The sequence below is a fragment of the Aeromonas sp. R9-2 genome (assembly GCF_040908025.1).
GTDB classification, from domain to species: domain Bacteria; phylum Pseudomonadota; class Gammaproteobacteria; order Enterobacterales; family Aeromonadaceae; genus Aeromonas; species Aeromonas veronii.
Genome location: NZ_JBFOCX010000002.1, coordinates 56,357 through 113,787 on the forward strand (window position 1 = coordinate 56,357; position 57,431 = coordinate 113,787).

General features: G+C 60.6%; 47 protein-coding genes and 3 tRNA genes (2 of these 50 running past the window's edge). 30 read left to right on the forward strand and 20 right to left on the reverse strand.

Features of this window, described 5'->3' with window-relative positions; translation table 11 throughout:
• From hdfR to AB5Y71_RS00505, 3 genes are all read left to right on the forward strand, one after another.
• Nucleotides 1-789, forward strand: the 3' portion of a protein-coding gene (gene hdfR, locus AB5Y71_RS00495) for an HTH-type transcriptional regulator HdfR (RefSeq protein ID WP_267528388.1). The gene continues 84 nt to the left of window position 1, outside the view; the window shows 789 of its 873 coding nt (coding positions 85-873); the start codon falls outside the window, past its left edge; it ends in the stop codon at nt 787-789.
• 175 nt (nt 790-964) lie between these two features.
• Nucleotides 965-1,906: a hypothetical protein gene (locus AB5Y71_RS00500; RefSeq protein WP_368170732.1), complete on the forward strand. Its 942-nt coding sequence runs from the start codon at nt 965-967 to the stop codon at nt 1,904-1,906.
• Between the two features lie 146 nt (nt 1,907-2,052).
• Nucleotides 2,053-3,243 (forward strand): amino acid aminotransferase, encoded by a 1,191-nt coding sequence (locus tag AB5Y71_RS00505; RefSeq protein ID WP_263085996.1) that lies wholly within the window; start codon nt 2,053-2,055, stop codon nt 3,241-3,243.
• Nucleotides 3,244-3,333: 90 nt separating this feature from the next.
• Here AB5Y71_RS00505 and AB5Y71_RS00510 read toward each other — a convergent pair whose 3' ends face one another.
• Both AB5Y71_RS00510 and AB5Y71_RS00515 read right to left on the reverse strand, forming a co-directional pair.
• The gene (locus AB5Y71_RS00510; RefSeq protein ID WP_368170767.1) at nt 3,334-3,837 is read right to left on the reverse strand and encodes a DUF2062 domain-containing protein; all 504 of its coding nucleotides are present in this window, start codon (nt 3,835-3,837) and stop codon (nt 3,334-3,336) included.
• Entirely contained in the window at nt 3,831-4,349 is a 519-nt protein-coding gene (locus AB5Y71_RS00515) for a DUF2062 domain-containing protein (RefSeq protein ID WP_368170733.1), read from the reverse strand. The genes AB5Y71_RS00510 and AB5Y71_RS00515 overlap by 7 nt, the downstream gene beginning before the upstream one ends.
• Before the next feature lie 27 nt (nt 4,350-4,376).
• On the opposite strand from AB5Y71_RS00515, the gene AB5Y71_RS00520 reads away from it, so the two are divergent.
• From AB5Y71_RS00520 to AB5Y71_RS00570, 11 genes are all read left to right on the forward strand, one after another.
• Nucleotides 4,377-6,578 (forward strand): DNA internalization-related competence protein ComEC/Rec2, encoded by a 2,202-nt coding sequence (locus AB5Y71_RS00520; protein ID WP_368170734.1) that lies wholly within the window; start codon nt 4,377-4,379, stop codon nt 6,576-6,578.
• A gap of 104 nt (nt 6,579-6,682) precedes the next feature.
• Complete coding sequence (gene msbA, locus AB5Y71_RS00525; protein ID WP_368170735.1) at nt 6,683-8,446, forward strand: lipid A ABC transporter ATP-binding protein/permease MsbA; 1,764 nt, start codon at nt 6,683-6,685, stop codon at nt 8,444-8,446.
• Nucleotides 8,446-9,441, forward strand: a complete 996-nt coding sequence (gene lpxK, locus AB5Y71_RS00530) for a tetraacyldisaccharide 4'-kinase (protein WP_368170736.1) — start codon at nt 8,446-8,448, stop codon at nt 9,439-9,441. Before msbA ends, lpxK begins: the two co-directional genes overlap by 1 nt.
• Nucleotides 9,442-9,563: 122 nt before the next feature.
• Entirely contained in the window at nt 9,564-9,752 is a 189-nt protein-coding gene (locus tag AB5Y71_RS00535) for a Trm112 family protein (protein WP_005347033.1), read from the forward strand.
• Nucleotides 9,749-10,498 carry a 3-deoxy-manno-octulosonate cytidylyltransferase gene (kdsB, locus tag AB5Y71_RS00540; protein ID WP_368170737.1) on the forward strand — a complete coding sequence of 250 codons (750 nt, stop codon included), beginning with the start codon at nt 9,749-9,751 and terminating at the stop codon, nt 10,496-10,498. The genes AB5Y71_RS00535 and kdsB overlap by 4 nt, the downstream gene beginning before the upstream one ends.
• A gap of 212 nt (nt 10,499-10,710) precedes the next feature.
• The gene (gene uvrY, locus AB5Y71_RS00545) at nt 10,711-11,355 is read left to right on the forward strand and encodes a UvrY/SirA/GacA family response regulator transcription factor (RefSeq protein WP_005337448.1); all 645 of its coding nucleotides are present in this window, start codon (nt 10,711-10,713) and stop codon (nt 11,353-11,355) included.
• A 127-nt stretch (nt 11,356-11,482) separates the two neighbouring features.
• Nucleotides 11,483-13,336, forward strand: a complete 1,854-nt coding sequence (gene uvrC / locus AB5Y71_RS00550) for an excinuclease ABC subunit UvrC (protein WP_274160245.1) — start codon at nt 11,483-11,485, stop codon at nt 13,334-13,336.
• A gap of 199 nt (nt 13,337-13,535) precedes the next feature.
• A complete protein-coding gene (gene pgsA, locus AB5Y71_RS00555; protein ID WP_031227442.1) occupies nt 13,536-14,090 on the forward strand; it encodes a CDP-diacylglycerol--glycerol-3-phosphate 3-phosphatidyltransferase in 555 nt (184 codons plus the stop codon).
• Nucleotides 14,091-14,271: 181 nt separating this feature from the next.
• Nucleotides 14,272-14,347, forward strand: a tRNA-Gly gene (locus AB5Y71_RS00560).
• A 36-nt stretch (nt 14,348-14,383) separates the two neighbouring features.
• A tRNA-Cys gene (locus AB5Y71_RS00565) sits at nt 14,384-14,457 on the forward strand.
• Nucleotides 14,458-14,498: 41 nt separating this feature from the next.
• Nucleotides 14,499-14,585 (forward strand) — tRNA-Leu (locus tag AB5Y71_RS00570).
• A gap of 402 nt (nt 14,586-14,987) precedes the next feature.
• Here the strand turns inward: AB5Y71_RS00570 and AB5Y71_RS00575 are convergent.
• The 5 genes from AB5Y71_RS00575 to AB5Y71_RS00595 all read right to left on the reverse strand — a co-directional run bounded on the left by AB5Y71_RS00575 (nt 14,988) and on the right by AB5Y71_RS00595 (nt 20,493).
• On the reverse strand, nt 14,988-15,512 hold the full coding sequence (locus tag AB5Y71_RS00575; protein WP_368170738.1) for an acyloxyacyl hydrolase: 525 nt from the start codon (nt 15,510-15,512) through the stop codon (nt 14,988-14,990).
• Nucleotides 15,513-15,759: 247 nt separating this feature from the next.
• Nucleotides 15,760-17,424, reverse strand: a complete 1,665-nt coding sequence (gene asnB / locus AB5Y71_RS00580) for an asparagine synthase B (protein ID WP_005361356.1) — start codon at nt 17,422-17,424, stop codon at nt 15,760-15,762.
• A 192-nt stretch (nt 17,425-17,616) separates the two neighbouring features.
• Nucleotides 17,617-17,985, reverse strand: coding sequence for a cupin domain-containing protein (locus tag AB5Y71_RS00585; protein ID WP_368170739.1), 369 nt, complete (start codon nt 17,983-17,985; stop codon nt 17,617-17,619).
• Between the two features lie 129 nt (nt 17,986-18,114).
• The gene (locus AB5Y71_RS00590; RefSeq protein WP_368170740.1) at nt 18,115-19,689 is read right to left on the reverse strand and encodes a cation:proton antiporter; all 1,575 of its coding nucleotides are present in this window, start codon (nt 19,687-19,689) and stop codon (nt 18,115-18,117) included.
• Between the two features lie 54 nt (nt 19,690-19,743).
• Nucleotides 19,744-20,493 carry an HAD-IIA family hydrolase gene (locus AB5Y71_RS00595; protein WP_005337281.1) on the reverse strand — a complete coding sequence of 250 codons (750 nt, stop codon included), beginning with the start codon at nt 20,491-20,493 and terminating at the stop codon, nt 19,744-19,746.
• 197 nt (nt 20,494-20,690) lie between these two features.
• Between AB5Y71_RS00595 and AB5Y71_RS00600 the strand changes: the two genes are divergently transcribed.
• A complete protein-coding gene (locus AB5Y71_RS00600; RefSeq protein WP_368170741.1) occupies nt 20,691-21,755 on the forward strand; it encodes an adenosine deaminase in 1,065 nt (354 codons plus the stop codon).
• A gap of 111 nt (nt 21,756-21,866) precedes the next feature.
• Here the strand turns inward: AB5Y71_RS00600 and AB5Y71_RS00605 are convergent, their stop codons facing one another.
• From AB5Y71_RS00605 to AB5Y71_RS00620, 4 genes are all read right to left on the reverse strand, one after another.
• Entirely contained in the window at nt 21,867-22,853 is a 987-nt protein-coding gene (locus AB5Y71_RS00605) for a zinc-binding dehydrogenase (protein ID WP_368170742.1), read from the reverse strand.
• A 160-nt stretch (nt 22,854-23,013) separates the two neighbouring features.
• Nucleotides 23,014-24,123, reverse strand: a complete 1,110-nt coding sequence (locus AB5Y71_RS00610; RefSeq protein ID WP_368170743.1) for an alkene reductase — start codon at nt 24,121-24,123, stop codon at nt 23,014-23,016.
• A gap of 196 nt (nt 24,124-24,319) precedes the next feature.
• A complete protein-coding gene (locus AB5Y71_RS00615) occupies nt 24,320-25,855 on the reverse strand; it encodes a transporter associated domain-containing protein (RefSeq protein ID WP_368170744.1) in 1,536 nt (511 codons plus the stop codon).
• Nucleotides 25,856-26,154: 299 nt separating this feature from the next.
• The gene (locus AB5Y71_RS00620; RefSeq protein WP_368170745.1) at nt 26,155-27,081 is read right to left on the reverse strand and encodes a cation diffusion facilitator family transporter; all 927 of its coding nucleotides are present in this window, start codon (nt 27,079-27,081) and stop codon (nt 26,155-26,157) included.
• A gap of 166 nt (nt 27,082-27,247) precedes the next feature.
• Here AB5Y71_RS00620 and AB5Y71_RS00625 point away from each other — a divergent pair, with 166 nt between their 5' ends.
• The 4 genes from AB5Y71_RS00625 (at nt 27,248) to AB5Y71_RS00640 (ending at nt 33,519) form a co-directional block, all read left to right on the forward strand.
• Entirely contained in the window at nt 27,248-30,319 is a 3,072-nt protein-coding gene (locus AB5Y71_RS00625; protein WP_368170746.1) for an FAD-binding and (Fe-S)-binding domain-containing protein, read from the forward strand.
• Complete coding sequence (locus AB5Y71_RS00630; protein WP_136502330.1) at nt 30,319-30,807, forward strand: hypothetical protein; 489 nt, start codon at nt 30,319-30,321, stop codon at nt 30,805-30,807. The genes AB5Y71_RS00625 and AB5Y71_RS00630 overlap by 1 nt, the downstream gene beginning before the upstream one ends.
• A gap of 168 nt (nt 30,808-30,975) precedes the next feature.
• The gene (locus AB5Y71_RS00635) at nt 30,976-31,437 is read left to right on the forward strand and encodes a hotdog fold thioesterase (RefSeq protein ID WP_236381039.1); all 462 of its coding nucleotides are present in this window, start codon (nt 30,976-30,978) and stop codon (nt 31,435-31,437) included.
• Between the two features lie 180 nt (nt 31,438-31,617).
• Nucleotides 31,618-33,519 (forward strand): DEAD/DEAH box helicase, encoded by a 1,902-nt coding sequence (locus AB5Y71_RS00640; RefSeq protein WP_005337260.1) that lies wholly within the window; start codon nt 31,618-31,620, stop codon nt 33,517-33,519.
• 490 nt (nt 33,520-34,009) lie between these two features.
• On the opposite strand, the gene AB5Y71_RS00645 is transcribed toward AB5Y71_RS00640, so the two are convergent.
• The 3 genes from AB5Y71_RS00645 to AB5Y71_RS00655 all read right to left on the reverse strand — a co-directional run bounded on the left by AB5Y71_RS00645 (nt 34,010) and on the right by AB5Y71_RS00655 (nt 37,127).
• On the reverse strand, nt 34,010-35,332 hold the full coding sequence (locus AB5Y71_RS00645; protein ID WP_005344933.1) for a Na+/H+ antiporter family protein: 1,323 nt from the start codon (nt 35,330-35,332) through the stop codon (nt 34,010-34,012).
• 274 nt (nt 35,333-35,606) lie between these two features.
• Entirely contained in the window at nt 35,607-36,284 is a 678-nt protein-coding gene (rnt, locus tag AB5Y71_RS00650; protein WP_005333780.1) for a ribonuclease T, read from the reverse strand.
• Between the two features lie 99 nt (nt 36,285-36,383).
• Nucleotides 36,384-37,127, reverse strand: a complete 744-nt coding sequence (locus AB5Y71_RS00655; protein WP_368170747.1) for a phosphatase PAP2 family protein — start codon at nt 37,125-37,127, stop codon at nt 36,384-36,386.
• Nucleotides 37,128-37,375: 248 nt separating this feature from the next.
• Between AB5Y71_RS00655 and AB5Y71_RS00660 the strand changes: the two genes are divergently transcribed.
• From AB5Y71_RS00660 to AB5Y71_RS00700, 9 genes are all read left to right on the forward strand, one after another.
• The gene (locus AB5Y71_RS00660) at nt 37,376-38,536 is read left to right on the forward strand and encodes a 4-phosphoerythronate dehydrogenase (RefSeq protein WP_368170748.1); all 1,161 of its coding nucleotides are present in this window, start codon (nt 37,376-37,378) and stop codon (nt 38,534-38,536) included.
• A 154-nt stretch (nt 38,537-38,690) separates the two neighbouring features.
• Complete coding sequence (locus tag AB5Y71_RS00665; RefSeq protein ID WP_005344937.1) at nt 38,691-39,707, forward strand: aspartate-semialdehyde dehydrogenase; 1,017 nt, start codon at nt 38,691-38,693, stop codon at nt 39,705-39,707.
• A gap of 271 nt (nt 39,708-39,978) precedes the next feature.
• Nucleotides 39,979-42,183 carry a FimV/HubP family polar landmark protein gene (locus AB5Y71_RS00670; RefSeq protein WP_368170749.1) on the forward strand — a complete coding sequence of 735 codons (2,205 nt, stop codon included), beginning with the start codon at nt 39,979-39,981 and terminating at the stop codon, nt 42,181-42,183.
• 200 nt (nt 42,184-42,383) lie between these two features.
• Entirely contained in the window at nt 42,384-43,193 is an 810-nt protein-coding gene (gene truA / locus AB5Y71_RS00675; RefSeq protein ID WP_368170750.1) for a tRNA pseudouridine(38-40) synthase TruA, read from the forward strand.
• A 119-nt stretch (nt 43,194-43,312) separates the two neighbouring features.
• On the forward strand, nt 43,313-44,176 hold the full coding sequence (gene accD, locus AB5Y71_RS00680; protein ID WP_005333765.1) for an acetyl-CoA carboxylase, carboxyltransferase subunit beta: 864 nt from the start codon (nt 43,313-43,315) through the stop codon (nt 44,174-44,176).
• A 2-nt stretch (nt 44,177-44,178) separates the two neighbouring features.
• Entirely contained in the window at nt 44,179-45,438 is a 1,260-nt protein-coding gene (folC, locus tag AB5Y71_RS00685; RefSeq protein WP_368170751.1) for a bifunctional tetrahydrofolate synthase/dihydrofolate synthase, read from the forward strand.
• A gap of 74 nt (nt 45,439-45,512) precedes the next feature.
• Entirely contained in the window at nt 45,513-46,313 is an 801-nt protein-coding gene (dedD, locus tag AB5Y71_RS00690; RefSeq protein WP_040066443.1) for a cell division protein DedD, read from the forward strand.
• A gap of 162 nt (nt 46,314-46,475) precedes the next feature.
• Complete coding sequence (locus AB5Y71_RS00695; protein WP_005352756.1) at nt 46,476-46,793, forward strand: heavy metal-binding domain-containing protein; 318 nt, start codon at nt 46,476-46,478, stop codon at nt 46,791-46,793.
• 250 nt (nt 46,794-47,043) lie between these two features.
• On the forward strand, nt 47,044-47,646 hold the full coding sequence (locus AB5Y71_RS00700) for a hypothetical protein (protein ID WP_368170752.1): 603 nt from the start codon (nt 47,044-47,046) through the stop codon (nt 47,644-47,646).
• A gap of 99 nt (nt 47,647-47,745) precedes the next feature.
• Here the strand turns inward: AB5Y71_RS00700 and cysG are convergent, their stop codons facing one another.
• The 5 genes from cysG to AB5Y71_RS00725 all read right to left on the reverse strand — a co-directional run bounded on the left by cysG (nt 47,746) and on the right by AB5Y71_RS00725 (nt 53,299).
• Nucleotides 47,746-49,137 carry a siroheme synthase CysG gene (gene cysG, locus AB5Y71_RS00705; RefSeq protein WP_368170753.1) on the reverse strand — a complete coding sequence of 464 codons (1,392 nt, stop codon included), beginning with the start codon at nt 49,135-49,137 and terminating at the stop codon, nt 47,746-47,748.
• 197 nt (nt 49,138-49,334) lie between these two features.
• Nucleotides 49,335-50,345, reverse strand: coding sequence for a sulfite reductase subunit C (gene asrC / locus AB5Y71_RS00710; protein WP_368170754.1), 1,011 nt, complete (start codon nt 50,343-50,345; stop codon nt 49,335-49,337).
• Nucleotides 50,346-50,356: 11 nt separating this feature from the next.
• Entirely contained in the window at nt 50,357-51,196 is an 840-nt protein-coding gene (gene asrB / locus AB5Y71_RS00715; protein WP_368170755.1) for an anaerobic sulfite reductase subunit AsrB, read from the reverse strand.
• Between the two features lies 1 nt (nt 51,197).
• Nucleotides 51,198-52,256 carry an anaerobic sulfite reductase subunit AsrA gene (asrA, locus tag AB5Y71_RS00720; protein ID WP_139444257.1) on the reverse strand — a complete coding sequence of 353 codons (1,059 nt, stop codon included), beginning with the start codon at nt 52,254-52,256 and terminating at the stop codon, nt 51,198-51,200.
• 200 nt (nt 52,257-52,456) lie between these two features.
• A complete protein-coding gene (locus AB5Y71_RS00725; RefSeq protein WP_005333746.1) occupies nt 52,457-53,299 on the reverse strand; it encodes a patatin family protein in 843 nt (280 codons plus the stop codon).
• Between the two features lie 264 nt (nt 53,300-53,563).
• Here AB5Y71_RS00725 and AB5Y71_RS00730 point away from each other — a divergent pair, with 264 nt between their 5' ends.
• On the forward strand, nt 53,564-54,580 hold the full coding sequence (locus tag AB5Y71_RS00730) for a S66 peptidase family protein (RefSeq protein WP_368170756.1): 1,017 nt from the start codon (nt 53,564-53,566) through the stop codon (nt 54,578-54,580).
• 64 nt (nt 54,581-54,644) lie between these two features.
• Here AB5Y71_RS00730 and AB5Y71_RS00735 read toward each other — a convergent pair whose 3' ends face one another.
• Nucleotides 54,645-56,900: an LTA synthase family protein gene (locus AB5Y71_RS00735; RefSeq protein ID WP_368170757.1), complete on the reverse strand. Its 2,256-nt coding sequence runs from the start codon at nt 56,898-56,900 to the stop codon at nt 54,645-54,647.
• A gap of 255 nt (nt 56,901-57,155) precedes the next feature.
• On the opposite strand from AB5Y71_RS00735, the gene AB5Y71_RS00740 reads away from it, so the two are divergent.
• Nucleotides 57,156-57,431, forward strand: partial view of a hypothetical protein gene (locus AB5Y71_RS00740; RefSeq protein WP_005333743.1) — the 5' end (the start) only. The gene runs 810 nt beyond the window's last position; 276 of the gene's 1,086 nt are visible here — the first part of the coding sequence; its start codon is at nt 57,156-57,158; its stop codon lies beyond the right edge, outside the window.

Genomic DNA, 57,431 nt, shown 5'->3' on the forward strand with positions numbered 1-57,431 from the left:
CAGTCGGCGGTGAGTTTCCGGATCCGCCAGCTAGAGCAGCAACTGGGTGTCAGTCTGTTTGCCCGTCATCGCAACAACATCCGCCTGACCGCCTCCGGTGAGCGTCTGCTGCCCTACGCAGACGCCATCTTGCACACCCTTGGTCGCGCCAAGCAGGATGTTGCGCTCTCGCCAGGATTCAGCCAGCAGTTGGCCATCGGCGCGCCCGCTGTGTTCTGGGAGCTCGATTTCAACGACTGGCTCAATCACATCTATGCGCTGGCGCCCGGTTTGGCGGTGCGGCTGGAAACAGCCTCCCGCGAGCACCTCTGCCGCCAGTTGCTGGAGCGCTCCCTCGATCTGGCCCTGCTCTCCGAGCCCACCAAGATCGACGAGATTGCCCTGCATCCCATCGGTGAGCTGGTGTTCGAGCTGGTGAGCCGGGATCCGGCCGCCAATGCCGACAACCTGATGCAGATGCCGCACATCCACCTCGACTGGGGCACCAGCTTCGAGCCGCAACCCAGCCGGTTGCAGAGCCTGCAAAAGACCCCGGTGCTGCACTCCAGCTCCGCCAGCATGGCGTTGCAGTTCGTGCTGGCCAACGGTGGTGCTGCCTACCTGCCACGGCGGATGGTCAGCCCCTTCCTCGAGAAGGGGGCGCTCCATCTGGTGGAGGGGGGCCAACCGCTGAGCCGTCCGCTCTATCTCGCCTATCTGGAGAAATCCGATCGCCGGGAGCTGATCGAGCAGTTGCTGACCCTGCCACTGGGTTGGCACGATGCCGAGTTGCGTCTCAACGTCGAATAAGCGTCGAGTGTTATCCAAGAAAGAGCCCACCCCACGGTGGGCTCTTCTGTTTGGGGAATATTGCAGGGAGCGAGGTCACGTAATTGGCGCGGGAGGCTTGGCGTCATCGGTCTGTAACGGTACCTTTTCAGGCTGTTTGTTTATCCGATTGAGCACTGACAGGGATGGATTGTAATTGATCGACTTTAGTCACCCCGAATGGCGGGCGCTGGCGCAGCAGTTGCTGAGCCACTCACCTATGGTGATCCGTGGCCGCCAGTGGCAACCGCTGGTGGGCCTGCTCAAGGATAACCAGCTGCTGCTCGCCCATGGCAGCCACAGCTATGAGCTCACCCCGGCCGGGCGGCGCTATCTCACCCGCGAGCTGATGCTGGCCGAGATCGCCACCGCGCCCCCCGAGCCCGAGGAGTGGTTGCATGCTCAGGGCTGGCAATTGGGGGAGCTGGTCAACGAACGGGTGCTGGCGGCGCTCTATCGCAAGTCAGAGGTGAACTTCACCCCCAACGAGCAGATTGATTTCGAGGACAAGGGGATCCGGCTCTGTGCCGATCAGCTGTTGCGCTTGCGCGCCGCCCAGCCGTTCAGCCTCTTTTTCAGCGGCGGCACCCTGATCGATGCGGCCCCCTGGTTGCAGGCGCTGGGGGAGGTGGCCCTACCCGAGCGCACCCTGGCGGGTCTTGGCAAGATCCTGTGGGGGGAGGGGAGTATCGAGCGGGTGATCACCACCGATAGCGTCGGCGCCTTTGCCGAGATGCCCCTTGATATTGGCACCTTGCTGGTGTGGGCCCCCCCATCGGCTCCTCTCGTCTTGCAGCAGGTAGTGGCCGCCTTGCCCCCCAATGTGTTGTGGAGTCATCTCACCGCCCTCGATCCTGCAGGGGTGGATCGGCTGCAGGCGTTGGCCCAGCGCTTGGGCCGTCCGGCCAGCTGGTGGCTGCCCCGTGATCTGGCCCCCATCCTCAGCGCGTATGCCCAACCTTTGACTGAGGCTAGGCCGTGGGAACCGAGCCGGATCCCCAAGCCATTGTTAGCAGTTTGTAGCGGTTTGGTTGAGTCCAATGGTGGCTTGTCGGCCGAGGTGTGCGCACTGGCGCCAGCGTGGCATGCCATTGGTTGAAATTGGTCTGAAAGCGAGCCAAAAAAGCGGTTTTCCCCCATTGAACGCGGTGATATAAAGAGTTGACGAAGCGCTCGCCAGATGAGCGCTTTTGTTTATCAAGCCGCTTTGCCACCCAACGAACTCAACGGAATACAGGGAAAACCATGTTTGAAAAGGTTGTTGCCGCCCCAGCGGATCCGATCCTGGGCCTGACCGAAGCCTTCCGCGCTGACTCTCGCAGCCACAAGATCAATCTGGGCGTAGGGATCTACAAGGACGAGTCCGGTGCCACCCCCATTCTTCACTGCGTCAAGAAAGCCGAGCAGAAGCTGCTGACCGACGAGAAGACCAAGAACTACCTCGGTATTGAAGGCAATATCGAATATGGCCGCATCGTGCAGCAACTGCTGTTCGGGCAGCACTCTGCGCTGGTTGCCAGTGGCCGTGCCAAGACCGCGCAAGCGCCGGGCGGTACCGGTGCCCTGCGTATTGCGGCCGAATTCGTGGTGCGCAACAGTCTGGCCAAGACCATCTGGATCTCCGATCCCACCTGGGCCAACCACGTCAGCGTATTCCAGGCCGCGGGCCTGACCGTCAAGTGGTACAAGTACTACGACGCCGCCACCAAGGGACTCGACTTTGCCGCCATGCAGGCTTCGCTGGCCGAAGTGCAGCCGGGTGAGCTGGTGCTGCTGCACGGTTGCTGCCACAACCCGACCGGTATCGACCCCACTAGCGATCAGTGGCGCGCGCTGGCCAAGCAGAGTGCTGCTGCCGGCTGGTTGCCGCTGTTTGACTTCGCCTATCAGGGTTTTGCCCGTGGTATCGAAGAGGATGCCGAAGGCCTGCGTATCTTCGCCGAGTGCCATGACGAACTGCTGGTGGCGAGCTCTTTCTCCAAGAACTTCGGCCTCTACAACGAGCGGGTCGGCGCCTTCACGCTGGTCAGCGCGACCAAAGAGATCGCCGACGTGGCCTTCACCCAGGTCAAGACAGTCATTCGTGCCAACTACTCCAACCCGCCGTCACACGGCGCCGCTGTGGTCACTGCCGTGGTGAGCGATCCAGCTCTCTATGCCGAGTGGGTCGAAGAAGTGGCTGCCATGCGGGTGCGCATTCGCGAGATGCGCGAATTGCTGGTAGAGAAGCTGGCTGCCCTCGGCGTGAGCCAGGATTTCAGCTTTATCCGCGAGCAGAACGGCATGTTCTCCTTCTCCGGCCTCACCAAGGATCAGGTGGAGCGCCTCAAGAGCGAATTTGCCATCTACATCGTCGGCTCAGGCCGGATCAGCGTGGCCGGTATTACCCGCGCCAACATCGATCCCCTGTGCGAGGCGATCGCCAAGGTGCTGTAATCGCATTGCCTTGCGCTCTGGTTCATGCCATGAAAAAGCCCGTCACCTTGGTGACGGGCTTTTTTGACACCAAACAAGGGTAAGGGCGGCTCAGTGGTAGCCGGCACCTTGCCACAGTTTGCGTAGTTGCAGCAGCAGCGCGGTCAGGGCACCGCCGCTCAGGGCGGTGAGTACCGCCAGCAGCAGGCTGCCGAGCAGGAAGGGGGGCACCAGGGTCGCAGCCTCCTGCTCCAGCCAGTGGAGGGTCCAGCTGAGGTGGAAAGGCTCCGGCGTCTGGTGCAGTACCAGACAACCGGTGCGATAGGCGTAGAGATACATGAACGGCAAAGTCAGCGGATTGTTGAACCAGACCGCCAGCAGTGCCAGCGGCAGGTTGAGGCTGAATGCCAGCGCCAGACCGACTGCGATAAGCGAGTGCATCGGGATGGGGAACCAGCAGGCGAAGATCCCGGCCGCCACCGCGCCACTCAGGGCGCTGGTGCCCCCTTGCCAGAGGGCTGGGGCAAGCAGTCGCTCACCAAACAGGGCAAACCACTTCTGCTGGCGCAGGGTATCGGGATCGAGCTTGAAGCGGGCAAACCAGCGACTCAGCATGGGCGGGCCATCTTGCGTTTTTGCCACTGGCGCACCGTGCTGATCCGCCAGAAGGTGCGGATCAGGGTGTAACCGATAAGGGAGCTGAGCAGGGCCAGGATCAGCGAGCCCAGCAACAGCGGCGGTGCCACTGTGCCCAGTACCGAGACCAGCCACTCCCAGGTGAATTCAATCTCGATCTGCTGCGCCGAATGTCCCAGCAACTGGCAACCTACCAGATAGGCGCCATAGAGCAGGGGCGGCATGGTAAAGGGGTTGGAGAGCCAGACCAGCGCCACCGAGAGCGGCAGATTGACCCGGCACAGGATGGCGCCACCGGCAGCCAGCAGCATCTGGCAGGGGAGCGGCACCCAGGCCATGAAGAGGCCCACCGCAAATGCCCCGGCAGCCGAGCGGCGGTTGAGGTGCCAGAGGTTGGCATCGAGCAGCAGTTTGCCGAACAGTCGCAGGTGCTTGTGTTCTTTCAGGGTTTGCTGATCGGCCATCCAGCGTTTAATGAGTCGTTTGGGCATATTGAAACCTTGCTAAATACTTGCTCCATGGATCTGCGTCTGTTGTCGTTTGCCCTGGGGGCAAGCTCCTCACTGCTCTGGCCATGGTTACCTTCACTCGCATGGGGGGGCCTGTTGCTGTCCCTGCTGATCCCCCTTGCATATTGCCGTGCCTGGCGGTGGCTGTTTCTCCTGCTCGGCATCCTCTGGATGCAGGCCAATCTTGCCTATCGGCTGGCCTGGCTGGAGCGGTTGGGCGATCAGACGAGCCACATGATAACCGCACAGCTGCAAAGTGCAGAGCCCGAGGGGGATAAATTTGTCCGGCTGCTGCTGCGGGTGAGCACCCTCGACGAGCAACCGGTGACACCTGAGCCCCTGATCCGGGTCAATGCCTATCAGGCATTACCCGCCATGACGGTAGGCAGCCGGATCACCCTGGTGACCTCGTTGAAACCGGCTCACGGTCTTGCCAACGAGGCGGGGCTGGATGGGCGGCGTCTGCTGCTGGGCAAGGGGATCACCGCCACTGGCAATCTGCGTCGGGTGATAGATATTCAACAGGCACCTGCGGGTTGGCGTGAACGCTGGTTGGGGGCCGCGACCGAGAGTTGGCGTCCGCTTGACCATGCCCCCTTGCTGGCGGCGCTCACTTTTGGCGAGCAGAGCGGCATCACGGATGCCCAGTGGGAGCTGTTTCGCGGCAGCGGCCTGACCCATATCATCGCCATCTCAGGGCAACACATCGCGCTGGTGGCGGTGCTTGGGTGGTGGCTGGGCAGGCTGTTTGGTCTGCGCGGCGCCATCATCACCTCCCTGCTGTTTGCCGCCGTCTACAGTGCGTTGGCCGGATTTGCGGTGGCCACCGAACGGGCTCTGATCATGGTGCTGGTGTGGAGTGTATTGCGCTGGAGCCGGCGAGAGTGGCCGGCCTGGCGCATCTGGCTGTGGGCCTTTGTGGTATTGACCCTCTGGGATCCCTTCGCCCTCTATTCGGCCGGCTTCTGGCTCTCGTTTCTGGCGGTGGCCATCTTGCTGCTGGTGGGATATGTCCACGACAAGCCGGTGCTCTGGCAGATCCAGCTCTGGCTGCTACTCGGTCTGCTGCCGCTGCAACTGGCGTTGTTCGAGGGGATAGCGCCCCTTGCCATGGTGATCAACCTGTTGGCTGTGCCGCTCTTTTGTATCGCCATCATCCCGCTGGCCCTGATCGGTGTGCTGCTGGCGCCGCTTTCCACCTCGCTTGCCTACGGCCTGTTCTGGCTGGCGGATTTGGGGCTCGGGTGGGTGTTGACGATCCTGAACTGGCTTTCCGATCAACTGCAACTGTGGTGGCCACTGCCCGGCTGGTGGCTGCCGCTTTGCACCCTGCTGTTGCTGCTCTGGTTCGCCGTGCAGTGGCGCCCGGCACGTTGGCTGTTGCTACCGGGTCTGTGTGCGCTGTTGTTGGCGCTCTGGCCAACGCCAGTCCGCTGGCAACTGCGGGTGCTGGATGTGGGGCAAGGGCTGGCAGTGCTGATCAGCAAGGGGGAGCGTGCCATCCTCTATGACACAGGTGATCGCTATCCCGGAGGCTACAACATGGCGGACGCGGTGATCCTGCCCCAGCTAAGCCATCTGGGGATCCGGGTCATCGATCGCCTCATCATCAGCCACAAGGATCGGGACCATGCCGGCAATCGCAAGCGACTGCTCAGCGCCATGCCGGTGCGTCACGAGTTCTCCTCTTACCCCTTCAGTGAGGGAACCACCCTGTGCCAGCGTGGGCAACAGTGGCGCTGGCAGGGGCTCTCGTTTGTGGTGCTCTGGCCCGAATACCCAGGCGGTGGGCGTAACAACGATGGCTGCGTGGTACGCATCAGCGATGGCGAGCGCAGCATATTGCTGAGCGCCGATATCGAACGGCAGGCCGAACAACGACTGGTGGCGCTGGAGGGGGAGGGGTTGGCCAGCACCTTGCTGGTGAGCCCCCATCATGGCAGTCGCACCTCCTCCACACCCTCGTTTGTCGCTGCGGTGGCGGCAAAGGATGTGATCCACAGCGCCGGTTTTATGAATCAGTGGGGCTTTCCCCGTCCCGATGTGGTGGCCCGCTATCGGGATGCCCGCCAGTGGATCACCGGTCAGCAAGGGGCGATGCTGGTCGAACCCACCGCAGCGGGCTTGAGCGTCACTGCCGAGCGAGATCTGGGTCCCTGGTACCGGCGCAGTGGCGAGTGGTGGCGACCGCGAGTGTGGTTTGAGCAATAATCGGCCATTTCTGCCGTGGAGGAATGCGATATAGGTGGCGGCGCTTGGTGTAAGCCTGCGCTTTGGCTAGAATAGCCCGTCATTTCCATTACTAACGGCTATTCATGCAACAAGAAACCTCACAAGAGAGCTGGCCAGTATTCAAACGCCTGCTCGGTTATGTCCGTGATCGCAAGCTGGGCCTGGTCGGTGGCATCATCGGGATGCTGGGCTATGCCGCCGTGGATACCACCTTTGTCTACTCCATCAAGCCGCTGATCGATCAGGGCATCAATGGCAACGACAGCACCGTTTTGAAATGGATGCCCTTCTTCGTCCTCGGCATCGTGGCCCTGCGCGGTGTCGCCAACTTTCTCTCCAACTACTGCATGGCCTGGGTTGGCAACCACGTCGTGATGCGTCTGCAACAGCAGGTGTTCAATCACATGGTGGCGATGCCGATGAGCTTCTTCGACCGTCAGAATACCGGTCATCTGCTCTCCAAGGTGACCTATGACGCCAGTCAGGTCTCCTCGGCGGCGAGCACCACGCTGGTGACCCTGGTGCGGGAAGGGGCGACCGTGGTCGGCCTGCTCGGCCTGATGTTCTGGCACTCCTGGCAGCTGTCGGTGATCTTTTTGGTGGTTGGCCCGCTGGTGGGGGTCATCATCGGCCTTATCAGCCGTCGTTTCCGCCAGATCAGCCGTCACATTCAGCAGGCGGTGGGGGATATCACCACCTCCACCGAGCAGATGCTCAAAGGGCACAAAGAGGTGCTGATGTTTGGTGGCCAGAAAGTGGAAGAGAAGCGCTTCTTCCAGGTCAGCAATAACATGCGCCAGCAGACCATGAAGATGGTCGCGGCTGATGCCATCGGCAGCCCTGTGGTGCAGATGGTGGCCTCCATCGCGCTGGCTGCCTTCCTCTATGTAGCTACCATCGACAGTGTGCGCAGCGAGCTGACTGCCGGTACGTTTACCGTCATGATCACCTCCATGATGATGCTGCTCAAGCCGCTGAAAAGCCTGACCGACGTCAACAACCAGTTCCAGCGGGCCATCACCGCCTGCCACAGCCTGTTTGGCCTGCTCGACACCGAGCCGGAGCAGGATACCGGCACCCGCACTCTGGAGCGTGCCCGCGGCGAGATCGAGTTTCGCAACGTCACCTTTACCTACCCGACTAAGGACACCCCGGCGCTGCACAACGTCAGCTTCAAGGTGGAGGCGGGTAAATCGGTGGCGCTGGTGGGCCGTTCCGGCTCTGGCAAGAGTACCATTGCCAGCCTGTTGACCCGCTTCTACGACAGCGATCAGGGCGAGATCCTGCTCGACGGCATCAACATCCGCGAATACAAGTTGAGCGAGCTGCGCAAGCAGTACGCGCTGGTCTCCCAGCATGTCCACCTGTTCAATGACTCGGTGGCCAACAACATCGCCTACGCCGCAGAAGACAAATACAGCCGCGACCAGATCGTGCAGGCCGCCCGTATCGCTCACGCCGACGAGTTCGTCAGAAAGATGAGCAACGGGTATGACACTGTGGTTGGCGAAAACGGTGCATCCCTCTCCGGTGGTCAGCGCCAGCGTGTGGCCATCGCCCGCGCTCTGCTGCGCGATGCGCCTGTTCTGCTGCTGGATGAGGCCACCTCGGCCCTCGATACCGAGTCCGAGCGCCACATTCAGGCGGCCATCGACGAGCTTTGCAAGGCGCGTACCTCACTGGTGATCGCCCACCGTCTCTCTACCATCGAGAAGGCGGACGAGATCCTGGTGATCGACGAAGGTCATATCGTCGAGCGCGGTAACCACGAAGCATTGATGGAGCAGCGTGGCACCTATGCCCAGCTGCGAGCCATTCAGTTTGGCAACGCGGGAAGCAAGGCCTGATGCTGGAACGGCTCTGGTATCGCAAAAGTGGCTGGCGCTGGTTGCTGGCCCCCTTTGCCCTGCTGTTTGCCATCATCAGCGGCACCCGCCGCTACGCCTATCGTCACGGCTGGCGCAAGGGGTATCGCGCCTCCTTGCCGGTGATCGTGGTGGGCAATATTTCGGTGGGGGGCAACGGCAAGACGCCGGTGGTGGTCTGGCTGGTGGAGCAGTTGCAAGCCCGCGGCTATCGCCCCGGGGTGGTGAGCCGTGGTTATGGTGGCAAGGCGCCCCATTACCCCTATCGTCTGGATGAAACCAGCACCACTGCGCAGGCCGGAGATGAGCCGGTGCTGATTGCCCGGCGCTGCGGCTGTCCGGTGGTGGTTGCCCCGAAACGGGCCGACGCGGTACGACTGCTGGAGAAGAGCGGTGAGGTGGATATCATCATCACCGACGACGGTCTGCAGCACTATGCGCTGGCCCGCGACATCGAGCTGGTGGTGGTGGACGGAGCGCGCCGTTTCGGCAACGCCTGCTTGCTGCCGATGGGGCCGCTGCGCGAGCCGATCACTCGACTCAAACGGGTGGACGCCATCATCTGCAACGGCAGCGAGCCGGGCAAGGGGGAGTACCCCATGCAACTGGTCGCCGACACCCCGCGCCGGGTGCGCGATGATGCGCCGCTTGTAGCCCCCTTGTCGGGGCCGGTTGATGCGCTGGCGGGGATTGGCCATCCACCCCGCTTCTTTGCCACGCTTGAAGGGCTCGGCTATCAGCTGGATCAGCAGGCCGCCTACGGCGATCATCATCCCTTTGATCGGGATGAGCTGGTGGGCCGCTTTGCCAGCAAGCCGCTACTGATGACCGAGAAGGATGCGGTCAAGTGCCGCGAGTTTGCCCTCGATAACTGGTGGTATCTGCCGGTCAGCGCCGAGTTGCCCGCCTCCCTGCTCGATGCCCTGCTGCACAAGCTGGGGGCGAAGGCAAAGGGCGCGACTAAGGCACAAGATTAATCTCTCTCGCCTGAATGGGGGAGAAGTGGACCAATAGCGGTCCCGTATGGATATCTGGTTGCTCGACATCCATCGCTGGCGTGATGAAGCCGCCAGCGCGACATCGTTGAAGGAGTATCGTTTTGGCTTTGGACATCAAGTTGCTCGACATCATCGCCTGCCCGGTCTGCAAGGGTAAGTTGCACTACAACAAAGCAGTTCATGAACTGGTCTGCCGCTTCGACAAGCTGGCCTATCCGCTGGAGGAGGGGATCCCGGTACTACTGGAGAACCGTGCCCGTCCGCTCAACAGCGATGAGCTGCCGTCATGAGTTTCGTCGTCGTCATTCCTGCCCGCTATGCGTCAACCCGGCTGCCGGGCAAGCCGCTGGCGGATATTCATGGCAAGCCCATGGTGCAGCACGTGGTGGAAAAAGCCCTGCAATCAGGTGCCGATCGAGTGATCGTCGCCACTGACGATGCCCGGGTACAGCAGGCACTGCTGAGCACCGGCGTCGAGGTGTGCATGACCTCACCGGATCACCAGTCCGGCACCGAGCGTCTGGCCGAGGTGTGCCGTCACTACGGCTTTGCCGCCGATACCATCATCGTCAATGTGCAGGGGGATGAGCCGCTCATTCCGCCCGCCATCATTCGTCAGGTAGCGGATAATCTGGCCGCCGCCACGGCGCCGATGGCGACCCTGTCGGTGCCGATCAAGGATGCCGAAGAGGCGTTCAATCCGAACGCAGTGAAAGTGGTGACTGACAAGGATGGCTACGCCCTCTACTTCAGTCGCGCCAGCATTCCCTGGGATCGGGATCGCTTTGCCAAGAGCCACGAGCAGATTGGCGATCATTACCAGCGTCATATCGGCATCTATGCCTACCGCGCCGGCTTTATCCAGCGTTATGTGGACTGGGCACCGAGCGTGCTGGAGCAGGTCGAGGCACTGGAGCAACTGCGGGTGCTCTGGTATGGGGAGAAGATCCACGTCGCCCAGGCCCTTGAAGCGCCGCCGGTCGGGGTGGATACCCAGGCCGATCTGGAGAAGGTGCTGGCCTTTTTGGCCAAGTGATGGCTACAGCACTAACGTCATGAAGAACGGTGTCGCAAGGCACCGTTTTTTGTTTTGAAAATTTATATAATTATTTGATTTTAAACGCTAAACATGGGTTTTCTCAAACTTTTGGCGTGCATGGTTTGCCAAAGCGACGAGTTTGGTTATGATGCAAGACGCCCTGTTAACCCTAACCGGGCGGCTAAAACGAGATAAAACGGGGTGTTTGGGTGATAAATGTATTCCTGGTCGATGATCATGAGCTGGTGCGTACAGGGATAAGACGCATTCTTGAAGATGTGCGCGGGATCAAGGTGGTGGGCGAAGCACAGAGCGGCGAGACCGCAGTTACGTTCTGTCGCCAACACCATCCGGACGTGATCCTGATGGACATGAACATGCCGGGTATTGGTGGTCTGGAAGCGACCCGCAAAATTCTGCGGATCCGCCCCGATGTGCGCATCATAGTGCTGACCATTCATTCAGAAAATCCGTTCCCCACCAAGGTGATGCAGGCAGGCGCCGCCGGTTACCTGACCAAGGGGGCTGCCCCTGACGAGATGATCCAGGCGATCCGGTTGGTGCACTCCGGTCAGCGTTACATCTCCCCGGAGATTGCCCAGCAGATGGCCCTCAGCCAGTTTGCCTCCGCTGACGAGAACCCCTTCAAGTCCCTCTCCGAGCGCGAGCTGCAGATCATGATGATGATCACCAAGGGGCAGAAGGTGACCGATATCTCCGAGCAGCTCAACCTGAGCCCGAAGACGGTCAACAGCTACCGCTATCGTCTGTTCAGCAAGCTGGGGATCAACGGTGACGTGGAACTGACCCATCTGGCCATTCGCTATGGCATGCTGGATGCCGATACCCTCTAATCGGGTGGCGTGTGGTCACAAAGGCGGCGCGTGCCGCCTTTTTGCTTTTCTGCCCTTTTGCTTTTCAGGCGGCGGGGGCAGTATGCTCTGCCCGTCAATTTTTGCCTTTGTGTGAGCCGAGTAGCTGATGACCCTCTCTCCCGAACCTCTCTTCGACAGCAAGGCGTTTCTGAGCGCCGTCACTCATCAGAGCGGCGTTTACCGCATGTATGACAGTGGTGGCACAGTGATCTATGTGGGCAAGGCCAAGGATCTGAAAAAGCGGCTCGCTTCCTACTTTCGCACCAACGTCGACAGCATCAAGACCCGCACTCTGGTGCGCCAGATCGCCGATATCCAGGTCACCGTTACCCACACCGAGACCGAGGCGCTGATCCTCGAGCACAACCTGATCAAGCAGTACCAACCCCGTTACAACGTGCTGCTGCGGGACGACAAATCCTACCCTTGGATCATCATCACTGCGCACCAGCATCCGCGCATCGGCGTCCATCGCGGTGCCCGCAAGATCAAAGGAGAGTACTTCGGCCCATACCCCTCTGGCGGCGCGGTGCGCGAGAGTTTGCATCTGATGCAGAAAATATTTCCGGTACGCCAGTGCGAGGATGCGGTCTATGCCAACCGCACCCGTCCCTGCCTGCTCTATCAGCTCAAGCGCTGCGCCGGCCCTTGCGTGCCCGGACTGGTGAGCGAGGCCGAATATGCCCAGCAGGTTGAGCTGGCCAAGCTGTTTCTGGCGGGCAAGAACCAGCAGGTGATTGGCGAGCTGGTGGGCAAGATGGAGTCCGCCAGCGGTGATCTGCGCTTTGAAGAGGCGGCCCGCTATCGTGATCAGATCCTGGCGCTGCGCCGGGTTACCGAACAGCAGTCGGTGAGCGGCAACGTGCTGGACGAGCTGGATGTAGTGGGGGTCGCCTTCGAGCAAGGAGCTGCCTGCATCCACGTGCTCTTTATCCGTCAGGGCAAGGTGCTCGGATCGCGCAGCTACTTCCCGAAAGTGCCGGCCGATACCCAGCTCGACGAGGTGGTGCAATCCTTCCTGCTGCAGTTCTATCTCTCGGGGCAAGGGGGGCGGCAGATCCCGAGTGAGGTGCTGCTCGATGTGGCGCTGGAGGATGAGAGCGTCATCGCCGAGACCCTGAGCCAGACCGCAGGCTACAAGGTGCGGGTGGTGAGCCGAACCCGCGCCGAGCGGGCCCGTTTTATCAAGCTCGCCTCCATCAACGCCGAGACGGCGCTGCGATCGCGGCTGGCTCACAAGAGCACCATCACCGCTCGCTACGATCAGCTGGAAGAGCTGCTGGAGCTGGAGCGCCCCATCGCCCGCATGGAGTGTTTCGATATCTCCCACACCATGGGGGAGCGCACGGTGGCTTCTTGTGTGGTGTTCAACCGGGAGGGGCCGCTCTCATCGGAATATCGTCGTTTCAACATCGACGGCATCACCGGCGGCGATGACTACGCGGCCATGGAGCAGGCGCTGGAGCGCCGCTTTGGCAAACAGCAGGAGCCGGACAAGGTGCCGGACGTGCTGTTTATCGACGGCGGCCTCGGCCAGTTGCGCCGCGCCGAAGAGATCCTGGCGCGCCAGCTGGAGTTTCTCGGCGGCAAATACCCGCTGCTGGTGGGGATTGCCAAGGGAGTCACCCGCAAGGCGGGGTTGGAAACTCTCATCATGGGGGAGAGCCACGAAGAGCTGCATTTGCCGGCAGATATGCCCGCTTTGCACCTCATTCAGCATATTCGCGATGAATCCCACCGTTTTGCCATTACCGGCCACCGGGCCAGACGGGCCAAGGCCCGCACCAGCAGCAGTCTGGAGGATATTCCGGGGGTGGGGCCAAAGCGCCGGCAGGCGCTGCTCAAATATCTGGGCGGCCTGCAGGAGGTCAAAAAGGCGAGCGTGGATGAACTGGCCAAGGTACCCGGCATCAGTCTGGAGCTGGCCCAGACCATCCACGATGGCTTGCACAGCGCCTGAGCAGGGTTAGCAGCATGGTAAAATCGCTAACTCCTTGATGCACAAGAGCCGTGACGCGGGGGGGCCGTAAATGCCATAATGGCCCTCGCATTTTGAGAAGATTGATGGATTAAAAAGACCAAGACGGGCGCCAGTGCGGTTGCATCGCAAATCGGCTTTGGCGCACTATGTAGCGACGTACAAGAAGTGGCTGAAAATAATGACAAACATACCTAACCTGTTGACGTTTTTCCGGATTTTGCTCATTCCCGTCTTCGTCATCCTGTTCTATCTGCCTTATCAATGGTCCTATCTGGCTGCCGCCATCATCTTTATTCTGGCCGCTGCCACCGACTGGTTTGATGGCTATCTGGCTCGCAAGCTCAATCAGTCCACCGCCTTTGGCGCCTTCCTTGACCCGGTTGCCGACAAGATCATGGTTGCCGCCGCACTGGTGGTTATCGTCGAGCACTACAACACCATCTGGGTGACCATCCCCGCCATGACCATGATTGGCCGCGAGATCATCATCTCCGCCCTGCGTGAGTGGATGGCCGAGCTCGGCAAACGCTCCTCGGTGGCGGTCAGCTGGATTGGCAAGTGGAAGACCATGATCCAGATGGTGTCACTCACTGGTCTGATTTGGCAATATAACGTCTGGATGGTGTGGCTCGCCTATGTGATGCTCTATGTCGCTACCGTGCTCACCTTCTGGTCGATGTTCCAGTACATGAAGGCAGCCTGGGGCGATCTGACTCACCACGCCAACCTGTGAGTCACTTGCGCCGCAAGGTGAGGTTTCCGCTGATTTGAGGCAGGAAACGGCCAAAGGCGCTAAAACTGTTCAAAAAGGGCAAAAAATGCCCGAACGATCAGGTAATTAAATATTTCTGGTTGACTGGGCGAGGAACATCGCTAGAATGCGTCCTCGTAGTCAGGCAGTCAGCCAGACCAATGCGGGAATAGCTCAGTTGGTAGAGCACGACCTTGCCAAGGTCGGGGTCGCGAGTTCGAGTCTCGTTTCCCGCTCCAAATTCAGACAAATAGAGAGCCAACTCTCTTTTGCATGGCGCGTTAGCAAAGCGGTTATGCAGCGGATTGCAAATCCGTTTAGTCCGGTTCGACTCCGGAACGTGCCTCCATATTGACAAGCCCGCCACGCGAGCTTGATACCGATTGCGGTGCCCGAGTGGTGAAATCGGTAGACACAAGGGATTTAAAATCCCTCGACGTTCGCGTCGTGCCGGTTCGATTCCGGCCTCGGGCACCATTAAAATCAAAGAGTTACGAAAGGCCACTAGAAATAGTGGCCTTTTTCTTTTTCCTAAATGGCGACAAAGTGGCGACAGCGCTTTTATAAGCGGTTCACCCTTCCTGTAATGTTGAGCAACAGGATCTTCTTGTATGATGCCGCTCTGCCTGACGGCGCACTTCATGCGGCGACTTTCCCTGGCCATGTTTCGGTGTGCTGTCAGACAGAAATGAGAATGGCCCCACATTGTGGGGCCATTCTCGGATCCAGTTATCACTCCTGCGTTTCTTCTAGCTGCACGTCGATATTCTTCTTCTGGGTGGCATCGCCGTTGGTGAACGATGTTATCGTCTGGTCGTTTTGGACCATGCACACCTGTATTCCGTTGCGTAGTCTACAGACCAAGGCATAAGCCTGTAATCAGAACCGGTACTCGATATGGAGGGTATGGCTGTCCAGCCCCGGGTTCTTGTCATACATATAGGCGTTGGACATGTGCTCATACTGATAACCGATCAGCCAATTCTTGGTGATGGCGTAACCGAAGCCGATACCCAGGGCGAACTGGAAGGGGCCGCCGTAATCCTTGTAGCCGTGGCCGCGGGTTCCGAATTGATACTGATCGAGCCAGACCATTTCGCCGGGGAGCCAGGTCACCCAGTTACCCCATTGGCATTCTATACGGGCGCCACCTCCTAGTCTGGCGGTATCTTCATCTTCTACCTTGAGCGTCCCACCACGCACCCCCAGTCCAAATTGGCAGCCAGAATCTCCCCAACGCCAAAACATATGGTGGAACTTGGCATCGGCAATTTTTATGTCGAGCTTTTCATTGCTGAAGGCGTTGCCAAGTTGCAGCACCACGATATTGTCATTGGCCATCGCAGCCGGGCTGACAAGCAGTGTTGCCAGCAGGCCGATCCTTGATAGAGTGTTAGCGTCCATGCCCCCTCCCGATCCTTGTTGTCATCGTGGTGATCCTGTTGATCACCCTTCAGGCATAGTCAATCGAAGCACACCCTGTCAATGAATGGTCAGCAGGTAAAAAAATTAAATATTTATGAAAAATCAACTATCTGCGTGGTCTGATGTGGTTTGGCGGGCGTGGCAGCGGGGACATGAAAAAGCCCTTCACCGTGGTGAAGGGCTTTTTGCTATCTGGCGTTAGCCGCTGGGGTCGCCCCGCTTTGGCTTAGTAGCCCTGCTGGTGCACATCCATCACGGCGCGGCCAGACGGGTCGGCCATCTCCTTGAACTTGGCATCCCACTCCAGCGCGGTGGGGGTGGAGCAGGCGACCGACTTGCCGTAGGGCACGGTGCGGGCGGCGGCTTCCAGCGGGAAGTGCTCGTCGAAGATGGCGCGGTAGAAGTAGGCCTCCTTGGTGAGCGGGGTGTTGATGGGGAAGCGGAATGCGGCCGCTTCGAACATCTGATCCGTCACTTCCTGTTCCACCATGGCTTTCAGGCTGTCGATCCACGAATAGCCCACGCCATCGGAGAACTGCTCCTTCTGGCGCCACGCTACTTCGTGGGGCAGCAGATCTTCGAACGCTTCGCGCAGGATGTGCTTCTCGATCTTGCCCTTGCCACACATCTTGTCGGCGGGCTGCAGGCGCATCGCCACGTCCATGAACTCCTTGTCGAGGAAGGGCACGCGACCCTCCACACCCCAGGCTGCCATCGACTTGTTGGCGCGCAGGCAATCATAGAGGTGCAAAGAGGCGAGCTTGCGCACGTTCTCTTCGTGGAACTCGCGGGCGTTGGGTGCCTTGTGGAAATAGAGGTAGCCACCAAACAGCTCGTCGGAGCCTTCACCGGAGAGCACCATCTTGATCCCCATCGCCTTGATGTAACGGGCCATCAGATACATGGGCGTGGAGGCGCGAATGGTGGTGACGTCATAGGTCTCGAGGTGATAGATGACGTCCCGCAGGGCATCCAGACCCTCCTGCACGGTGAAGTGGATCTGGTGATGGATGGTGCCGAGGTGATCAGCCACCTTGCGGGCGGCAGCGAGATCCGGCGACCCTTCCAGACCGACGGCGAAGGAGTGCAGTTGTGGCCACCAGGCTTCGCTCTTGCCATCGTCCTCGATGCGGCGCGCCGCATAGAGCTTGGTGATGGCGGAGATGACGGAGGAGTCCAGCCCGCCGGAGAGCAGCACGCCATAGGGCACGTCGCACATCAGCTGGCGTTTGACCGCCGCTTCCAGCGCGGCTTTCAGCTCGGCCTTGTCGCTGACGTTGTGCTCGACCGCGCTGTACTCCATCCAGTCGCGCTTGTACCACTGTTTGAGCTCGCCATCCTTGCTCCACAGATAGTGTCCCGGCGGGAAGGTCTCGACGCTCTTGCAGACCGGCACCAGCGCCTTCATTTCGGAGGCAACATAGAAGTTGCCGTGCTCGTCACGACCGGTATAGAGGGGGATGATCCCCATGTGGTCGCGACCAATCAGGTAGGCATCCTGTTCGGCGTCATAAAGGATGAAGGCAAAGATGCCGTTGAGATCGTCGAGAAACGCCGGGCCCTTCTCCTTGTAGAGGGCAAGCAGCACTTCACAGTCAGATTTGGTCTGGAACTGGAAGTCGACCTTGAGGGTTTTCTCCAGCTCTTTGTGGTTGTAGATCTCGCCGTTGACCGCCAGCACATGGGTGCGCTCGGGGTTGTAGAGCGGCTGGGCGCCATTGCCCGGGTCGACGATGGCCAGACGCTCGTGCACCAGAATGGCTTTGTCGGAGCTGTAGACGCCGGACCAGTCAGGCCCACGGTGACGAAGTCGCTTGGACATCTCCAGCGCCGATTTGCGCAGGGCAACTGCATCGGACTTGATATCCAGAATGCCGAAAATTGAACACATTGGCGGTAATCCTCTTGATTTTTATATGAGCCCCCCACGTTTGGGCTCGAAATTCCATTTACATTCCTCGTCAGACACAATGCCTAGCGGAAAAATCTTTTGCAAGCGGGAAAACCGCAGAAAATCATGCCGTAAGCGTCAAGCGGATCAACAGGATAAGGGCTGCTGCAACGGGGCAGGGTGACGTGAACGTCAAGCCGAGGCGGGTTCGAAGATGACGTAGACCTTGCGACAGGGGGTAAGGGTCTCCCACTCACCGACAAAGCCTGCCGGAATCACGAATTGATCGCCGGGTTTGAGAGCAAGCTGGCCGCCCAGACTGTCGTGGATCACCACATCCCCCTCCAGCAGCTGGCAATACTCATGCTCGGTGTAGTGGATGGCCCAGCGGCCCGGCTCGCAAGCCCAGAAGCCCACGTGAAACTGCTGGCTGGGGTCGGAGTAGTGGTTCCACACCGTTTGCGCCGGGTTGCCCGCTTTAATGCGCTCAGGGGCTGGCATCAGCGGGGTAGGGGCCGTCTCGTGGCGGCCCGGCAAAATCCAGTCGTTGAGGGTCTTCATGGTGCCTCCCTGGCAATGGGGATATGAAAGCGGGGCCATCCAGGCCCCGCATTTGTTCGTTTTATTAAACGAGGTTGTGCATAACTTAAACGATGCGCATTCCCTTGCCAAGGGCTGTTGGCCGACGACTCAAAGCGGCTGCAAGCGGCGGATCACATGACGGGCAAAGCCGCTGCCCGCTTCGTTGTAGACGTTGAACACCGCATCCACCCCCTGCTCCTGCAAGGATGCAATATCATCCTCGAAGCGGACGATGGCGGCTATCTTGCCGTTGAATCCGTGGCTGCGCAGCTTCTCGATGGCGTAGAGGTTACCCGAGTGGTGGGGCATCGCCAGCAGCACCAGATTGACCTGATTGGAGAGCAACACCTTGTCCCAGAAGTCGGTATCGGTGGCATCCCCCTCGATGACGTTCATCCCCTGGGCTCGCAGGGTGGGCAGCTTCTCGCTATCGTTCTCCACCCCGAGGATGACGTTGCCGTATTTGTTCTCCAGCTCGAAGTAGGCCCCCTGACCGATCCGCCCCATGCCGAGGATGATTACCTCCGCATCGCCCAGCTCTATGGGTCTGTCTTCCGGATGGAGGTTGCTCGCCTGCAATCCTCGCAGCCAGTGGCCGATGCGGTGATAAATACGTTCGCTCTGGGCATTGAGGGGGGCGGAGATCATAAAGCTCGCCGCCAGCGCCAGCGAGACCGCCACCAGCCACTCGTGGGAGAGCCAGCCCGCCTTGGCGGCAATGGCCGCGACGATCAGGCCAAACTCCGAGAAGTTGGTGAGCGCCAGGGTAGAGAGCAGGGCGGTACGCACCCTAAGGTGGGCGCCGCTGTAGACCAGATAGTAGAGGACACTTTTGAGCGGCAGGGCCAGCACCAGCGCCAGTGCCAGCAGCATGGTGTCGTGGGTCGGCAGGCCGTTGAGGCCGATGGTGAGAAAGAAGCAGACCAGAAAGAGGTCTTTGAGGTTGAAGAGCGCCTTTGCAAGCCCTGCCGCAGCCGGATGAGAGGCGAGCAGCATGCCGATGATAAGGGCTCCCAGATCTGGCTTGAGGCCGACCACTTCAAAACCGGCGGCCCCGACCACCAGCGCCAGAAAGACTCCGAACAGCACCAGCAGCTCGCCGTGACCGGCCCGCTCCAAGAGCTTGAACAGCAGCGGGCGCAGCAGCGGTAATCCCAGCACCCAGAGTGCCCAGATACTGGGCCATTTGCCGCTGGAGAAGGCCAGAAATGCCACTGCGAATACATCCTGCATGACCAGCACCCCGATGGCGATGCGGGCGTAGAGGGCATTCATGTCGCTGCGATCTTCCAGCACCTTGACCGCGAAGACGGTGCTGGAGAAGGAGAGGGCAAAGCCCAGCAGCAGCGCCAGTTTCCAGTCCAGCGAGAGGGCAAGTTCAAGCCCCAGTCCCTTGCAGACCAGCAGTACCACGGTAAAGAGCAGGGTGGAGAGCAGCAGGTGCAGGCTGGTAGTGCCCCACACATCGCGCCGCATCAGGGTCTTGATATTGAGCTTGAGACCGATGGTGAACAGCAGCAGGGTGACGCCGAGATCGGCCACCTCGCTCAGGGCGGGGGTATTTTCATATCCCATGCCGTTGAGGATAAAACCGGCGGCCAGAAAGCCGAGCAGGGGGGGCAGGCCAATCAGATTGACTACCATGCCGCAACCAAAGGCCACGGCGATCAGAATGGGTTCCATAACAGATCCTGCAAGGGCAGGAGAGACCTGCCCTGTTTAACGCTTGGGTGGTGATTAGACGATATCGATGTCGACCACGGAGTCGAAAATATGGTTCGGTCGAAACGGCATACGGTCGATATCGGCGACCTTGCTCACCCCGGAGAGCACCAGCACCGTCTCGAGACCGGCCTGAAAGCCCGCCAGAATGTCGGTGCGCAGGTTGTCGCCGATGATGATGGTGTCGTCGGAGTGGGCCTCCATCCGGTTGAGCGCCGCACGGATGATCCAGGCGCTTGGCTTGCCGACATAAAACGGCTTCTTGCCGGTCATCCGCTCGATGGGGGCGCACAGGGCGCCGCAGGCCGGGTGCATCATGGGGCCGTGGGTATCGGGGTTGGTGGCGATAAAGCGGGCCCCCTGATCGACGAACTTGGCCCCCTGTTGCATCATGGTCCAGTTGTAGTTGCGGGTCTCCCCCACCACCACGAAGTCCGGGTCTATGTCGGTGATGGTAAAGCCGGCCTTGTAAAGCTCGTGGGTCAGCGCCCCTTCACCGATCACATACGCCTTCTTGCCATCCTGACGTTTGAGAAAGTCGGCGGTACCCATGGCAGAGGTATAGAAGCACTCCTCCGGCACTTCGATACCTGCGGAGCGGAAGCGGTTTTGCAGATCTTTCTGGGTCTGGGCCGGGTAGTTGGTGAGGAACAAGAGCTTGCTGCCCTGCTCCAGCAGGCGATGGACGAAACGGTCGGCACCGGGGATGAGATCGTTGTTGTGCAGGATGACACCGTCGATATCGCAGATGACGTTCTTCTTCATGAAAACTCCTTGTCAGGACGCAGGCGAGCCGCCAATCGGTAAGATGTTCAATCATTTATGATTTTTGTGACGCCATTATAAGTCTGTTTGATGACAAGTCTCCCCTGTCTCGCCACTTCGGTGCACAATAAAGCTGCCGTCGGGTCAGTCTGGTGGAGGGGCTGACGCCGGATCACTTTGCTGATGGAGCCGTCGCTATGGACACCCCGATTCCCAAGCCAGTCACACCCGAACACCTCACCGCCGCGCAATTTATCGCCGGACTGCCGAAACTGGAGCTGCACCTGCATATCGAGGGCAGCCTCGAACCCGAGCTGATGTTTGAGCTGGGCCGCCGCAATAATGTGCCACTGCCCTGGCCCGATGTGGCCAGCGTGCGCGCCGCCTATGACTTTGACTGCCTGCAATCCTTTCTCGACCTCTACTACCTCGGTGCCAGCGTACTGATGACCGAGCAGGACTTCTTCGACCTCACCTGGGCCTATCTTGAGCGTTGCGCTGCCGACAAGGTGGTGCATGTGGAGATCTTCTTCGACCCGCAGACCCACACCGCCCGCGGTATCCCCTTTGCTACCGTGCTCGGCGGCATCGAGCGGGCGCTGCAGCGCGGGGAGAAGGAGTTTGGCATCAGCTGGCGCCTTATCATGAGCTTTTTGCGCCACCTGAGCGAAGAGGATGCCTTTGCGACGTTGGAAGAGGCTATGCCCTTCCTGTCACGCATTCACGGTATCGGCCTCGACTCGGGGGAGAAGGGCAATCCGCCCAGCAAGTTTGCCCGGGTCTTTGCCCGCTGCCGCGAGCTGGGGTTGCCGGTGGTGGCCCATGCCGGTGAAGAGGGGCCTGCCGACTACATCTGGCAGGCGATCAACGAGCTGCAGGTATGCCGCATCGATCACGGGGTGCGCTCGGCCGATGATCCCGAGTTGCTGCGTTATCTGGCCGATACCCGGCTGCCGCTCACCGTCTGCCCCCTCTCCAATACCCGGCTCAAGGTGTTTGGCAATATGGCCCAGCACAATGTGTTGCGGCTGCTGGAGCAGGGGCTCTGCGTCACCATCAACTCGGACGACCCCGCCTACTTTGGCGGCTATATGAATGCCAACTTTGTGGCGCTGGCCGATGGCCTTGGCGCGACCATGAGTCAGCTCTGCCGCTTGTCGCTCAATGCCGTTGAGGCGAGCTGGCTCTCTCTGGCCGACAAGGCGCAGCTGACCCGGGCGATCCGCAGTTATGCCGAGACCCACGGGGTGATCCTGCATTGAGTCAGGCGCCAATGAAGTCGAGATGACATGCACTATATAAAGAGAGGCCCGCCATCACTGGCGGGCCTCTCTTATTTCAAAGGCTGGTGTGGTTTCTGGAGGAGGGCTGTATTACGCCACTCGCACCAGAAACTTCTCGCCCTGTCCTTCGCGCTTGAAGCGCTCGAGCAGGGTGGGCAGCGCCTCAAAGTCGCCGACCACCAGCGGCGGCAGGGTCAGCTCGCCGCTCGCCATTTGATCCATCATTGTGACACCGGCGGCCACCAGTCGGCTCCACTGCTTGTCGCTGCCAAAGGCGTGCTGGGCGCCCAGCGCAATCTCGTGCAATGAGTGGCAATGGGTAAAGGCGGGCAACGGATTGTGCGGGATGCGCCCGAGCACAGTCACCATGTGACCGTAGTAGCCAAGGGCGGGCAGCAGGCTCTCTGCCTGCTGGCTGGAGACCAGGTCGATGATCCCCTCGAACGGCTCGTTGCCGTTGGCAGTCTGCAAGGTGGCCAGCCAGTCGGAGTCCCGATAATCGGCTACACCCTGCACACCTATCTGTTTGAGCCAGTGATGGTGGCGTGGGCTGGCGCTGGCAAAGACTCGCGCTCCTTGCTTGAGGGCGAGCTGCACCGTAAAACGGCCGACGCTGCTGCCAGCTCCTGTGATGAGCAGCGCTTCCCCGTGCAGGCGCGGCAGCTTGGCCAGCGCCTGCCAGGCGGTGAGGCCGGGACAGGGCAGGGCGGCGGCGGCCTCGTCACTCAGGGCATCGGGCACCGGCAGCAGGGCGCGGGCCGGTACTCTAGTGTGGCGGGCAAAGCTGCCGTGGTGGCGCAGGTCGGTGTGATAGGCGACACGGGCGCCGAGACGCAGATGGCTGACGTTGGTGCCGATGGCCACGATAGTGCCCATGCCATCGACGCCGGGCACCTGACCATCCTGCCAGTGGGAGTGGCCATATTCGATCAGCTTCCAGTCCACCGGGTTGAAGGCGATAACCCGGTTGGCTACCAGTACCTCGTCAGGGGCGAGCGGTGCCAGGGGCAGATCGGCGAGGGTGAGCTGATCCGGTTCACCGGGGGCATGCCAGCACCAGGCTTGGGTGTGATCCATGATGACTCCTTGTGAAAGCGAGGGGAGATAACAACGAGATTATTGCAACAGTGAATCGGTCAGTCATATCACTGTTGCTAATGCGCAACAATACGGCAGGCCCCAACCTGTGGGGCCTGCTCAACGTGGTCTGCTGGCCATTGGTAAGCAAGGGCCGGTTTTATGCGTCATCGGCCTGATAGACGGGGTAGTCGGTCAACCCCTTCTCGCCACCGCCAAACAGGGTGGCCGGATCGTGGGGGGCCAGCGGATAGCCGTGGCGCAGCCGGTTCGGCAGATCCGGGTTGGCAACGAAGGGGCGGCCAAAGCCAATCATGTCGGCCCAGCCCGCTTTGAGGGCGGCGCGTGCCCGCTCGCCATCATATTTACCGGCATAGATCAGGGTGTTGGGGAAGGTATCCCGCAGACCCAGCTTGAAGTTCTCCGGCATCAGAGGGGCATCGTCCCAGTCCGCCTCGGCAATGTGCAGGTAGACCACGTTGAGCTGGCCCAGCAGGCGGGCGGCGGCCAGATAGGTCTCCTGTGGATTGGCATCCACGGTGCCGTTGAGGGTGGTGAGCGGCGCAAGACGCACCCCAACCCGATCGGCGCCGATTTCGCTACTGACTGCCTCAGTCACCTCTTTGAGGAAGCGCAGCCGGTTCTCCAGCGATCCGCCATAACTGTCGGTGCGGGCGTTGGATTCGGAGTCTAGGAACTGGTTGATCAGATAACCGTTGGCGGCGTGCAGCTCGATGCCGTCAAAACCGGCGCTGATGGCGTTGCGGGCCGCCTGACGGAACTGGCCCACCACTGCATCGATATCGGCCTGAGTCATGGCGCGCGGGGTGACGGTCTCGACAAAGCCCGGCGCATCGCTGCCGTTATCGACGAACACCTTGACGCCCACTGCGGGGAGGGCTGAAGCGGAGATGGGCTGAGCACCGCCGATATTGTCCGGATGGGTGACCCGGCCCACGTGCCAGAGCTGGGCGAAGATGGTGCCCCCATTGGCGTGCACGGCATCGGTCACCAGTTTCCAGCCAGCGATCTGCTCGGCGCTGTAGATGCCCGGCGTCCAGGCATAGCCCTTGCCCATGGGGTCGATTTGGGTGCCTTCGCTGATGATCAGGCCCGCCTCGGCGCGCTGGGCGTAGTAGCTCGCCATCATGGCGTTGGCCACATCACCCGGCTGACTGGCACGGGAGCGGGTCATGGGGGGCATGACGATGCGGTTGGCAAGGTGCAGCTGGCCGAGGCGCAGCGGGCAGAACAGGTGATCGTGGCTCATCTTGAGTTCCTCATGGTGGACGTGAGGCCACTTTATGCCGCCATCTTGTTGTGAAAAAGAGGGGTAATTGCACAAGAGAATTGTGCTTGATGCAGCAATCAGTGCAAACCGCCGGGAAAGGAGGTGTTGAGGCATAAAGTTGAAGCATAAAAAAGAGGGCCGTCTGGCCCTCTTCTGTATTCTGCTGGTGGCAGGCTCAAGCCGTGGCGGGCATCACTTTCACCCGCTCGATGCGCCGCTCGCTCACCTCGATCACCTCGAAGTTGAGCTGCTGCAGTTGCAACTGCTGACCCGGGGTGGGCAGGGTGCCGAAGTGGGAGAGCAGCATGCCAGCCAGGGTCACGTACTCGTCGCTCTCGCTCACCAGCCCCTCGTGCTCCAGCACCTGCTCCACATGGTGGATGTTGGTGCTGCCGTTGATGAGCCACCCTTCGCCATCGCGGATCATGTCGGGGGTCTCATCCTCATCCGGCAGTTCGCCGACAATCGCCTCCAGCAGGTCGTGGGTGGTGACCAGACCCTGGATCACGCCGAACTCGTCGGCCACCAGAATAAGGCTCCCCTTCGCCTTGCGCAGCTCCGCCAGCAGCTTAATCACGTTGATGGTCTGCGGCACGATAATGGGGTCGTTCTGCTTGGCCAGCGCGCTTAAGGATTGCCCTTCGTTGAGGGCAAACAGCAGGTCGCGCGCTTTGACCACGCCGATCACCTCGTCCAGATCCCCGTCACAGACCGGGAACAGGCTGTGGGGTTCGCGTTGCAGCAGGATACGGATATCCTCGCTGGAGTCGTTGATATCGATCCAGGCCATCTCGGAGCGCGGCGTCATGATGGTGCGGATGGAGCGCTCGGCCAGCGACAGCACGCCGGTCACCATGTAGCGCTCCTCCTCGCCAAAACTCACCGGCGCGGCGGCCGGGGCATCCAGATCGTCATCCGGTCGGTCCTGATACGCCTTGCTCCCCATCAGCTTGAAGATGGCTGCGGTGGTGCGCTCGCGTAGCGGCTGTTTGGCTTCGTGGCGCATGGCGCTGTGCTGGGCCAGCTGGTTGAAAAACTCGATCAGCACCGAGAAGCCGATGGCCGCGTAGAGGTAACCCTTCGGAATATGGAAGCCGAAGCCCTCCGCCACCAGGCTGAAACCGATCATCAGCAGGAAGCTCAGGCAGAGCACCACCACGGTCGGGTGGGCGTTGACGAAGCGGGTCAGCGGCTTGGAGGCGAGCACCATCACCACCATGGCGATGGTCACGGCGGCCATCATCACGCCCAAGTGTTCCACCATGCCGACGGCGGTGATGATGGAGTCCAGCGAGAAGACGGCGTCCAGCACCAGAATTTGGGCGATCACCACGCCGAAGCTGGCGTAGGCACCGACAGGGCCATCATCGTGGGGTTTGGCCTCCAGCCGCTCGTGCAGCTCGGAGGTGGCCTTGAACAGCAGGAAGATACCGCCCCCCATCAGGATGAGGTCGCGACCGGAGAAGGGGTGATCCCAGATATGCAAAATGGGGGTGGTGAGGGTGACCAGCCACGACATCACGCTCAAGAGCACCAGCCGCATCAGCAGGGCGAGGCCAAGGCCGAGGACGCGCGCCTTGTCCCGCTGGGCGGGGGGCAGCTTTTTCACCAGAATGGCGATGAAGACCAGGTTGTCGATCCCGAGCACGATCTCGAGAATGATCAGGGTAAAAAGACCGATCCAGATGTGGGGATCCAGCAGCAATTCCATTATGTGACCTCAAAAAAAACAGACAGAGCGAACAGTGAACAGGGCTAGCGAAAGCCGCAGCGACAGCAAGGCAATGGCGTTATTCAGAGGCGCTGGTTAAGCAGAAACAGATAGCTTTTGACGGGAAGAAACGAAGGGCAACTTCGGGGATTGTCCATGATGGGCAATAAAACCTCGGGTTAAAAATGAGCCCTGATGATAGCGGCTGGCGCCAATTTGGCAAGAGCAGCGTCAGCGAGGCGTGATGGGGTTGTGATGCGACAGGGGAGGCGGCGGTGCCGCTCTCCCCCGTGCGGTCGTTACAACCAGCGCTTTTCGCGGGTGAAACAGACCGACAGCCAGGCATCCCCCAGGGTGTCGCCAAGGCGAGACCAGAGCTCCTGACGCAGGGCATCCTGACGTTCGACAGGCCACTCCTGACCCGGCGCCACCAGAATGTTCAATTCCAGATCGAAGCGACGACCGCTTTTGGCCAGATGGCTGTAGCACTCGATGCCGTGGCGCTGGCGCAGCGCTTCGACTTCGCTCTCGACCAGTTGGGAGACATCCCCTCTGGGGGCAATTTTCAGCACTTCCCGCAGGTTGCGACCGAGCACCTTGATGGGAATGAGAGTGGCGCAGAGGGCCAGCAGCGAGACCAGCACCGGGTCGATATAGCGGTTGTATTGGCCGTAGCCGATGGCATCGAGGCCAATGGCGACTACGAAACCGATAAGCAGGGTGGCGCTGAGCAGGGTATCCACCAGCCACTCCTTGGAGTCGACCCGCACCAGCTCGGAGTCAACCTGTTCGGCAACCTGGGCTTCGATGCGATAGATGATGGCGCAGAAGAAGGTGGATACGGCGGCATAGATGAGGGCGTGGCCGAGATCGATCTCCCGTCCGCCCTCCAGCAGGGTGGTTATGCCGCTATAGAGAGCGCCAAGGCAGAGCAGCAGAATAATGGTGCCATTGATGACGTTGGTGATGGGCTCGAAGTGGGCGTAGCCATACTGGAAGCGCGCATCGGAAGGGCGGGTAACGAGGTAGGCGGTAACCAGACCAAGGCCTGTCATGCCCATGCTGAACAGGGTGAAGATACCATCGAGCATGATGGCGTTGGAGCCAACGAAGAGGCCGTAGCCGATGCCGAAGATGGCGAAAGTGATGCAGCCAAACAGCGACAGGGTAAGCGCCTGCTTCTCTGTGGTGACCAGCGTACTGATAACATGGCTGTGGTGAGCCATAAAAGTCCTCCTTTCAAATGGTTAATATTGCTACGCGCAAGCGGTTTTCGAGCTGATATACTGCCCGCTCACATGTGAGCGGACTGGCCTGATTGCCATTGACGGGCGATGGGTCAGTCGTAGTCGCCGGGGTGCCGGCATCAAGCAAATAAGGGAACAAGGATTCATGATCCCGAGACTCGATTACCAGGACAGTTTGTCACCCACAACCCTGTCGTTCCTAGAGTTGCTAGGGCGCAGCGCCTTTCGTGGTGATATCGAAAAGTCTTATGCAAGCCGGTTGGCGATGGCGACGGACAACAGCGTCTATCAGGTAGTACCTCAGGCGGTTCTCTATCCGCGCAGTGCGGACGACATAGCAGTGATGCTCAAGCTGGCCGTAGAGCCGGCGTTCGCCTCCCTGAGTTTTTTCCCTCGTGGTGGCGGTACCGGCACCAATGGTCAGTCATTGGGCGGCGGCATTATCGTCGATCTCTCCCGTCATATGAACCAGATCATGGAAATTAATCTGGAAGAGGGGTGGGTGCGCGCCCAGGCCGGGGTGGTGAAAGACCAACTTAACGCCTACTTGAAACCCCACGGCTACTTCTTCTCGCCGGATCTCTCCACCTCCAACCGTGCCACCCTGGGCGGCATGATCAACACCGATGCCTCGGGGCAGGGCTCGCTGGTTTACGGCAAAACCTCGGATCACGTGCTTGGCCTCAAAGCCGTGCTGGAGAATGGTGACCTGATGGCGACCGAGCCGCTGACCGGTGAGCGACTTGCCGACAAGCTGGCGCTGGAGAATCGGGAAGGGGAGATCTATCGCACCCTCTATCGCATCGGCAAGGAGCGCCGCGCCGACATCGAGGCGACCTTCCCCAAGCTCAACCGCTTTCTGACCGGTTACGATCTCAAGCACCTCTATCAACCCGATACCGATACTCTGGATGTGAGTCGGGTGCTGTGCGGATCTGAAGGATCCTTGGGATTCATCACCGAAGCCAGACTCAACATCACCCCCATCCCGCGCTACCGCACCCTGGTTAACGTCAAGTACGACAGCTTCCCCTCCGCCCTGCGCAACGCTCCTTTTATGGTGCAGGCACAAGCTCTCTCTGTAGAGACGGTGGATTCCCGGGTGCTCGGGCTGGCCCGCGCCGACATCATCTGGCATTCGGTCAAAGAGCTTATTCAGGATGTGCCCGGCAAGGATCTGCAGGGGCTCAACATCGTCGAGTTTGCCGATACCGACGAGGTAGAACACAAGGCCAAGGTGGCAGAGCTGTGCCGTCGTATCGACGCGCTGCTGGCCAAGGGGGAGGCCGGGATCATCGGCTATCAGGTGTGTGACCACTTGCCGAGCATCGAGACCATCTACACCATGCGCAAGAAGTCGGTGGGGCTGCTGGGCAACGCTGAAGGACGCAAGAAGCCGGTGGCCTTCACTGAAGACACCGCCGTGCCGCCAGAGTCACTGGCCGATTTCATCATGGAGTTTCGTGCCCTGCTGGATGCCCACGGCCTCGACTACGGCATGTTTGGCCACGTCGATGCCGGTGTGCTGCATGTGCGTCCGGCGCTGGATTTGTGCGATCCCGAGCAGGAGGTGCTGCTGCGCCGCATCTCCGATCAGGTGGTGGCGCTCACCGCCAAATATGGCGGTCTGATGTGGGGGGAACATGGCAAGGGCTTTCGCTCCGAATACAGCCCCGCCTTCTTTGGCGAGCTGTGGGAAGAGCTGCAGCGGGTCAAGGGGGTATTCGACCCCGGCAACCGCATCAACCCGGGCAAGATCTGTATCCCCTACGGTAGCGGCGCCGAGCTGGTGTCGGTGGATGGCCCCAAGCGTGGCAAGTATGACCGCCAGATCCCGCTCGCGGTGCGCACCAGCTACACCCGCGCCATGGATTGCAACGGCAACGGCCTCTGTTTCACCTTCGAGACCGACTCCCCCATGTGCCCCTCGGTCAAGATCAGCCGCGATCGCCGCCACTCCCCCAAGGGGCGGGCGGGCCTGATGCGTGAATGGTTGCGTCAGCTGGCGGAGCAGGGCTTCGATCCGTTGGCGGAAGAGGTGGCGCTGCAATCCGGTGGTGTGCGCTTCAAACAGCTGGTGGACAAGGTGCGCAACAGCTGGGCTAAACAGCGCGGCGAGTATGATTTCTCCCATGAGGTGATGGAGGCCATGTCGGGCTGTCTGGCCTGCAAGGCATGTACCAGCCAGTGCCCGATCAAGGTGGATGTGCCCGATTTTCGCGCCCGCTTTATGCAGCTCTATCACGGCCGCTACCTGCGCGCCCCCAAGGATTACTTCGTCGGCACGGTGGAGAGCTATGCGCCGCTGCTTGCCAAGGCGCCGAAGCTGGTCAACTTCTTCCTCGAAAAAGAGTGGGCACAGAAGGCGACCGAGAAGAGCATCGGCATGGTCGATGTGCCGCTGCTCTCGGTGCCGACCCTGGCCGAGAGTCTGCACGACAACCGCGCCCGCTATTTTGATCTGCCGGGTCTGGAGCGGATGAGCGCCGAGCAGCGCAAGCAGGTTGTGCTCATCGTGCAGGACCCCTTCACCAGCTATTACGATGCCCCCGTGGTGCGCGATCTGGTGAAACTCGCCAGCAAGCTCGGGTTCCAGCCCTACCTGCTGCCCTTTAAACCCAACGGTAAACCCCAGCATATCAAGGGGTTCCTGCGCGCCTTTGCCCGCACTGCTGCCAACAGCGCCCAGTTCCTCAACAAGGTGGCGGCGCTTGGCATTCCCATGGTGGGGGTGGATCCGGCCATGGTGCTCTGTTATCGCGACGAGTACGCCAAGGCGCTGGGGTCGGCTCGCGGTGATTTTCAGGTGTTGCTGCCACAGGAGTGGCTGCTCTCGCTGCCGGCAGATCAACTGCCTACTAGCGCCAACAAGGCAAAGAGCGAGGAGGGGGGCGAGCCCTGGTATCTCTTTGCCCACTGCACCGAGAAGACCGCCAAGCCCTCCACTCACGGTGACTGGAGCACCCTGTTTGGCCGCTTCGGGGCCAGTTTGCAGCCGGTCTCTGTGGGGTGTTGCGGTATGGCGGGCACCTATGGTCACGATGTCAAACAGGTGGAGAACTCCAAGGGCATTTATGGGTTGAGCTGGGCTGACCCGCTCGCCCGTCTACCCAAAGCGCGCTGTCTGGCGACCGGCTATTCGTGCCGTAGTCAAGTCAAGCGGATGGAGGGGGAAAAGCTCAAACATCCATTGCAAGCCCTGCTGGAGCTGCTCTGATGCTGACGTTCCCCAAGCGGTTTCGGGTGCCGAAGGCCTATCGGCATCCACGTTTCTTGCTGTTACCCGCCACTCCCGCTCAGGCGGTGGTGGAGTTTGTCGCCATGTTGCGCGAGCGCGAGCAGCTCCATCAGCTGTTTCGCCCGAACGATATCTGGCCCTCCGCCAACTTCAGCCTGAGCCAGCACGAAGGGGATCTGGAGTGGCAGCAGTCGGAGTTTCTGGCCAAGCGCTCCTTTGCCTATGGCCTCTGGAGCCCGGATCGGGAGCCGCAATTCTGGGGCGGTGTTTATCTTTACCCCTCGGTGTTGCCTGAGGTCGCGGTGGAGCTCTTCTTCTGGAAGGTGGCCGAGGCGCCTATCACGGATGAGGAGCTGGAGATTCAGCTGCGCGAGTGGCTCGCCAGGGTGTGGCAGTGGCCAGCCCCCCGCTTGCCGGGGCGAGATGTGCCTTGGTCCGAGTGGCCCGGCGTTACCTACCCCTGGTGACATCCCGCTTAAGGGCATGATTGTGTAACACGCAGCTCCGGGTCGGGGCTGCGTTGTTACCACGTTACCTGGTAACCAACAACTCATATAACAGAACCATTTTGCCGATGGAGAGCGTTTCACTCATATCGGTACGCATTCATCGCTTACATAAGGAGTCTGCTCGCAATGAGTCACGATATTGCGCCCATCTGGCGTAAACCCATGAGTCTGGAGGGGCTCAACGCCACCTCTCGCAACACCCTGATGGCCCATCTCGACATCGTCTACACCGCTTTTGGCCCCAACTGGTTGGAAGCGACTATGCCGGTGGATCACCGTACTCACCAGCCCCTTGGCATGCTGCATGGCGGCGCGTCCGTGGTGCTGGCGGAAACCTTGGGATCGATTGCCGCCAATATGGCGGTCGGGCCAGATAGCTACTGTGTGGGGTTGGAGGTGAATGCCAACCATCTGCGAGCCAAGCGGGAAGGGGTGGTGACCGGGCGTTGTCAACCGCTCCATCTGGGAGCAACAACCCAGGTGTGGCAGATTGAAATTCGGGACGAACGTGAGCGTTTATTGTGCACCAGCCGACTGACCATGGCAGTGCTCAAACACAAGCGGGGCAAGGACTCCAGCGAGGAGTGATCTGCAATAACGCACTATGAGTGCAAAATAAGCAAGCCATACTCGTCAGATCCCTCTATAATTGCCAACGTCTTGAGAGGCTTATCACATTTTTCAAGACAGCAGAACAAAGTGGCGCTATAATCGCCGCCTTTTTGCTATTCCGCGGTGTTAGCCGCCTGCCTTAATCTGGAAGAATCTATGTCTGATACCGAACAACTGCCCCTTTTTAGTGAGCTTGGACTGGCCGCGCCTGTATTGAAAGCGCTGCAGGACGTGGGCTATGAGCGCCCGTCACCGATCCAGGCCGCAGCAATTCCCCACCTGATGGCGGGACACGATCTGCTGGGGCAGGCGCAAACCGGTACAGGGAAGACCGCTGCTTTTGCCTTGCCTCTGTTGTCTCGTCTGGAAGCTGGTAACCGCAACACCCAGATCCTGGTGCTGGCGCCTACCCGCGAACTGGCGCTGCAAGTGGCTGAAGCGTGCCAACGCTACGCCCACCACATGCCCGATTTCCATGTACTGCCCATCTACGGCGGTGCCTCCTACGAAACCCAGACCCGCGCTCTGCGTCGCGGTGCCCAGGTTGTCGTTGGTACTCCGGGCCGCGTGATGGACCTGATCCGTCGCAAGAACCTGGACCTCTCTGGCCTGAAAGCTCTGGTACTGGACGAAGCTGATGAAATGCTGCGTATGGGCTTCATCGACGACGTTGACTGGATCATGGAGCAGTGCCCGAGCACTCGTCAGGTTGCCCTGTTCTCTGCCACCATGCCAGAGCAGATCCGTCGCGTGGCCCAGAAGCACCTGAAGCAGCCCAAAGAGATCAAGATCGCCTCCAAGACTGCTACCGCGACCACTATTCGCCAGCGCTACTGGCAAGTGACCGGTCTGCACAAGCTGGACGCCATGACCCGTCTGCTGGAAGTGGAATCCTACGAAGCCCTGCTGGTATTCGTACGTACCAAGAACGCTGCCGAAGAGCTGGCTGGCAAGCTGGCCGCCCGTGGTCACGCCTGTGAAGCGCTGCACGGCGACATCCCGCAGAAACTGCGTGAGCGTACCGTCGACAAGCTGCGTCAGGGCCAGCTGGACATCCTGATCGCCACCGACGTTGTCGCCCGTGGTCTGGACGTTGAGCGCATCACCCACGTAGTGAACTACGACATTCCGTACGACACCGAATCTTACGTACACCGTATCGGCCGTACCGGTCGTGCCGGTCGTAAAGGCGAAGCCATCCTGTTCGTCGCTCCCCGCGAGCGTCGTATGCTGCGCGCCATCGAGCACGCAACCCGTCAGGCCATCGAGCCGATGAAGATGCCGAGCACCGAGGACATCAACCAGCATCGTCTGGCCAAGTTCAAGGAGCGCATCCGCGAAACCATGATGGGTGAAGAGCTCGAGATCTACCACAACCTGGTGAACGAGCTGATCGAAGAGGATTCTGCCGATCCGCTGGAGCTGGCTGCCGCACTGGCCAAGCTGGTACAGGGTGACCAACCGCTGCTGCTGGATGACTCCATTCCAGATCCGCTGCTGAATGCTGGCAACGATCGTGGTGGCTTCGAGCGCCGTGACTTCAACGACCGTGGTGGTCGTGACTTCGGTGACCGTGGCGATCGTCCTGCCCGTCGCATGCCGTCCCTCGAACCGCGTCCGCTGAAAGACAACCCGGATGTGGAGATGGAGCGCTATCGCGTAGACGTGGGTGCCCATCACGGTGTCAAGCCGGGCCAGATCGTAGGCGCCATCGCCAACGAAGCGAACATCGAGAGCCGCTTCATCGGTAACATCGACATCGCTGATGACTTCTCCACCGTCGATCTGCCGAAAGGCATGACCGCAGATGTACTGGAAGTGATCAAGAAAGCCCGTGTTTGCCAGCGTCCGCTGCAAATCACCCGCTACACCGAAGTGCCGGCCGGTGGCAACACCAGCAGCCGTCCGCCCCGTGGTGATCGTCCGTTCCGTGGCGACCGTCCTTTCAACAAGGATCGCCGTCCCCAGGGTGACCGTCCGTTCAACAAGAGCGGGGAGCGCCGTGAAGGTGGCTTCAACAAAGATCGCAAATTCGGTGGCAAGCGTCGCGAAAGCTGATTGCTGATCCCGTTATGAAGAAGGCCGCTCATTGAGCGGCCTTTTTTCTGCCTGCGGTTTACCCTGTGTTCTTACTGAACGTCAGATCGGCATAAGCCGTTACATGGGTGAGCGCATGATGGCCACTATTTGATAACTGGATGTCGGGGAAAGAGAGAATACCTTTCCTACTCGACAGGCGGTTGTGACGTGGTTGGGTATCATCCGCCGTTCTGCCACAGGTCTGAGCTGGCAGCCGTTTCTTTGTATTGGCAAGCGTTGGGACGTGTGCACTTGGGCGGATAGTTGGATGGGGAGTGACAGCATTGCGCCCGCTGACTCCGGCGATCGTAAGGGGTGGCGACTAGTTGGCTGCTCAGGGGCTTTGTCTGGCTGGCTGTCATTATTCATGTCGAACGGGGTAATTGGTTGGCATCAATGAAGAAGGCGACCATCTGGTCGCCTTCTTGTTGTGCATTGTGACGTGCAGAGTTCGTAGCCCGAGGGGCTATCAGAGCACCATGGCGGCAATCCAGCCGAAGATCACCAGCGGGATGTTGTAGTGAATAAATGTGGGCACCACGCTGTCCCAGATATGGTCGTGCTGGCCATCGGCGTTGAGGCCGGAGGTGGGGCCCAGGGTCGAGTCGGAGGCTGGTGAACCCGCATCCCCCAGCGCGCCTGCGGTACCGACCAGGGCGATGATCGCCATTGGTGAGAAGCCGAGCTGCAGACAGAGCGGCACATAGATGGTGGCGATGATGGGCACGGTGGAGAAGGAGGAGCCGATCCCCATGGTGATGAGCAGGCCCACCAGCAGCATCAGGAAGGCGGCGATCCCCTTGTGCTGGCCGATGCCGGAGGCGACCACCTGGACCAGAGAGTCGACCCCGTGGGTTGCCTTCATCACCGCGGCAAAACCGGCGGCGGAGATCATGATGAAGCCGATCAGCGACATCATCCGCACCCCCTGGGTGAAAGCATCCTGGCTTTCGCGAAACTTGATGACGCCGCCGCAGGTGAAGATGACAAAACCGGCCAGCGCACCCAGTACGATGCTGTTGGTCATCAGTTGCAGCCCCAGCGCTACGCCAATGGCCAGCAGGGCCACCCAGATGTGGGTGAGGTTGAGCTCGACAGCTTCGGGCTCGGCATCCAGGATCTTGGCCAGATCGTACTGGCGCGGTTTGCGATAGCTGATGAATACCGCAATCAGCAGGCCCAGTACCATACCGGCAACCGGAATGGCCATCGCCAGCGGGATCTGGCTGGTGGTGATGGGCACGCCGTTATCGATCAGATTCTTGGCCAGAATGTTATTCAGGAAGATGCCACCAAAGCCGACCGGCAGCACCATATAGGTAGCTGTCAGGCCAAAGGTGATGACACAGGCCACCTGACGACGGTCGATCTGCATCTGCGCCATCACATGCAGCAGCGGCGGGATCAGTATGGGAATAAAGGCGATGTGAACCGGGATCAGGTTCTGGGAGGAGATCGCCACGGCCAGCACGGAAGAGAGCAACAGGGTTTTGACCCACATGATGCGGGTCGAGCTGGCATCCTTGCCCAACTGGCTGATCACCTTGCGGGCCAGCAGGTCGGTGATCCCGGAGCGGGAGATGGCAACCGCAAAGGCGCCCAGCATGGCGTAGGAGAGGGCAATCTCGGCGCCACCGCCCAGGCCACCGCTGAAGGTGGTGAGGGTATCGGTCAACGACAGCCCACCGACCAGGCCGCCAGCAATGGCCCCCAGCGCCAGCGAGACCACCACATTGATCCGCAGCAGACTGAGCACCAGCATCAGCCCGACTGCGATAACAACTGGATTCATTTGATTTCCTTATAGTTTGTTATTGCTGTCTGTCATGTGAAGGGGAGTTAGTTTGCGAAAAATGTGACAAATGTCGAGTAAAAAATCAGTCAAACCCCTCATATCGCAGCAGCATGTGGCACAAGGTTGCTCAACATGAGGGTTTGTAACCTGTTTGTCTCCGTGCATCCCGTGCGCAGCGGTGGATAGTGACCTTGATAGCGATCTCCGGTGCGCCGTGCAATCAATCACTTCCCCAAAAAAGCAAAGGCTGCCAGTGGCAGCCTTCATTTGTTTATTCTTGCCCCTCATCGTCGGCAGGGGCATCGGTTGTGTCATCATCCGGATGCGCTGGCGGCCAGCCCCCCATGCTCTTCCAGCGGTTAACGATATGACAGAACAGCTCTGTGGTGCGTTCGGTGTCATAGAGGGCAGAGTGCGCCTCTTTATTGTCAAATGGGATGCGGGCGCTCTGGCACGCTTTGGCCAGCACGGTCTGACCCAGCGCCAATCCGGAGAGGGCTGCGGTGTCGAAAGTGGCAAACGGGTGGAACGGATTGCGCTTGAGGCCAGCGCGCTCGGCGGCAGCCATCACGAAGCCGTGATCAAAGGTGGCGTTGTGGGCCACTATGATGGCGCGGCCGCAATCCTGCTCCTTCATCCCCTTGCGGATCCCCTTGAAGATCTCGGTCAGCGCCTCTTTTTCCGAGACAGCGCCACGCAACGGGTTGTAGGGGTCGATGCCGGTGAACTCCAGCGCGGCCTTTTCCAGGTTGGCCCCTTCGAAAGGCTCGACATGAAAGTGGAATACCTGATCGGGAACGAGCCAGCCCTGCTCATCCATTTTCAGGGTGTAAGCCGCGATTTCGAGCAGGGCATCGGTCTTGGCGTTGAACCCGGCTGTTTCAACATCGATGACGACGGGGTAAAAACCACGGAAACGGCCCTTGAGGGTATGAACTGCGTCGGTCATGGGATCTCGGTCGGGATAAAATGAGGCGGCATTATGGCAAAAAAGCACAGGCTTGTCCTCCCATCCCACGCAGGATGCCGCGCCAAGATGGCGCCGGATTCAATATCTGTGCAGCCACCAGCGGGCGGCAATCAGCGCCGTGAGTGTACCCAGCAGGGCGCTGGCCAGCACATCCACCGGCCAGTGCATTCCCATCACCATGCGTGACAGACCAATCCCCAGCGCCCACAACGGTAGCAGCCAGACGCCCGTGGGAGCGCGGGCCAGCCAGATCAGACCAAAGAACTGGGCCAGGCTGATGGCGGCGATGCTGTGGCCAGAGGGGAAGGCGTAGTTCACCTCGTCCTGCCAGTGGTGGCCGAGCCACTCTGGCAGGGCCAGCAGCTGGCTGGCGGCGTGAACCTGTTCGCTGCGCACATCGACGCTACTGGCGTAGAAGTGCTTGATGGCCGGGATCAGCGACTGACTCTCAAGCCAGAGCAGATAGGGTCTGGGCTCTTCGGTCAGGTGCTTGATAAGGCTTTTCATCACCCAGTCGCTGGCGAGCAGGGCTGCCAGCGCGCATCCCAGCGCAATGAAGGGAGCCAGCTCCAGTTTGAGTTTGTAGCGGGTCAGCAACAGCAAGAGGGCGCCACTGACCCCGATCCCGGGAAGATCGACCATGCGGGTGAGGGCGTATGACCACCATAACCAGCCTGATTGCAGGGAGCCGGTCAAAAAAGGCTGCCAGGGCAGGGTGGCGAGCAGTAACAGGGGCAGGATCAACAGGGTAGTGAAGCCAAGCACCTGGCTGCGGGTGAGTGAGGCGGTTGACGTTGGGAGCGACGAAGCGTGTGGCGGCATGGTGGATATGGGCGATCGCGAAAAAAGAGGGGCATTGTGCCACCGTGACACGCCCGGACAAAGCCGAGCAGTCGGTTTGTTACCTCTGCTTACACATTTGTGGCCACATTCTCTGTTTGAGTGGGCGGATGGAACGGCTGCCGCACAATGTGGTCCCGTTTCGCGCCGGATTGCATCACAGGCTGAAATCTCGGGCAGCTTTGCGCTAGAATGGCGCCCCCGTGGCGGTTGTGACCAAAGAGAGCCCGATGAAGATAGTCGTTGATGAGAATATGCCCCATGCCGTGGAGCTGTTTGCCGAATTTGGCGAGGTGGTCGCCTTGCCCGGACGGCAGATGCAGGCCCGCGATCTGCTGGATGCCGATGTGCTGCTGGTGCGTTCGGTCACCCGCGTCAACGGCGATTTGCTGGCGACCAGCCCCAAACTCGGGTTTGTCGGCACCGCCACCATAGGCACCGACCATGTGGACAAGGCCCTGCTGGCAAGCCGCAATATTCCCTTCTTCAGCGCCCCCGGTTGCAACAAGTATTCGGTGGGGGATTATGTGCTCTCAGCCCTGCTGGTGCTGGCGGAGCGCTATGAACTCGACCTCTCGGCCATGACGTTGGCGGTGATTGGCGCGGGCAATACCGGCGAGTGTGTGGCTGGCAAGGCCCAAGCGCTCGGCATGCGGGTACTGCGCTGCGATCCACCCAAGGCGCGTAATACCCCCGATGCGGGCTTTGTCGATTATCAGACCGCTCTTGGCGCCGATATCGTCAGCTTCCATGTGCCCATTACCCGCGAAGGGCAGGATGCCACCTACCATCTGCTCGATGCCGAACAGATTGCCGCGCGTCCTGCCGGGCAGATCCTGATCAACGCATCCCGTGGCGAGGTGTGGGATAACCGGGCCCTGCTGGCACGTCAGCTGAGCGATGAGCCATTGCGACTGGTGATGGATGTGTGGGAGAACGAGCCCGAGCCACTGGCAGCGCTGGTGCCCCATACCGAGATTGCCACCCCCCATATCGCCGGTTACAGCCTGGAGGGGAAGGCGCGCGGTACCTGGATGCTCTACCAGGCGCTCTGCCAGCAGCTGGGACGCCAGCCTCGTCAGGATTTGAGTAAGCTCCTGCCAGCCCCCGATGTGCAGGCGGTGGTGCCGGGCCGCGCACCGGAGCAGGCGCTGATCAAGCAGCTGGTGCATCTGGTCTATGACGTGCGCCGCGATGATGCCCGTTTCCGGGCCCGACTCGGCTTGTCCGGCAGCTTTGACGAGCAGCGCAAACACTATCCCGAGCGCCGTGAACTATCCTCCCTGCAGGTTGAGGGGGCGTTTGCCGACCAGGCGCTGGGCGAGCTGGGATTTGCGCTGTCACGCCCCAGAATCGGGGGCAAATTGTTGGAAGATAACCGGAAGGGATGAGCCGTACTGGCTACCTCGAACCCCTTTTTTACTGAGCTGGCGCAGTCGCTACTGCGCCGTCTCAGCCATATCAGGCAGCGTCATCTCGCCGTGCGGGAGCCTGCCGACCATGGCGCCATCCGGCGCCATTGCAGCATTATCAGAGGAGAACAGAATGAGCCAGCAGTTTAACGTAGCGGTATTGGGTGCCAGCGGCGCCGTGGGTCAGGCGATGATCGAGATCCTGGAAGAGCGCGAATTTCCGGTTGCGACCCTCTATCCGCTGGCTTCCAGCCGCAGCGCCGGTGATACCGTGCGCTTTGGCGGCAAGAACCTCGAGATCCTCGATGTGGAGGAGTTTGACTGGAGCCAGGTGCAGATCGCACTCTTCTCTGCCGGTGCCGAGGTCTCTGCCAAGTGGGCGCCGATTGCTGCCGAACACGGCTGCATCGTCATCGACAACACCTCCTGCTTCCGTTACGACGAAGATATCCCGCTGGTGATCCCGGAAGTGAACCCGGATGCGCTGGCCGATTTTCGCAATCGCAACATCATCGCTAACCCCAACTGCTCCACTATCCAGATGCTGGTGGCCCTGAAGCCGCTGCACGACGAAGTGGGCATTGCCCGCATCAACGTGGCCACCTATCAATCCGTGTCAGGCTCCGGCAAAGAGGGGGTCAGCGAGTTGGCGGGTCAGACCGCTCATCTGCTCAACGGTCGTCCGGTGGAACCGACCCTCTATCCGCAACAGATCGCCTTTAACCTGATCCCGCAGATCGACAGCTTCACTGACAACGGCTACACCCGTGAAGAGATGAAGATGGTATGGGAAACCCAGAAGATCCTGGGGGATGCCAGCATTGCCGTGAACCCCACCTGCGTGCGGGTGCCGGTCTTCTACGGCCACGCCGAGGCGGTACACGTCGAACTGCACCAGCCGCTCGATGCCGAACAGGTCAAGGACCTGCTGCGCAATGCGCCGGGTGTGACCCTGTTTGATGACGAAGGGGACTATCCGACCCCGGTGCGTGACGCAACCGGCAAGGATGAGGTGCTGGTGGGTCGGGTGCGCCAGGATATTTCTCATCCAAGTGGTATCAATATGTGGATCGTGGCCGATAACGTTCGTAAGGGCGCGGCAACCAACAGTGTACAGATTGCCGAGCTGCTGGTTCGCGACTATCTGTAAGGCTGGTCAGATGCCACCGATGCGCAGCAGGGAGTGCTGCGCATCCGGCCTGTGATCAAACCGGGGTGTGACCCATGCCGCACTCCGTCACTTCAAGATTCTGTTGCGATATCAACTGATTAAGTTTTTTCCTACACTCAGGGTCAAGTTGGGTGCTAAATGTGTCGGACTGCTGGCTTGCCAGGCGAGCCTGATTTATATTGAACCGACTGTTTTGGGGTAACTATCCAGATTTTTCAATGTGATAGGGCCGTCATACGAAGGAACGAATATGGGACATTCCCGCATAACATTGGCAACGCTACTCGCATTGGGTCTGCTGGGCACCGTCCAGGCTGAAGACTCGGCGCGGGAGCCTTTTTTTGTCGAGCTAAAAGGCCCTGACGAACCCGCACCTCCCGCCGTCAATTCCCAGCCGCTGGCGCAGCCGGTCGCCAGACCCGTCGCGCAACCGGTGCGTACAACCGCCCAGCCGGTGGTGCGTCAGGTCACTGCTAATGCCGGTAGCTATGGCCCTGTTCGTCCGACCGATACCCTCTGGAGTCTGGCGAGCAAATATCGCCCCTCCAATCGGGTCAGCGTCTACCAGACCATGGTGGCGATTTACGAGAAAAACCCCCGCAGTTTTGCCGATGGCAATATCAACCACATTCTGGTGGGTTCCCGCATTCTGCTGCCGACCACGGCCGAGGCGAGCGTCATCACTGATGCCGAGGCCCGCGCCAAGTTCCGCAGCGACAACGCCAGCTGGAAGGGGTTAAGCCCCAAATATCTGGCTGACAAGCAGGCCCATACCGCCAAACCGGCTGCCGCCAAACCCGCGAAGGTTGAAGCCGCCAAGAGCGAGCCGGTGAAGGCTGCGCCTGCGCCGCTGCCAGTGGCGAAAGCCGCCCCCATTCCCGCCCCGGTGGTGGCACCGCAACCGGCGGCTGAAACCAAAGAAGTGGCCAAGGTGAGCGAGCCTGCGCCGAAAGAGGCGGTAGCACCTGCTCCTAGCGCTGCAGAAGGCTCCACACCGGCGCCTCTGCCTTCCGATCTGGATAAACCGGTGGGCAAACCGGCCACCGAGATGGCGCTGGCACTGGAAGATGCCAATGCCCAGCTCGGCCAGGTGACCGAGATGAACCACAGGCTCAAGCTGCGTCTGCAATCCCTGACCGAAGAGGTGGAGACCCTCAAGGCCCAGTTGCAGGATCAGACGGCGCTGCAAAAAGAGATTGCCGAGCTCAAGGCCCAACCGGTCCCGCCGGTGGCAGCCGAGCCTGAGCCTGAGAAAAACTGGTTGATGGACCTGCTCTCCTCACCGCTCAACCTCGCCATGATCATCCTGCTGCCGGTGCTGCTAGTATTGGCGCTGGTGACCCTGTGGCTGCGTGCCCGTGCCCGCCGCGAACTGGAAGAGCAGGAGAAGAGCCTCTCCGAATCCACCGCCATGATGATGGATCAGGAGCAGAGCGAGTTTGATGATCTGCTGAGCGTCGATGTGACCGACAACGAGCCGGTGCGCCCGGTGCCGGATCTCAACACCCCGGATGGCTTTATGCCGATGGAGCCTGACGAGCCGGCCGCCAAGCCGGATGTCGATCTGGTGTTCAGCGACGAGGGCGAGATGGAGCTGCAGGGTTTTGAGCCCGAGCGGATGGCGGCCCAGCCAGCCAGTCGTGACCCGGATCTTGTGCCGGATCTCGATCTCTCGCTGGATGAGCCCATTGCGCTGGCCAACGAGCCCGCCATGGATCTGGCCAGCGAGTTCAATCCCAAGCCCAAGGCCGCTGACGAGATCATGAGCGAAGAGGAGCTGCAGGCAGCCCTGTTTGCCGAGCTGGATGCGGATCTCTCAGCCGACCTCGAGCCCGATTTGAGCTCCATCGACGAAGTCGGTGCCGCTGACGACGATTTGGCCAGCTTCGATCTCGGTGATTTCGACAGTGCCCTCGACGAGCCCGCCACAGGGAAAGATGACAACGCCATTGATCTCAGTGCCGCAGAGGACACCGACGAGAGTGCGGATGCCATGCTGGCCGAGCTCGGTCTTGAGCCTGTCAAGGCGAAGGAAGCTGAGCTGGAGCTGGAGTGGGATCCCAACGAGCTGGCGCTCTCCGATTTCGAAGATGCGTTCGCTGAGGTGGAATCTCATCCGGCAGATGTTCAACCCCGTGAGCAGGCGCAAGAGAGCGGCTACGTCGAGATCGACAAGCTGCTGGCTGAAGCGGATGCCACCGCGCCGGAGCAGGAGCCGTATCAGGGCTTCTCGCTGGATGTGGGGCTCGATGGCTTTCCCGAGGTGCTGCCGGAATCCACCGGATTTGATGTGGATGCCGACGACGGCGGTGTGGGTGCCAAGCTAGATCTGGCCCGTGCCTACCTCGAGATTGACGACAAGGATAGCGCCCGCGAGCTGCTGCAAGAGGCGGCGGAGCAGGGCAGCGATCACCAGCGCGCTGAAGCCGAGAAGTTGCTCAAGCGGTTGGGCTAAAGGATTTCCCATCACGGGATCAGCAAAACGGGGGCAGCCAGCAGGCTGCCCTCTTCTTTTGGCGAGTTGCGATGGGGTGAGCATGGCCGCGCAGGCTCTCAATCTGGGCCAATTGCGTGCGTGGTGGGACTTTTCGGGCTGAGCGCGTATAATCCGCCCCGTTTCTTTCACTGCGTTTTCACAACAAGACAAGTTTATCCATGCGAATTGCCCTAGGTATTGAATATGACGGCAGCCGGTATTTCGGCTGGCAGCGTCAGCGTGAAGTGATCAGCGTGCAGGCTGAACTGGAGACGGCGCTGAGCCGGATTGCCAACCACCCTGTCTCCATCCAGTGTGCCGGACGCACCGATGCCGGTGTCCATGCGACCGGTCAGGTGATCCACTTCGATACCGAGGCGAACCGTGCCGAAGGGGCTTGGACCCTGGGGCTTAATTCCAACCTGCCGCCGGATATCGCCGTGCGCTGGGTCAAGCAGGTGGACGAGAGCTTCCACGCCCGCTTCAGCGCCACCGCCCGTCGCTACCGCTATGTCATCTACAACCACAACTACCGGCCGGCGATCCTCGGCAGTGGCGTCAGCCACTACCACGAGACCGTCGATGCGGAGTTGATGCACCAGGCGGGCCAGAGCCTGCTGGGGGAGCACGACTTCAGCACCTTCCGTGCCGTCGCCTGCCAATCCAACACCCCGTGGCGCAATGTGACCCATCTGTGTGTCAGCCGCTCCGGCCCCTACATCGTGCTCGACATCAAGGCCAACGCCTTCCTGCACCATATGGTGCGCAACATCACAGGCTCCCTGCTGCTGGTGGGGCAGGGGCTCAAACCGGTGGAGTGGATTGCCGAGGTGCTGGCTGCCAAGGATCGCAATCTGGCCGGGCCGACCGCCAAGGCCGGTGGCCTCTATCTGGTCGATGTGGATTACCCGGCCGAGTTTGCTCTGCCGCAGTTGCCGCTCGGCCCGCTGTGGCTGCCGGACTCGGCACCGGGTACGACCAGTTTTTAGTAACTGCGCCCGAAAAATTGTGGTTTAATGACCCGTCATTTGTTGCCATCGAGCTATTAAGTCATTGAACAATCTAGGCTCGATGCGTTTTGTCAGGCACAAAAGCATTAAGGAATTCCATGAGCTGGCTTGAGAAGATTCTTCCCAAGAGCAAGATCACTGCGCCTCGTCGTCACAACATTCCGGAAGGGGTGTGGACCAAGTGCAGTGCTTGTGAACAGGTGCTCTACCGGGCAGAGTTGGAGCGCAACCTCGAAGTGTGCCCCAAGTGTGATCATCATATGCGCATCAGCGCCCGCGCCCGTCTCGAGAGCTTCCTCGATGAGCAGGGTCGTACCGAGATCGGTGCCGAGCTGGAGCCGCAGGATGTACTGAAATTCAAGGATTCCAAGCGCTACAAGGATCGTTTGTCTGCCGCTCAGAAAGAGACTGCGGAGAAAGATGCGCTGGTGGTGATGAAAGGGACCCTCAAAGGGGTACCGGTTGTCGCCTGTTCGTTCGAATTCTCCTTCATGGGGGGCTCCATGGCCTCCGTGGTCGGTGCCCGCTTCGTGCGCGCCGTCGAGGAGTGCATCAAGGAAGGCCGCGGTCTGGTCTGCTTCTCCGCCTCTGGTGGTGCTCGCATGCAGGAAGCGCTGTTCTCCCTGATGCAGATGGCCAAGACCAGTGCAGCGCTGGACCGACTCACCAAGGCGGGCCTGCCCTATATCTCCGTGCTGACCGACCCCACCATGGGTGGCGTCTCTGCCAGTCTGGCGATGCTGGGTGACATCAACGTGGGCGAGCCCAAGGCGCTGATCGGCTTTGCAGGTCCGCGTGTTATCGAGCAGACCGTGCGCGAGAAGCTGCCGGAAGGCTTCCAGCGCTCCGAGTTCCTGCTGGAAAAGGGTGCCATCGATATCATCATCGATCGCCGCGAAATGCGTAACCGTCTGGCCAGCCTGCTCGCCAAAATGCTGAATACTCACGTCATCGAAGAGTGAAGATGAGTTCAAACATGCAACAATCCCAAAGCCGGTCGCTTGTCGACTGGCTTTCTTATTTGGAGCAGATCCATCCGGTCAATATCGACATGGGGCTGGATCGGGTCGGTGCTGTCGCCCGGTGTATGGGGCTTACCCAGCTGCCGTTCAAGGTGATCACGGTGGCGGGCACCAACGGCAAGGGCTCCAGCTGTGCCATGGCGGCCAGCATTCTGATGGCCGCAGGCTATAAGGTCGGCGTCTACTCCTCGCCCCATCTGCTGCGCTTTACCGAGCGGGTGCGGGTCAACGGGCAAGAGCTGCCCGACAGCGATCACTGCGCCGCTTTTGCCGAAGTGGAAGCGGCGCGTGGCGAGATTGCCCTTACCTTCTTCGAGTTCGCCACCCTGGCCGGTTTGTGGCTCTTCTGCCGCGCCGCGCCCGATGTGCTGCTGCTGGAAGTGGGACTGGGCGGTCGGCTCGACGCCACCAATGTAGTGGAGTCCGATGTTGCCATGATCACCTCCATTGCCCTCGATCACTGCGACTGGCTGGGGGATACCCGCGAAGCGGTGGCGGTGGAGAAGGCTGGGGTCTATCGCGCTGGCAAGCCCGCCATCAGCGGTGAGCCTAATCCGCCCGCGACTATTGCCAGCGAAGCCCAACGTCTTGGCGCCAACCTGCGTCAGGTCGGTATCGATTTTCGTGGCGATGAGCACGAGAGCGGTTGGGATTATCACGGCCTGAACCAGTGGCGGGATCTGCCAAAACCGGCGTTGCCACTGATGAACGCGGTGACCGTGCTGGCGGCGCTGGAATCCCTCGGCTTGCCGCTGCCGGAGTCCGCCATTCGTGACGGGCTTGCCAATGCCCGGCTGGCTGGCCGGATGCAGCAGTTGCAAAGTGCGCCGCTGGTGATCGTCGATGTAGCCCACAACCCCCATTCGGCGGCCTATCTGGCCGCGCAATTGCGCAAGATGCCCTGCTCGGGTGTACGCCGCGCCGTGGTCGGCATGCTCAAAGACAAGGACATGGCGGGCTCCCTTGCCGAACTCGATGGCTTGATTGGCGAGTGGTATCTGGCCAGCCTCACCGGCCCGCGCGCCGCCACCTCTGCGCAACTGGCTGCGGCGTTGGGAGAGGGCAAGGGGCCTGCCAGGGAGTTTGATGATGTCAGCGCCGCTTATCAGGCAGCGTTGGCCGCATCGAGTCCGGACGATATGGTCATTGTGTTTGGTTCGTTTTACACTGTCGCCGACATTCTGGCGGGTGTCGCCGTCTAGGCCACACCCCGGCTCCCCGGCCCTCGGGCGGGGAGCCAAATCGCATATTGAGTTACGTAAAGGTAGGATTCAACTTGGCCTCGAAGTTTCAAAACCGTCTGGTGGGCACCGTCATCCTGGTGGCCCTGGTTGTTATTTTCCTGCCGGACTTGCTGGATGGTCACAAGCTGGCACAAAAGGAGGAGGCCTTTGCCAAGATCCCGCTGCGCCCCGAGCTGGAGCCTGCCAAGCCTGCGCTGCAGGTCTCGGCAGCCAGCAGCCTGCCCGCCGATCATCTGGCCAGCCAGCAACAGGCCTCTGCGGCACAGCAGTGGCAAGTGGAAGAGGTGGCTGACCCCATGACTCTCGCCGGTCAGGGCAACGGTGCGCAGCCGGCGACAACCCCTGCCGCACCGGCGCCGGTCCAGCCGCAACAGAATGCCCAGCCCAAGCCACAGCCCAAGCCGGAAGTGGTGGCCAAAAAGCCGGTCGAACCGCCAAAGCCAGCACCCAAGCCGACGCCAGCCAAACCGGTTGAAGTGGCCAAGGCGCCCGCACCGACCAAGCCGCAGGCGGGTCAGATCAAGTCCCTCGACGATCTGATTGAAAGCAAAATGACCCAGCCGACCACTCCCGCGCCTGCTGCGGCACCGGCACAGGGTAGCTGGATCCTCCAGCTTGGCGCCTTCAAGAACGTCGACAGCGTCAACGCGCTGGTGAGCAAGCTGCGGGCGGCGGGCTACTCTGCCCACACCTCGCCGCGCACACCGGTGCAGGGTCAGCTCAACCGGGTCTTTATCGGGCCGGATGTCTCCAAGGCCAAACTGCAGGGGATGCAGGGGAGGATCTCCCAGATGACCGGCCTCAGTGGCTCGGTAGTCTCTTACAACCCGTAACGGTGTAATGGCCCTCTGAAACAAACACCGCGCCCCGTGCGCGGTGTTTATTTATCTGGCTGTCGTGATTTTTAAGGACGGCATCGTACAGACCACCACCCGGTTGGGATTTTCGGGCAGTTGGGGTAGTCTGAGCCCTTCTGCTACTCACAGGAGTTCAAGATGATCCTCTCGACGACCCCCACGCTGGAAGGCAAAGCCATTCGTGAATACCGCGGCATCGTGGTTGGCGAAGCCATTCTCGGCGCCAACATTTTCAAGGATCTCTTCGCCGGGATCCGCGACATCATCGGCGGCCGCTCCGGCGCTTATGAAAAAGAGCTGGCCCGTGCCCGCGAGATCGCCTTCGATGAGCTGAAAGAGCGCGCAGCGGCCCTTGGCGCCAATGCGGTGGTCGGCATCGATATCGACTACGAAGTGGTGGGGCAAAACGGCAGCATGCTGATGGTCAGCATCAGTGGCACCGCCGTGGTGGTCTGATCGGGCACCCGCCTCTGAATGGGCAATGAGCCGATAACCGGGTTATCGGCTTTTTTATTGCTTGGCAGATACGTGTTGTTTGTAAGGTTTTTTCTCAACTCATTGATTTTAAATATTTATATTTATTAATAATTCCACTGACCGGTTTTATTTTTTTAACTGGGTAGCCCGAGAGGGTCAAGCTAGAGTGCCGCCATCAGGAACGACACCGCTCACGGACGAGGTTCTCTTCTTTTGAAGGCGTATCACTATGAATCAAAAACCTGCTCTGCTGACCCTTGTCATGTTGGCCATGACCGCCCATGCCGGCAGTGCCCTCGCGGCGCTGCCCAACTTCAGCGCCACTTGTCCCACCGATATTCGGGTCAAGTCGCAAGGGGGCAACGTCTTTATCAATGGCAAGAAGGCGACCCTGAAAACGCTGGCGCCCGCCGCCTATTCGGCCACAAACGGCAAGGTGGTCATCGGGATCACCTTCGATCTGCCCGCCAGCGAACCCACCCTGGATTACGTCATCAAACATGATCGCCGAGCTCATGGCTTTTGCACCGTGCACGCCTGGTCGGCGGGCAAGGCAGCCGCACTGCCGATGGCCAAGGGAGATTCGCCCTATCAGGGCAAGTGGATCGCCAAGAACCGCGAGACAGGCGCCACGGTGGCCAATATTCAGGTGGATGGCAAGGAGCAGGTGTGGGTCAACGGAGTCAAGGTGAAGGCGAAACGGGCCGATGGCGCGCTGCAGTTTCGTCAGGGCACCATCCTCTATACCTTGCAGGGGGATCCGCGCATTCGCGATGAGAGCGACTGGAATGACAGCGATGTTCAGAATACCGGCCCCATCCTGCTCGAGTAACAGACGCGCCGTGCCACGGCTTGTCATTGATGCAAAAAACAGAGAGCGGCATGGCCGCTCTCTGTTTTGTTGTCTCTATTGGATGATAGCCGTGCGGGGTTAGATGCCGTGGATGGCGTTGGCTTCCCCATACCAGTCCAGTTTGTCGGCCAGAGTGACTACCGAGCCGATGATGATGAGACTCGGGCTCTTCACCTGACGGGCCAGTTCGGCCAACTGCTGCAGCTCGCCGCGCACCACCCGCTGGCTGAGCTGGGTGCCTTGCTCCACCAGCGCCACCGGGGTGTGGCCGGGCATGCCGTGGGTTTGCAGCGCATCCTGAATGCGGGCGGCGTGGGCCAGCCCCATGTAGAACACCAGGGTCTGGCGTGGGGCCGCCAGCGCCGACCACTCCTGGGCGATATTGCCCTCCTTGTCGTGGCCGGTGATGAACTGCACCCGCTGGGCGTGATCGCGGTGGGTGAGGGGAATGCCGCTGTAGGCAGCGCAGCCTGAGGCTGCCGTAATGCCCGGTACCACCGAGAAGGGGATGCCCGCCTCGGCCAGGGTTTCCAGCTCCTCGCCACCCCGGCCAAAGATAAAGGGATCGCCCCCCTTGAGCCGCACCACCTGTTTGCCGAGGCGAGCCTGCTCCAGCAACAGCTGGTTGATCGCCTGCTGGGGCACACAGTGGCGGCCCGCCTCCTTGCCAACAAAGATCCGCTCGGCATCCCGGCGAACAAGCGCCAACACCTCCTGCGAGACCAGCCGGTCATAGACCACCACATCCGCCTGCTGCAACTGCTGCAGACCGCTTAGGGTAAGCAGCCCCGCATCGCCTGGGCCGGCGCCCACCAGGGTCACGCTCCCCTTGCTCTGTGGTTGCTCATCGAGCAGCTCGGCGACGCTCTGCTCGGCAGCCTGCTGTTGGCCGCGCGCCAGCTGGCATGCCAGTCGCTCATGGCTAAAGAGCCGCTCCCAAAAGCGGCGGCGGGCCAGCTTGTCCGGAATGAGTTTGACCCGCTCGCGCAGCTTGCCCGCCAGCGCCGCGAGCTGGCCGAGGTGTTGCGGCAGCAACGCTTCAAGTTTTTCCCGCAGCTGGCGGCTCAGTACCGGCGCCGCGCCTGCGCTGGAGATGGCCACCATCAGCGGCGAGCGGTCGATGATGGCGGGCATGATGGCGCTGCAGTGGGCCGGAGAGTCCACCACATTGCAGAAGATCTGGCGCAGGTTCGCCTCATGAAAGACCTGCTGGTTGACCTCTTGCTGGTTGGTGGCGGCGATCACCAGCCACTTGCCATCGAGCAGTTCGGGATGAAAGCTGGCGGCGCAGACGGTCAGGCGACCCTGCTCGGCCCAGCTCATCAGCTGGGGTTCCAGATGCGGGGCATTGATGGTGATCTTCGCCTTGGTATCGAGCAGCAGGCGCGCCTTGCGCACTGCCACCTCACCACCGCCGACGATCAGGACCGGCTTGTTTTGCAGCTGACAGAAGAGAGGGAGAAAGTCCATAACAGGCTCCGGATACTGGCCCGCTCGCAATGCCGCGCCGGGCGAGATAGCAGGGTGCGCTGTGGCGCACCCCGGATGGTCGGGGGAAAGATCCCCCGACGGGAATAAAAAAGGGGAAGGGTGATCTACGCCCGGGCCAACGACAGATCCCCACCGGTGTCGGCCACTTGATCACGCTTCCCCAAACGAGGTTTTTCCTATTGCACCGCTTTGACGTGCATGTTGGCGACGTACTGATCTTCGGCCCAGAAGATGCGGTCAGCGACCATGGCTTCCGGATTGAGGGTGACGCCGCGCAGCACCCGCTCCTTGAACTTGTGATAACCGGCCCGGTCGATAAGGTGACCCATGTGCAGGTAGATGGGTTTGCCATCCAGCATCTCGGCCTCGAACTCGAACAGGTTCTTGATCACCGCGTGCAGCACCTCTTCGGTGACCCAGTTGAGGAACAGCTTGCCGGTACGAGGGGTCTTCTTGCTGGTGCGTCCCCCCAGCTTGACCATGTAGAGCTGCTTGGGATCCCGCTGCCAGGCCAGGGTCGGGCAGGCCAGCACGCACTCGCCACAGCCGATGCACTTGCTCTCCTCCTTGACCGCCTTGCCATGCTTGATGGCGAGGCAATCCACCGCGTGGTGGCTGCATGCCTTGACGCAGGCGCCGCAGCCGATGCAGCGCTCGGCATTGAAGTGGATCTTGGCGATGCCGAGGATACCGAAGTCGGCCATGTTGGCCTTGGCGCAGTCGTTGGGGCAGCCGGCGATCACCATCTTGAGGTGATAGGGGTTGGGGTAGAGGTGTTTCTCCATCCGCTGAGCCAGCCCGGAGCAGTCGATATTGCCCTTCTGGCAGATGGTGTTGCCCTGACAGGCGACGATGTTGCGCCCGCCGATGGTCTGGTAACCGGCTGTGGTGTCCTCTACCTCGATGCCGCAGGTCTCCACCTCGATCTCCTTGATAAAGGGCTCGAGGGCGGCGTTGACCTTGTCCATGTCCTGATACTTGATACCGGGCATCGCCAGCTTCTGGCGGGTGGTGAGGTGGATCAGGCCGTTGCCGTACTGTTCGGCGATCTGCTGGGCCACTGCCAGCAGGTGGGCGGGCATGATCCCGCCGGGAATGCGTACTCTGATCATCGCTTCGCCGCGCACCTTGGAGAGGCGGTATTCGTTCTTGGCGCGGGCCTTGATGATGTCGATATCGAGACTCATGGTGTTCTCCCTCAGTCGATCAGATGCTGGGCCTGGTCAAAACGAAAGACCGGTCCATCCACGCAGATATAGGTGTCGCCCATCCGGCAGTGGCCACACTTGCCCACGGCGCAGGCCATGCGGCGTTCGTAGTCGACCCAGATGCGATCCTTGGGGATGCCCCGTTCGAGGAAGGCGAGCACCACGAAGCGGATCATGATGGGGGGGCCGACCACGATCACCTGGATATCCTCCTTGTCAGCGAGATCCAGCTGGTCGATGTAGTCGGTGACCCGGCCGATGCGAAACTGCTCGCTCTCCTTGCCCTCGTCCAGGGTGACGATGAGGTTCTGCTGCTCGGCCCAGAGCGGCATCTCGTGGCGATAGAGCACCGCCTGCTCGTTCTTGAAGCCGAGGATCATGTCGAGGGACTTCACCTCTTCCGGATGTTTGCTGAAGCGGCGCAGCAGCCCCTTGACCGGCGCGACGCCGGTGCCGCCCGCCACCACGATGAGGTGCTGGTTGCGGTAGGTCTCCAGCGGATAGCCGTTGCCGTGGACGCCGCGCATCCACACCTTGTCGCCCACATCGAGGGCAAACAGCGCATCGGTCACCTTGCCGACCTTGCGGATCAACAGATCCACATAGCTATCGCCATAGTCGGAGACCGAGATGGGCGCTTCGCCGACGGTGGGCAGGGAGATCTCCACAAACTGACCGTAGTGGACATCAAAGTCGCGGGAGACCCGAAAGTTCCACTCAAGCTCGGTGTGGCGCTCGATGGCCAGAATGGTGTAGGCCTTGGGCAGCAGGCGGTTTTCGACCACGCCCTGCTGCGGTTCTGCTGTTGCGGTTTGCTGGCACTGGCACATATCAGTTCGCCCCCTGCGCGTTGTCGGCTGCGATGGTCTGTTCGACCACATCGGTCATCTTGTTGATGATGTTGCTAAAGGAGATGTAGTGAGGGCAGCGATCGTCGCAGCGGCCGCAGCCGACGCACATGTGCTCCTCCCCCTGACGGGCCTTGTAGTCGTTGACCTTGTGCAGGGCGCGATAACGCAGGCGCTCGCCATGCTTGGCGCGAAAACCGTGGCCACCGGCCATGTCGCTGAAGCCATCCACCATACAGCTGGCCCACTGGCGACGGCGCTCACCCTGCTTGGGGTTCTCGGCATAAGTGAGGTCGTGCACGCTGTAGCAGCTGCAGGTCGGGCAGGAGGTGGTACAGCGGCCGCAGCCGATGCAGCGGCTGTCGTACTCGGCCCAGACCGGATGAGCGGTGAGGATTTGGCGGATCCGCTGGGGGTCGTCACAGACGCTGTCCGGGGTGCGTACCTTGACCGGGTTGCTCTGGACAAACTCCGGGGTGAAGTCATCGGATTCACCCAGTTCGGCAAAGTAGCCGAGCAGCTCGGGATCCTTTACCTCAATACGGGCACCCTCATCGCTCAGACGAATGGCGGCGGCGTAGTCCCGGGTCTCGTTGCTGCCCATGGAGACGCAGAAGCAGTTCTCGAAGCTCTCGCGGCACTCCAGCAGCACCAGCTTGAGCTTGCTGCGCAGCCGGGCGTAGTAGACGTCGCTGTTCTGGCCGTTTTTGAGATAGACCTGATCCAGCCTGCGCAGGGCGTGGATATCGCAGCTGCGCAAGAACAGCAGGGTGGGCTTGGCCTCCACCTTTGATTCGCGCAGCTCCAGATTGTCGAAGTGGAACAGGGTCTGGGTGATGGGGAGCACCACCTCTTTCGGGGAGAAGTGGGACTTCTCCTGCCACACCAGATCGGCCGGATGACGGATGCTGTGATAGGTGACGTTGTCGGTGTCGGAGAAGCGGCCGCCCCGATATTCGGCCGCGGGCGCCATGATCCGGTAATCGGGCAGCAGCCGCTCGAACAGCTGCGCCAGCGCGGGATGGGTGAGAAGAAACGACATAAATAAACACCTTGTATGAGGGTGAGATGCCCTGGCATAGGGATGAGGCGCAAGCAGCTAAGAGTGTCTGGCACCGGTTCTGGCCGCGCTTGCCTCGCCACGGTCTGTTTTTATGACTCATGTTGCTCAACTGACCCGATTGTTATTGTGTTGGCGGCGCGAGCGTCGCGGCAGGTCGGGTCATGCCTGTAAAACCCTTGTCAATTGAGCAGGGCGGCCTGATAGCCTGCGCACTTGCCCATCACGTATCCCATCTCCAGCTTGTTGATATCGCGGGTGAAACGGGAGACGGGGAAGTAGTCGGCCGGGGCGATCACCTCGATCTGGCAGTCCTCCGGCGGATTGGCGATAAAATCGAGCGCTTCGTTGTAGCTGCGATCCCGCTGCTCCAGCGCCTGTGCCAGCGCGGGGCGGGTCTTGAGCAGGGTGCGGATCATCCAGGGGAAGGGCATCGGCTTGAGCCGGTAGCCAAGGGGCTCGGAGAGGATCACCGTCAGGTGACGGGCACCGCGACGGTAGGCCTCGATCACCGGGATGGAGTCGGCCACTCCGCCATCTGTCATCGGTACCCCGTGCACCTCCGGGTATTCGTGGGAGGCGAGGGGAATGGCGCAGCTGGCTGGCAGCACCTCGTTCATGTTCTCCGGCTTGACCCGGATGTACTCCGCCTTGCCGGTCAGGGTATTGGTCACCACCGCATAGAAGGGGATGCCGGTCTCCCGGTAGGCGTGAATGTCGAGGGGATACTTGCGGCAGCTGGTGTTCCACAGCCAGTGGATATCCACCAGATTGCCCCCCTTGGCAAAGCGCAGGGGATCCATAAACTGCTGGCTGCACGCCAGTTTGGTCAGGATCTCGTGGCTGCGGCCATGCTGGCTGGCGAGATAAGCCAGCAAGTTGGTGGCCCCCGCCGAGACGCCGATGGCGAAGTCAAAGGGGCGATAGTCATGCTCGATAAACGCATCCAGCACGCCGCTGGCAAATATGCCGCGCATGGCACCGCCTTCTACAACCAATGCGCTGGGGGATGCGTTTTTGTTCATGACAGGCACCTCATTGATAAGTCAGAGAAAAAAGTGGGAAAGAGAACGTTCGGGCTGTCAGGCCGACCATTCTGACAACCAACCGGGGTTGGCCATCGCAATGAGGTCATTCTAGGAAGGGGATGGTGTTTAGAATATCTGTTAATAATGAATCAAGTGTTTTGTATTTCTAAACGATAGTGATAAACCCGTTGTGATCAAAGGGGTTGTGTAGGAGTCTCAACGACTCTGTGATGGCTGGATATTGGCAAGGATGAGTGTGTCATGACGTTATTGGTTCCCCCGCTGCTCCAACGTGGCGATACCATCGCTTTTTTCTCCCCCTCCAGCGCGGCGACCGCCTGGGCACCCAACCGTTTTGCCCGCGCAAAAGCCTTTCTTGAGGGGCAGGGCTTTAGGCTCAAGGCGGGCAGCCTCACCGGCCAGCAGGATTATTGGCGCTCCGGCTCCATCGCCGCGCGGGCCGAGGAGCTCAATGCCCTTATTCGCGACCCAGAAGTGCGCTGCATCATGTCGGTGATTGGCGGCAGCAACTCCAACTCCCTGCTGCCCTACCTCGATTTTGAGGCGCTGAGGCGCGACCCCAAGATCATCGTCGGCTACTCCGATGTGACGGCCCTGCTGCTCGGCATCCATGCTCAAACTGGCCTGGTTACCTTTTATGGCCCGGCGCTGGTGGCCTCCTTTGGCGAGTTGCCGCCGCTGGTGGATGAGACGCTGGCCAGTTTTTTACAGATTGCGTTGGCCGACGAAGCTGGCGTCCCCTGCACGTTGCCCACCCCGGTAAAGTGGAGCGATGAGCGGCTGAACTGGGAGAACCAGACCCGGGCCAAGCAGTGCCAGCCCAATCGGCTGATCTCGGTGGGCTCAGGCCGGGTTGAGGGACGGCTGATTGGCGGCAACCTCAACACCATGGCGGGGATCTGGGGTTCCCCCTATATGCCGCCCATCGAGCACGGCGACATTTTGCTGCTGGAGGACAGCCTGAAATCAGCCGAGACGCTGGAGCGATCTTTTGCCCATCTCAAGCTGTGCGGGGTGTTTGATCGGATCGGCGCGCTTATCCTCGGCAAGCATGAGCTGTTCAACGATCAGGGTAGCGGCAAGCGCCCCCTCGATATCCTGCTGGAGGTGGTGGGGGAGCCGAACTTCCCCATTCTGGCGGAGTTTGACTGCGCCCATACCCACCCCATGCTGACGTTGCCGCTGGGTATCGAGGTGGCGCTCGATCTCGACCATCAGCAGCTCACGCTACTGGAGCACTGGTGGCGAGCAGAATGAGGGCGAAATGAATGTCCAACAACAAGGCCGCGGATGCGGCCTTGTCTGTTTTTGTGGGGAGGGATCAGGGTAGGGCATCGGGCCGGAAGCTGGCGCGGATCTGCGGCACCAGGCTTGAAGGGTCGAACCCTTTCTCCTCGCCCAGCACCGGATGGAGCAGGGGCTTCTCTTCGATGGGGGTGATATCCCCCGCCAGCAGCTGTCGGGTGGCCTGACCCATCTGGTAGAGCTGGCGCACCGGCGCAAACTGGGTCGCCAGATTGAGGGGATCATCTGCGCGGGCAAAGGCCATCATGGGGATCTGGTAGGTGGCATCGCGCGCCGGCTTGTCACCGTGAATGCCCTTGCCGGCGGACATCAAAAACGGCTGGTGATCGCCAAAGGCCACCACCAGATAGCGCTTGTCCGACTGGTCTAGGGTCTTGAGCAGTCGCTCCAGCGAGGCCATGGCATCCACCACCCCTGTGTAATAGGTGTTGAGCAGCTGGGTGTCACTCTCGCTCTGGTTCGGGCAGGCGCCGCTGCGCTCCTGCCCCTGATAGCGGGGGCCATCGAAGGGGCCGTGCCCCTGCATGGTGACCGCATAGGCAAACAGCGGTTTGTCATCCTGTTCGCTGCGCTTGAGCAGGTGGTCGATCAGCGCATCATCGGAGATATAGAGCCCCTTGTGCTCAAGGGTGGTGAAGCGGGTGTCGAACCAGCGCTCCTCATAGCCAAGCGCCGGGATCGCCTTGGCGCGGCCCCAGAATTTTTCCACATAGGGGTGAGCGAACAGGGTCTGGTAGCCACTCTGTCTGGCGCTCTGGGCCAGCCCCGGCACCTGCTGTGAGAGGTAGTAGTAGGGCACCACCCCCTGCTTGAGCAAGCCCACCGGCAGGCCGGTGTTCATCTCGAACTCCGCCAGCACCGTCATGCCGCCGGTGGTGGGGGAGTGGATGGTTTTTTGCCACTGCTGCACGCTGGCGGGCAGGGAGAGAGTGGGAGCCGGGGCGCAGATCCGCCCCTTCCAGTCGAGCCAGAGCGACTCATATTGCAGCACGATCACCAGATCCCAGCGCGGCGCTATGCCCTGGGGCGGATAGCTCAGCTGTGGGGCCAGCTCGTTGATCTGCAAGGGGTAGCGAAACACGCTGCCACTTTGCAGCATCTCGTCCACCAGATTGAACAGATAGAGGCCGGGGCCGGAGCGGATGATGTCCCTGTGGTAGTTGACCGCGCGATCCACGTAGCGAATGTTGGCCCCCAGCAGCTTGTTGCCGGTCTGGGTGGCAAAGACGCACAGGGCAAAGAAGGCGACGGTGGCGGCGGCTGTGCGCAACACCCAGCGTGACAGGGCAAAGCGCCAGCAGAGAAACAGTGCCAGCAACACGGTGAAGATGGGCAGGATGGGGTGCTGGTCGAGCAGGATCCGCAGCAGCGCCAGCAGGTTGCCAAAATCATCCCCGCCGAGCGGCACGCCGTAGATGGCGATCTTCATAAAGTTGGCCAGCAGACCTATGCCAGAAAGCGCGGTAAAGACCAGTCCCATATAGAGGTTGAAGCCCGCCAGCGCGCAGAGGCTCCAACCCAGCACCATGCTGCCCCAGGCCAGATAGTAGTGCTCTGGGCGAAAGCCTGACCAGAGCAGAAACTCCCCCAGCTTGAACACCACGAAGCCGTGCAGCAGCACGAAGGTGAGGTTGCCGAGCAGCAGGCTGCCGATGATCCGCCAGCGCAGGCTGCGGCGCAGCTTTGGCAGCACCGTTTTGAGCACGGCGGCGCTCAGGGCCAGCACCAGCGTCAGGCTCACCACCAGATAGGTGAGGTTGAAGCCTTGCTCCGGCAGGGTTTGCAGGATCTGGCTGAAGTCGCCGCTCTCGGGGCGATCTTTGAGCAGCAGACCGATGCGCAGCTGATAGCGGCTGGCCAGCGCGTCATCCGGGGCGCGCAGGGTGCTGTTGAGATCCAGTGTGCAGCGGTTATTGCGGCACACCTGACGCTTATCCACCGCTTGACTGAGCTGGTCGATCCGCTCCCCCTTGTCGTTGAGCAGCTCCACCCGCACCTTGTCCCCCGCTTGCAATGGCCCTCGCAACTGCCATTGGCTGCGCACCACCAGATAGAGGCCGCGGCTGTCGCTTTTATAGAGCAGGGCGTGGCGGGTGAGGGTAGCCAGCGGATTGTCGGCGGGGCCCAGTACCAGCGGCTGGGCACGGCCCAGCCAACTGCCGGGATTGATCAGCGGCAACAACAGGGTCAGCAGCAGCAATCCGCCCAGCAGGGCAAGCAGCAGAGAGGGCAGACTCAGGACGCGGGGGCGGCCTGAGGAGGGGCGATTCATATAAGCTCATCCTTTGAGCGAGTGAGGGAGAGATCGTTCATCCGCATAGAGTTTGACCCGATGGTGCGGGCCTTGTTTCAGCTTGTCAATTTAATGACCACTTAATGAATATTTGGTTACAGCTCAACCTTGCAAATTGTGATCCCGATCGAGGGGTTGTTCGGAATATGTGATGAAAGCGTCATCATGGGGTTTTGCCACTGGCTTGGGAGGGATCTGCTGTTTAGTCTCTCGATAGCGACTGGAGGTACATGTATGAATCCCAAAGTGATGGCACGTCAGGCCAGATTGCTGCGCATGCTGGAGAGCAAGGAAGAGATCCGGATCGGACGCGAGCGAGACTGCCCGTTACCGCTGGCCCAACTGGTCAAGCTGAAGGATAGCCATCCGGCTGTGGTCAAGGTATACCGCCACGGTCTCACCGCAGAGGTGTTTCACCTCAAGGTGGAGGGGCATCACTGGTGCCTCAAGCGGCGCCGTCAGGATTCGCTGGTGGCCAACCTCGATGGCAAGACTGCCTTTCTGACCGAG

What these genes read in the sequence shown, in the direction of transcription:
- AB5Y71_RS00615 (WP_368170744.1), bottom strand. Translation starts at nt 25,855, where the DNA reads ATGGAATTGCTGCTGGATCCCCACATCTGGATCGGTCTTTTTACCCTG.
- cysG (WP_368170753.1), bottom strand. Translation starts at nt 49,137, where the DNA reads ATGGACTTTCTCCCTCTCTTCTGTCAGCTGCAAAACAAGCCGGTCCTG.
- AB5Y71_RS00660 (WP_368170748.1), top strand. Translation starts at nt 37,376, where the DNA reads ATGAAGATAGTCGTTGATGAGAATATGCCCCATGCCGTGGAGCTGTTT.
- AB5Y71_RS00625 (WP_368170746.1), top strand. Translation starts at nt 27,248, where the DNA reads ATGATCCCGAGACTCGATTACCAGGACAGTTTGTCACCCACAACCCTG.
- AB5Y71_RS00505 (WP_263085996.1), top strand. Translation starts at nt 2,053, where the DNA reads ATGTTTGAAAAGGTTGTTGCCGCCCCAGCGGATCCGATCCTGGGCCTG.
- asrB (WP_368170755.1), bottom strand. Translation starts at nt 51,196, where the DNA reads ATGTGCCAGTGCCAGCAAACCGCAACAGCAGAACCGCAGCAGGGCGTG.
- asrA (WP_139444257.1), bottom strand. Translation starts at nt 52,256, where the DNA reads ATGTCGTTTCTTCTCACCCATCCCGCGCTGGCGCAGCTGTTCGAGCGG.
- AB5Y71_RS00640 (WP_005337260.1), top strand. Translation starts at nt 31,618, where the DNA reads ATGTCTGATACCGAACAACTGCCCCTTTTTAGTGAGCTTGGACTGGCC.
- lpxK (WP_368170736.1), top strand. Translation starts at nt 8,446, where the DNA reads ATGCTGGAACGGCTCTGGTATCGCAAAAGTGGCTGGCGCTGGTTGCTG.
- kdsB (WP_368170737.1), top strand. Translation starts at nt 9,749, where the DNA reads ATGAGTTTCGTCGTCGTCATTCCTGCCCGCTATGCGTCAACCCGGCTG.
- rnt (WP_005333780.1), bottom strand. Translation starts at nt 36,284, where the DNA reads ATGACCGACGCAGTTCATACCCTCAAGGGCCGTTTCCGTGGTTTTTAC.
- accD (WP_005333765.1), top strand. Translation starts at nt 43,313, where the DNA reads ATGAGCTGGCTTGAGAAGATTCTTCCCAAGAGCAAGATCACTGCGCCT.
- AB5Y71_RS00520 (WP_368170734.1), top strand. Translation starts at nt 4,377, where the DNA reads ATGGATCTGCGTCTGTTGTCGTTTGCCCTGGGGGCAAGCTCCTCACTG.
- AB5Y71_RS00595 (WP_005337281.1), bottom strand. Translation starts at nt 20,493, where the DNA reads ATGAAGAAGAACGTCATCTGCGATATCGACGGTGTCATCCTGCACAAC.
- AB5Y71_RS00670 (WP_368170749.1), top strand. Translation starts at nt 39,979, where the DNA reads ATGGGACATTCCCGCATAACATTGGCAACGCTACTCGCATTGGGTCTG.
- AB5Y71_RS00700 (WP_368170752.1), top strand. Translation starts at nt 47,044, where the DNA reads ATGAATCAAAAACCTGCTCTGCTGACCCTTGTCATGTTGGCCATGACC.
- AB5Y71_RS00605 (WP_368170742.1), bottom strand. Translation starts at nt 22,853, where the DNA reads ATGGATCACACCCAAGCCTGGTGCTGGCATGCCCCCGGTGAACCGGAT.
- AB5Y71_RS00695 (WP_005352756.1), top strand. Translation starts at nt 46,476, where the DNA reads ATGATCCTCTCGACGACCCCCACGCTGGAAGGCAAAGCCATTCGTGAA.
- AB5Y71_RS00600 (WP_368170741.1), top strand. Translation starts at nt 20,691, where the DNA reads ATGGACACCCCGATTCCCAAGCCAGTCACACCCGAACACCTCACCGCC.
- pgsA (WP_031227442.1), top strand. Translation starts at nt 13,536, where the DNA reads ATGACAAACATACCTAACCTGTTGACGTTTTTCCGGATTTTGCTCATT.
- msbA (WP_368170735.1), top strand. Translation starts at nt 6,683, where the DNA reads ATGCAACAAGAAACCTCACAAGAGAGCTGGCCAGTATTCAAACGCCTG.
- AB5Y71_RS00665 (WP_005344937.1), top strand. Translation starts at nt 38,691, where the DNA reads ATGAGCCAGCAGTTTAACGTAGCGGTATTGGGTGCCAGCGGCGCCGTG.
- truA (WP_368170750.1), top strand. Translation starts at nt 42,384, where the DNA reads ATGCGAATTGCCCTAGGTATTGAATATGACGGCAGCCGGTATTTCGGC.
- AB5Y71_RS00630 (WP_136502330.1), top strand. Translation starts at nt 30,319, where the DNA reads ATGCTGACGTTCCCCAAGCGGTTTCGGGTGCCGAAGGCCTATCGGCAT.
- AB5Y71_RS00610 (WP_368170743.1), bottom strand. Translation starts at nt 24,123, where the DNA reads ATGAGCCACGATCACCTGTTCTGCCCGCTGCGCCTCGGCCAGCTGCAC.
- AB5Y71_RS00735 (WP_368170757.1), bottom strand. Translation starts at nt 56,900, where the DNA reads ATGAATCGCCCCTCCTCAGGCCGCCCCCGCGTCCTGAGTCTGCCCTCT.
- AB5Y71_RS00515 (WP_368170733.1), bottom strand. Translation starts at nt 4,349, where the DNA reads ATGCCCAAACGACTCATTAAACGCTGGATGGCCGATCAGCAAACCCTG.
- AB5Y71_RS00655 (WP_368170747.1), bottom strand. Translation starts at nt 37,127, where the DNA reads ATGCCGCCACACGCTTCGTCGCTCCCAACGTCAACCGCCTCACTCACC.
- asrC (WP_368170754.1), bottom strand. Translation starts at nt 50,345, where the DNA reads ATGAGTCTCGATATCGACATCATCAAGGCCCGCGCCAAGAACGAATAC.
- AB5Y71_RS00575 (WP_368170738.1), bottom strand. Translation starts at nt 15,512, where the DNA reads ATGGACGCTAACACTCTATCAAGGATCGGCCTGCTGGCAACACTGCTT.
- uvrC (WP_274160245.1), top strand. Translation starts at nt 11,483, where the DNA reads ATGACCCTCTCTCCCGAACCTCTCTTCGACAGCAAGGCGTTTCTGAGC.
- folC (WP_368170751.1), top strand. Translation starts at nt 44,179, where the DNA reads ATGAGTTCAAACATGCAACAATCCCAAAGCCGGTCGCTTGTCGACTGG.
- AB5Y71_RS00725 (WP_005333746.1), bottom strand. Translation starts at nt 53,299, where the DNA reads ATGAACAAAAACGCATCCCCCAGCGCATTGGTTGTAGAAGGCGGTGCC.
- AB5Y71_RS00635 (WP_236381039.1), top strand. Translation starts at nt 30,976, where the DNA reads ATGAGTCACGATATTGCGCCCATCTGGCGTAAACCCATGAGTCTGGAG.
- AB5Y71_RS00730 (WP_368170756.1), top strand. Translation starts at nt 53,564, where the DNA reads ATGACGTTATTGGTTCCCCCGCTGCTCCAACGTGGCGATACCATCGCT.
- AB5Y71_RS00585 (WP_368170739.1), bottom strand. Translation starts at nt 17,985, where the DNA reads ATGAAGACCCTCAACGACTGGATTTTGCCGGGCCGCCACGAGACGGCC.
- AB5Y71_RS00510 (WP_368170767.1), bottom strand. Translation starts at nt 3,837, where the DNA reads ATGCTGAGTCGCTGGTTTGCCCGCTTCAAGCTCGATCCCGATACCCTG.
- AB5Y71_RS00590 (WP_368170740.1), bottom strand. Translation starts at nt 19,689, where the DNA reads ATGGAACCCATTCTGATCGCCGTGGCCTTTGGTTGCGGCATGGTAGTC.
- AB5Y71_RS00620 (WP_368170745.1), bottom strand. Translation starts at nt 27,081, where the DNA reads ATGGCTCACCACAGCCATGTTATCAGTACGCTGGTCACCACAGAGAAG.
- AB5Y71_RS00645 (WP_005344933.1), bottom strand. Translation starts at nt 35,332, where the DNA reads ATGAATCCAGTTGTTATCGCAGTCGGGCTGATGCTGGTGCTCAGTCTG.
- asnB (WP_005361356.1), bottom strand. Translation starts at nt 17,424, where the DNA reads ATGTGTTCAATTTTCGGCATTCTGGATATCAAGTCCGATGCAGTTGCC.